The 57,671-nt window shown below is 68.1% G+C and carries 45 protein-coding genes (2 of these 45 cut by a window edge); 23 read left to right on the forward strand and 22 right to left on the reverse strand.

The window, feature by feature from the left end:
- Together ACRWNM_RS21000 and ACRWNM_RS21005 are read right to left on the reverse strand one after the other, a co-directional pair.
- Window positions 1-16,552, reverse strand: partial view of an amino acid adenylation domain-containing protein gene (locus tag ACRWNM_RS21000; RefSeq protein ID WP_431969748.1) — the 5' portion only. It extends 719 nt beyond the left edge of the window; 16,552 of the gene's 17,271 nt are visible here — the first part of the coding sequence; the start codon lies at window positions 16,550-16,552; the stop codon falls past the left edge of the window.
- A 399-nt stretch (window positions 16,553-16,951) separates the two neighbouring features.
- On the reverse strand, window positions 16,952-18,586 hold the full coding sequence (locus tag ACRWNM_RS21005) for a GMC oxidoreductase (RefSeq protein ID WP_431969749.1): 1,635 nt from the start codon (window positions 18,584-18,586) through the stop codon (window positions 16,952-16,954).
- Window positions 18,587-18,974: 388 nt separating this feature from the next.
- Between ACRWNM_RS21005 and ACRWNM_RS21010 the strand changes: the two genes are divergently transcribed.
- From ACRWNM_RS21010 to ACRWNM_RS21030, 5 genes are all read left to right on the forward strand, one after another.
- Window positions 18,975-20,198, forward strand: coding sequence for a cytochrome P450 (locus ACRWNM_RS21010; RefSeq protein ID WP_431969750.1), 1,224 nt, complete (start codon window positions 18,975-18,977; stop codon window positions 20,196-20,198).
- Window positions 20,199-20,257: 59 nt separating this feature from the next.
- Window positions 20,258-20,920 (forward strand): YczE/YyaS/YitT family protein, encoded by a 663-nt coding sequence (locus tag ACRWNM_RS21015; protein ID WP_431969751.1) that lies wholly within the window; start codon window positions 20,258-20,260, stop codon window positions 20,918-20,920.
- A 9-nt stretch (window positions 20,921-20,929) separates the two neighbouring features.
- Window positions 20,930-22,480: a dolichyl-phosphate-mannose--protein mannosyltransferase gene (locus ACRWNM_RS21020; protein WP_431969752.1), complete on the forward strand. Its 1,551-nt coding sequence runs from the start codon at window positions 20,930-20,932 to the stop codon at window positions 22,478-22,480.
- Window positions 22,481-22,566: 86 nt separating this feature from the next.
- Window positions 22,567-23,514 carry a GlxA family transcriptional regulator gene (locus ACRWNM_RS21025; protein ID WP_431969753.1) on the forward strand — a complete coding sequence of 316 codons (948 nt, stop codon included), beginning with the start codon at window positions 22,567-22,569 and terminating at the stop codon, window positions 23,512-23,514.
- A gap of 64 nt (window positions 23,515-23,578) precedes the next feature.
- Entirely contained in the window at window positions 23,579-24,313 is a 735-nt protein-coding gene (locus tag ACRWNM_RS21030; protein ID WP_431969754.1) for an HD domain-containing protein, read from the forward strand.
- Window positions 24,314-24,506: 193 nt separating this feature from the next.
- Here the strand turns inward: ACRWNM_RS21030 and ACRWNM_RS21035 are convergent, their stop codons facing one another.
- Window positions 24,507-25,265, reverse strand: coding sequence for a siderophore-interacting protein (locus tag ACRWNM_RS21035; protein ID WP_431969755.1), 759 nt, complete (start codon window positions 25,263-25,265; stop codon window positions 24,507-24,509).
- A gap of 136 nt (window positions 25,266-25,401) precedes the next feature.
- Here ACRWNM_RS21035 and ACRWNM_RS21040 point away from each other — a divergent pair, with 136 nt between their 5' ends.
- Complete coding sequence (locus ACRWNM_RS21040) at window positions 25,402-26,229, forward strand: NADPH-dependent oxidoreductase (RefSeq protein ID WP_431969756.1); 828 nt, start codon at window positions 25,402-25,404, stop codon at window positions 26,227-26,229.
- A gap of 49 nt (window positions 26,230-26,278) precedes the next feature.
- On the opposite strand, the gene ACRWNM_RS21045 is transcribed toward ACRWNM_RS21040, so the two are convergent.
- The 3 genes from ACRWNM_RS21045 to ACRWNM_RS21055 all read right to left on the reverse strand — a co-directional run bounded on the left by ACRWNM_RS21045 (window position 26,279) and on the right by ACRWNM_RS21055 (window position 29,209).
- On the reverse strand, window positions 26,279-27,271 hold the full coding sequence (locus tag ACRWNM_RS21045; protein WP_431969757.1) for an LLM class flavin-dependent oxidoreductase: 993 nt from the start codon (window positions 27,269-27,271) through the stop codon (window positions 26,279-26,281).
- A 65-nt stretch (window positions 27,272-27,336) separates the two neighbouring features.
- Window positions 27,337-28,524 (reverse strand): serine hydrolase domain-containing protein, encoded by a 1,188-nt coding sequence (locus tag ACRWNM_RS21050; protein ID WP_431969758.1) that lies wholly within the window; start codon window positions 28,522-28,524, stop codon window positions 27,337-27,339.
- On the reverse strand, window positions 28,517-29,209 hold the full coding sequence (locus ACRWNM_RS21055; protein ID WP_431969759.1) for a TetR/AcrR family transcriptional regulator: 693 nt from the start codon (window positions 29,207-29,209) through the stop codon (window positions 28,517-28,519). The genes ACRWNM_RS21050 and ACRWNM_RS21055 overlap by 8 nt, the downstream gene beginning before the upstream one ends.
- A gap of 165 nt (window positions 29,210-29,374) precedes the next feature.
- Here ACRWNM_RS21055 and ACRWNM_RS21060 point away from each other — a divergent pair, with 165 nt between their 5' ends.
- The 3 genes from ACRWNM_RS21060 (at window position 29,375) to ACRWNM_RS21070 (ending at window position 31,924) form a co-directional block, all read left to right on the forward strand.
- Window positions 29,375-30,811 (forward strand): amino acid permease, encoded by a 1,437-nt coding sequence (locus ACRWNM_RS21060; RefSeq protein ID WP_431969760.1) that lies wholly within the window; start codon window positions 29,375-29,377, stop codon window positions 30,809-30,811.
- Window positions 30,812-30,959: 148 nt separating this feature from the next.
- Window positions 30,960-31,169: a hypothetical protein gene (locus ACRWNM_RS21065; protein WP_431969761.1), complete on the forward strand. Its 210-nt coding sequence runs from the start codon at window positions 30,960-30,962 to the stop codon at window positions 31,167-31,169.
- The gene (locus tag ACRWNM_RS21070) at window positions 31,166-31,924 is read left to right on the forward strand and encodes a hypothetical protein (RefSeq protein ID WP_431969762.1); all 759 of its coding nucleotides are present in this window, start codon (window positions 31,166-31,168) and stop codon (window positions 31,922-31,924) included. The genes ACRWNM_RS21065 and ACRWNM_RS21070 overlap by 4 nt, the downstream gene beginning before the upstream one ends.
- 12 nt (window positions 31,925-31,936) lie before the next feature.
- Here the strand turns inward: ACRWNM_RS21070 and ACRWNM_RS21075 are convergent, their stop codons facing one another.
- Window positions 31,937-33,352 carry an MDR family MFS transporter gene (locus tag ACRWNM_RS21075; protein WP_431969763.1) on the reverse strand — a complete coding sequence of 472 codons (1,416 nt, stop codon included), beginning with the start codon at window positions 33,350-33,352 and terminating at the stop codon, window positions 31,937-31,939.
- A 217-nt stretch (window positions 33,353-33,569) separates the two neighbouring features.
- Here ACRWNM_RS21075 and ACRWNM_RS21080 point away from each other — a divergent pair, with 217 nt between their 5' ends.
- The 4 genes from ACRWNM_RS21080 to ACRWNM_RS21095 all read left to right on the forward strand — a co-directional run bounded on the left by ACRWNM_RS21080 (window position 33,570) and on the right by ACRWNM_RS21095 (window position 37,146).
- On the forward strand, window positions 33,570-33,863 hold the full coding sequence (locus ACRWNM_RS21080; protein WP_431969764.1) for a hypothetical protein: 294 nt from the start codon (window positions 33,570-33,572) through the stop codon (window positions 33,861-33,863).
- A gap of 313 nt (window positions 33,864-34,176) precedes the next feature.
- The gene (locus ACRWNM_RS21085) at window positions 34,177-34,500 is read left to right on the forward strand and encodes a hypothetical protein (RefSeq protein ID WP_431969765.1); all 324 of its coding nucleotides are present in this window, start codon (window positions 34,177-34,179) and stop codon (window positions 34,498-34,500) included.
- On the forward strand, window positions 34,497-35,798 hold the full coding sequence (locus ACRWNM_RS21090; RefSeq protein WP_431969766.1) for a hypothetical protein: 1,302 nt from the start codon (window positions 34,497-34,499) through the stop codon (window positions 35,796-35,798). The genes ACRWNM_RS21085 and ACRWNM_RS21090 overlap by 4 nt, the downstream gene beginning before the upstream one ends.
- Window positions 35,785-37,146 carry a hypothetical protein gene (locus ACRWNM_RS21095; protein WP_431969767.1) on the forward strand — a complete coding sequence of 454 codons (1,362 nt, stop codon included), beginning with the start codon at window positions 35,785-35,787 and terminating at the stop codon, window positions 37,144-37,146. Before ACRWNM_RS21090 ends, ACRWNM_RS21095 begins: the two co-directional genes overlap by 14 nt.
- Window positions 37,147-37,153: 7 nt before the next feature.
- On the opposite strand, the gene ACRWNM_RS21100 is transcribed toward ACRWNM_RS21095, so the two are convergent.
- From ACRWNM_RS21100 to ACRWNM_RS21115, 4 genes are all read right to left on the reverse strand, one after another.
- The gene (locus ACRWNM_RS21100) at window positions 37,154-37,963 is read right to left on the reverse strand and encodes an APH(3'') family aminoglycoside O-phosphotransferase (protein ID WP_431969768.1); all 810 of its coding nucleotides are present in this window, start codon (window positions 37,961-37,963) and stop codon (window positions 37,154-37,156) included.
- Window positions 37,964-38,124: 161 nt separating this feature from the next.
- Entirely contained in the window at window positions 38,125-38,958 is an 834-nt protein-coding gene (locus ACRWNM_RS21105; RefSeq protein ID WP_431969769.1) for an ADP-ribosylglycohydrolase family protein, read from the reverse strand.
- 87 nt (window positions 38,959-39,045) lie between these two features.
- Window positions 39,046-39,873, reverse strand: a complete 828-nt coding sequence (locus tag ACRWNM_RS21110) for an NAD(P)H-binding protein (protein WP_431969770.1) — start codon at window positions 39,871-39,873, stop codon at window positions 39,046-39,048.
- Window positions 39,874-39,973: 100 nt separating this feature from the next.
- Window positions 39,974-40,450, reverse strand: coding sequence for a MarR family transcriptional regulator (locus ACRWNM_RS21115; RefSeq protein WP_431969771.1), 477 nt, complete (start codon window positions 40,448-40,450; stop codon window positions 39,974-39,976).
- Between the two features lie 265 nt (window positions 40,451-40,715).
- On the opposite strand from ACRWNM_RS21115, the gene ACRWNM_RS21120 reads away from it, so the two are divergent.
- Window positions 40,716-41,090, forward strand: coding sequence for a hypothetical protein (locus ACRWNM_RS21120; protein WP_431969772.1), 375 nt, complete (start codon window positions 40,716-40,718; stop codon window positions 41,088-41,090).
- Between the two features lie 12 nt (window positions 41,091-41,102).
- On the opposite strand, the gene ACRWNM_RS21125 is transcribed toward ACRWNM_RS21120, so the two are convergent.
- Entirely contained in the window at window positions 41,103-41,855 is a 753-nt protein-coding gene (locus tag ACRWNM_RS21125; RefSeq protein WP_431969773.1) for an LGFP repeat-containing protein, read from the reverse strand.
- Between the two features lie 288 nt (window positions 41,856-42,143).
- Complete coding sequence (locus ACRWNM_RS21130; RefSeq protein WP_431969774.1) at window positions 42,144-43,145, reverse strand: Acg family FMN-binding oxidoreductase; 1,002 nt, start codon at window positions 43,143-43,145, stop codon at window positions 42,144-42,146.
- A 236-nt stretch (window positions 43,146-43,381) separates the two neighbouring features.
- On the opposite strand from ACRWNM_RS21130, the gene ACRWNM_RS21135 reads away from it, so the two are divergent.
- Window positions 43,382-44,785 (forward strand): amidohydrolase family protein, encoded by a 1,404-nt coding sequence (locus ACRWNM_RS21135; RefSeq protein WP_431969775.1) that lies wholly within the window; start codon window positions 43,382-43,384, stop codon window positions 44,783-44,785.
- A gap of 10 nt (window positions 44,786-44,795) precedes the next feature.
- A complete protein-coding gene (locus ACRWNM_RS21140) occupies window positions 44,796-45,743 on the forward strand; it encodes an antibiotic biosynthesis monooxygenase (RefSeq protein WP_431969776.1) in 948 nt (315 codons plus the stop codon).
- Between the two features lie 23 nt (window positions 45,744-45,766).
- On the opposite strand, the gene ACRWNM_RS21145 is transcribed toward ACRWNM_RS21140, so the two are convergent.
- Both ACRWNM_RS21145 and ACRWNM_RS21150 read right to left on the reverse strand, forming a co-directional pair.
- Window positions 45,767-46,120, reverse strand: a complete 354-nt coding sequence (locus ACRWNM_RS21145) for a hypothetical protein (protein WP_431969777.1) — start codon at window positions 46,118-46,120, stop codon at window positions 45,767-45,769.
- A 90-nt stretch (window positions 46,121-46,210) separates the two neighbouring features.
- Window positions 46,211-46,357, reverse strand: a complete 147-nt coding sequence (locus tag ACRWNM_RS21150) for a hypothetical protein (RefSeq protein WP_431969778.1) — start codon at window positions 46,355-46,357, stop codon at window positions 46,211-46,213.
- A 282-nt stretch (window positions 46,358-46,639) separates the two neighbouring features.
- On the opposite strand from ACRWNM_RS21150, the gene ACRWNM_RS21155 reads away from it, so the two are divergent.
- From ACRWNM_RS21155 to gndA, 3 genes are all read left to right on the forward strand, one after another.
- Window positions 46,640-46,921 carry a hypothetical protein gene (locus ACRWNM_RS21155; protein WP_431969779.1) on the forward strand — a complete coding sequence of 94 codons (282 nt, stop codon included), beginning with the start codon at window positions 46,640-46,642 and terminating at the stop codon, window positions 46,919-46,921.
- A gap of 142 nt (window positions 46,922-47,063) precedes the next feature.
- Complete coding sequence (locus tag ACRWNM_RS21160; RefSeq protein ID WP_431969780.1) at window positions 47,064-47,480, forward strand: organic hydroperoxide resistance protein; 417 nt, start codon at window positions 47,064-47,066, stop codon at window positions 47,478-47,480.
- Between the two features lie 203 nt (window positions 47,481-47,683).
- Window positions 47,684-49,129: an NADP-dependent phosphogluconate dehydrogenase gene (gndA, locus tag ACRWNM_RS21165; RefSeq protein ID WP_431969781.1), complete on the forward strand. Its 1,446-nt coding sequence runs from the start codon at window positions 47,684-47,686 to the stop codon at window positions 49,127-49,129.
- A 10-nt stretch (window positions 49,130-49,139) separates the two neighbouring features.
- Here the strand turns inward: gndA and ACRWNM_RS21170 are convergent, their stop codons facing one another.
- Window positions 49,140-50,255: a serine hydrolase domain-containing protein gene (locus ACRWNM_RS21170; RefSeq protein ID WP_431969782.1), complete on the reverse strand. Its 1,116-nt coding sequence runs from the start codon at window positions 50,253-50,255 to the stop codon at window positions 49,140-49,142.
- 85 nt (window positions 50,256-50,340) lie between these two features.
- Between ACRWNM_RS21170 and ACRWNM_RS21175 the strand changes: the two genes are divergently transcribed.
- Complete coding sequence (locus tag ACRWNM_RS21175; RefSeq protein ID WP_431969783.1) at window positions 50,341-50,841, forward strand: MarR family winged helix-turn-helix transcriptional regulator; 501 nt, start codon at window positions 50,341-50,343, stop codon at window positions 50,839-50,841.
- A gap of 25 nt (window positions 50,842-50,866) precedes the next feature.
- On the opposite strand, the gene ACRWNM_RS21180 is transcribed toward ACRWNM_RS21175, so the two are convergent.
- Entirely contained in the window at window positions 50,867-52,426 is a 1,560-nt protein-coding gene (locus ACRWNM_RS21180; RefSeq protein WP_431969784.1) for an MFS transporter, read from the reverse strand.
- 87 nt (window positions 52,427-52,513) lie between these two features.
- Here ACRWNM_RS21180 and ACRWNM_RS21185 point away from each other — a divergent pair, with 87 nt between their 5' ends.
- Window positions 52,514-52,936: a MarR family winged helix-turn-helix transcriptional regulator gene (locus tag ACRWNM_RS21185; RefSeq protein ID WP_431969785.1), complete on the forward strand. Its 423-nt coding sequence runs from the start codon at window positions 52,514-52,516 to the stop codon at window positions 52,934-52,936.
- Window positions 52,937-53,024: 88 nt separating this feature from the next.
- Window positions 53,025-53,423 carry a hypothetical protein gene (locus ACRWNM_RS21190; RefSeq protein WP_431969786.1) on the forward strand — a complete coding sequence of 133 codons (399 nt, stop codon included), beginning with the start codon at window positions 53,025-53,027 and terminating at the stop codon, window positions 53,421-53,423.
- Between the two features lie 148 nt (window positions 53,424-53,571).
- On the opposite strand, the gene ACRWNM_RS21195 is transcribed toward ACRWNM_RS21190, so the two are convergent.
- A complete protein-coding gene (locus ACRWNM_RS21195; RefSeq protein WP_431969787.1) occupies window positions 53,572-54,081 on the reverse strand; it encodes a VOC family protein in 510 nt (169 codons plus the stop codon).
- Here ACRWNM_RS21195 and ACRWNM_RS21200 point away from each other — a divergent pair.
- Window positions 54,052-55,008 (forward strand): helix-turn-helix transcriptional regulator, encoded by a 957-nt coding sequence (locus tag ACRWNM_RS21200; protein ID WP_431969788.1) that lies wholly within the window; start codon window positions 54,052-54,054, stop codon window positions 55,006-55,008. The genes ACRWNM_RS21195 and ACRWNM_RS21200 overlap by 30 nt on opposite strands.
- A 48-nt stretch (window positions 55,009-55,056) precedes the next feature.
- Here ACRWNM_RS21200 and ACRWNM_RS21205 read toward each other — a convergent pair whose 3' ends face one another.
- The 4 genes from ACRWNM_RS21205 to ACRWNM_RS21220 form a co-directional block, all read right to left on the reverse strand.
- Entirely contained in the window at window positions 55,057-56,094 is a 1,038-nt protein-coding gene (locus tag ACRWNM_RS21205) for a HEAT repeat domain-containing protein (RefSeq protein WP_431969789.1), read from the reverse strand.
- The gene (locus ACRWNM_RS21210) at window positions 56,088-56,774 is read right to left on the reverse strand and encodes a HEAT repeat domain-containing protein (protein ID WP_431969803.1); all 687 of its coding nucleotides are present in this window, start codon (window positions 56,772-56,774) and stop codon (window positions 56,088-56,090) included. Before ACRWNM_RS21210 ends, ACRWNM_RS21205 begins: the two co-directional genes overlap by 7 nt.
- Window positions 56,775-56,887: 113 nt before the next feature.
- Window positions 56,888-57,382 carry a phosphoribosyltransferase gene (locus ACRWNM_RS21215; RefSeq protein ID WP_431969790.1) on the reverse strand — a complete coding sequence of 165 codons (495 nt, stop codon included), beginning with the start codon at window positions 57,380-57,382 and terminating at the stop codon, window positions 56,888-56,890.
- Between the two features lie 205 nt (window positions 57,383-57,587).
- Window positions 57,588-57,671, reverse strand: partial view of a fumarate reductase/succinate dehydrogenase flavoprotein subunit gene (locus tag ACRWNM_RS21220; RefSeq protein WP_431969791.1) — the 3' end only. Its footprint extends 2,601 nt past the window's final position; 84 of the gene's 2,685 nt are visible here — the last part of the coding sequence; the start codon falls outside the window, past its right edge; its stop codon occupies window positions 57,588-57,590.

The raw sequence follows: 57,671 nt of genomic DNA on the forward strand, positions 1-57,671 counted from the left end.
CGAACCGCGCGGTGGGGTCGGTCAGCGTCGGGGATTGCAGTCCTTGGACGGGACGGTCGGGGTCGAGGTGTTGCACGAGTCCGCTGAAACCCCAGGCCAATCCGATGGCCGGGTGGACGCAGAACAGTGGTGGGTCGGCGCCGGCGGCACGCAGCGGGAGCAGGACCGACAGTGCGTCGCGGGGATCCTGTTCGTCGAGGCCGCGCAGGCGGGTGTCGACGCGGCGGGCCAGCAATTGCGGTGTCGGGTCGGTGAATACCCACTGAATCGGCACCGTGGCACCGGTCGATTCCTCCAGCCGCGCCACCAGTTGGGTGGCGGCCAGCGAGTTGCCGCCGAGGGCGAAGAAGCCATCGTCGACGCCGACTGGTTCGATGTCGAGAGTCCGGGTGAAGGCGTCGCAGACCGTGGCCTCGAGCGGGGTGGACGGCGGCCGGAATCGGGAGTGTCGCCGGTCGGGTGCCGGCAGGGCTTTGTAGTCGAGTTTGCCGGTGGAGGTGAGGGGGATCCGGTCGAGGGTGAGGATCGTGGTCGGGATCATGTGGGTGGGTAGCCGGGTCGCGAGGTAGGTGGTCAGTGCGAGGGTGTCGGATGCGGTGTCCGGGGTGGGTACGACGTAGCCGGTGAGTTGGTCGGTGCCGTTGGGTTGGGTGTGGATCGTGACGGCGGCGTGGGTGATGTCGGGGTGGCTGCGTAGCGCGGCTTCGATGTCGCCGCGTTCGATGCGGTGGCCGTGGATCTTGAGTTGGAGGTCGCTGCGGCCCTGGTATTGCAGCGTTCGGTCGGCGGTCCAGGTGACCAGGTCGCCGGTGCGGTACATCCGTGTCCCGGGCGGCCCATAGGGGTCGGGGACGAATCGGGATGCTGTGGTTGCGAATTGCTTGTGGTAGCCGCGGGCGAGGCCCGGTCCGGACACGTACAGTTCGCCGACTACTCCGGGTGGGACGGGGCGTAGTCTGCGGTCGAGTACGACGGCGGTGAATCCGCGGGTCGGGCCGCCGATTGTTATCGGACCGTTGGTGGTCCATGGTGCGCCGGCGCAGCTCATGACGGTGGATTCGGTAGCCCCGTAGGAGCTGATCACCGTCCGGCCCGGTATCCACTGTTCTGCCAGATCCGGTGGGCATATCTCGCCGCCGACCATCAGGGTGCCGAGGGTGTCGAGTTCATTGGGGGGCAGCGATGCGAGCACTGTCGGGGTGAAGGCGGCATGGGTGACGTTTCCGGCTTCGATCACCTCGGCCAGTTCGGTGCCCGCGACTACCGCTGCGGGTGCGAGGACCAGTGTGGCGCCTGCGGCTGCGGCGCTGAGCAATTCGAGGACCGAGACGTCGAAGGTCAGTGCAGCGGCGCCCAGCACTCGTGCGGCCGGGGTGAGGCCGAACCGTTCCCGTGTTTCGGCGGCAAGGTCCGCTATCCCGCTGTGGGTGACCACGACACCTTTGGGAATCCCGGTGGAGCCCGAGGTGTACATCAGGTAGGCCGGGTGGTGTGGCCGTAGCGTGGTCGTGCGGTCGTGGTCGGTGATCGCGGCGGGAGACGCCGACGCTGTCTTCGCGGCGAAGGAAGGGTCGTCGAGGGCGAGCCATCCGGTGGTGTCCGGCAGCTGGTCTCGGTGGATCCCGAGTGTGAGCCCTACGGCGGCACCGGAATCGGTGAGCATGCTGGCGATCCGGTCCCGGGGATGGGTGGGGTCGATCTGGACGAACGCGCCACCGGATTTGGCGACCGCCCAGACGGCGATCACGGCGTCGATGGAGCGCGGTAACGCTATGGCTACCAACGATTCCGGTCCTATTCCTGTCTCGATCAGTACCCGCGCCCACCGATTCGAGGTCTCATCGAGTTCGCGGTAGGACAGTCTTACGCCGTCGCAGACCACCGCTTCCGTGTCCGGAGTCATTGCGGCCGTCAACACCTGCGGCAATACCGACATCACCGCGCCGGGCCGGCCGCGAACGGGCACCAGCGTGGCTCGTTCGACCGGCGACAGCAGCTGCAGCTGGGTCAGCGGGAGGTCGATGTGTTCGGCGATGGTGCCGAGCACTCGCAGCATTCGGTCGGCGATGGCGTCGATCTGGTGTTGTGTGAACAGTTCCGGCAGGTATTTGAAGGTCAGGTGCACTCGGGCGTCCTGGTGGACGACCAGGCCGAGCGGATAGTGCGCGGCGTCGCGTCCGTGCACGTCGAGGACATGCATGCCCGCGATGTCGGTGTCTTCGGACAGCCCGGCCCGGTCGACCGGGTAGGACTCGAGGACGGTCACGGTGTCGAACATCGCGCCGGGACCGGCCACGCGCTGGATCTGGGCGAGCCCGAGGTGGTGATGGTCGAGCAGCGAGGCTTGTTCGGTTTGGATTCGCCGGAGTAGCTGGGCCAGGGTTTCGCGATGATCGAGCCGGATCCGGACGGGCACGGTATTGACGAACAGCCCGATCATCGATTCGATGCCGGAGATCTGCGCCGGACGCCCGGAGACGGTGGTGCCGAAGACCACGTCCTCGCGGGCGGTCGAGGTAGCGAGCACGATCGCCCAGGCGGCTTCGATGAGGGTGTTGAGGGTGGCCTCGTGTCGATGGGCCACCGCGACGAGGGCCGCGGTGCGCTGCTGGCTCAGCTGCACCTGGACTTCGCGCGCGGCGATGGTGGGGCGGCGGCCGCGGTCCGCGGGCGCCAGCAGAGTCGGCTCGGTCGTGCCCTCGAATGTCCGCGCCCACGCGGCTTCCGCCGCGTCCCGGTCCTGGGTGTTCAGCCACCTCAGGTAGTCGCGGTAGGGACGCACCGGGGGCAACACCGTGGGGTCGCTGTCGCCGGCGTAGAGGGTCAGCAGTTCCCGGATCAGCAGTGGCGTGGACCAGCCGTCTATCAGGATGTGATGCATGCTCAACAGCAGCCGATACTGCCGGGGCCCGGTGTTGATCAGGGTGAGTCGCAGCAGCGGCGCCGCGGTCACGTCGAAGCATGCGCGGCGGTCGGTGTCCATGAGCTGTTCGAGCGCAGCTTCCGTGTCGTCGCGCCCGGCCAGGTCGATCTCGGTGAACGGCACGTCGATGTGCTGGTGTACCACCTGGACCGCTTCGCGTGCGCCGTCGCGCACGAACGCGGTCCGCAGGTTCGGGTGCCGTCCGATGAGAGCCTGCGCGGCGCGGCGCAGCCGGTCCGTGTCGACGCGCCCGCCGAGTTCCAGACAGAGTTGCACCATGTAGGCGTCGAGGGTGCCGTCGGCGAGCTGGGCGTGGAACATCAACCCTGACTGCAGCGGCGTGAGTGGCCAGATGTCGTCCAGTGTCGGACGTCCGGTCTCGAGCCGGTCGATCGCGCCTTGGTCGAGGTCGACGAGGTCGACGTCGGAGGGGGTGAGCCCGCCTGCGCCGGGGCGGGACGCGTGTGCGGCCAGAGCGGTCACCGCGTCGCGCCACAGTCCCGCGAGGTCGGTGACCTCGGAGGAGGTGAGCAGGCCGGTCGGATACTCCCAGGCGGCGGTCAGGGTAGGCCCGTCCGATGTATCGATGGTGACCGCGTTGATGCCCAGCAGGGCTGCGACTGGTGCGTCGGGATTCTGGACGCTGCCGCCCTCGGGGCCGTCGCCGACGGGCATCCACCCGATGTCGCGCACCACTGCGGGAGTGGTGTCGAGCCGACCGAGATAGTTGAAACTCACCTGGGGGGTGGGCAGTTCACGCAGGATGCGGGTGGTATCGGTGTTGAGGTGGCGCAGCAGCCCATAGCCGATCCCGTGGTTGGGGACCTGCCGGAGCTGTTCCTTGACCGACTTGACGACCGCTGCGGCGGCACCCCCGGCGGCGAAGGCGTCGTCGATGTCGATGTCCGACAGGTCGAGCCGGACGGGGTAGGTGGTGGTGAACCATCCGATGGTGCGGGTGAGGTCGGCGCCGGGGAGCACCGTGTCGTGGCGGCCGTGGCTTTCGAGGGTGAGCAGCGTCTCGGTGACGGTGTCGCCGTGGCGGCGCCGCCATCGAGTCAGCGCCAGCGCGAGCCCGGCCACCAGGGCGTCGTCCACGTTGCCGTGGAACGCCCGGGGCAGGGTGGTGAGTACGGCGCGGGTCACCGCGGTAGGGAGCGCCACCTCGACGGTGGCGACGGTAGCTTGCACGTCCACGACCGGGTCGATCGGGCGGGCGATCGGCGGATCGTCGGCGGCGAGAGTGGACCGCCACCAGTCGAGTTCGTCGAGGCTCCCGGCCGCGGTGTGCAGAGCATGCGCCCAGCGTCGCATCGAGGTGCCGACGGGCGCGAGCCGTGGCCGTTGCCCGGCACTCAGCTGGGCCCACGCCGCGGCGAAATCGGGGATGAGGATCCGCCACGACACGCCGTCGATCACCAGGTGGTGCGCGACGACGAGCAGCCGTCCCGGCTGTCCGGCCCAGTCGAACCAGACCAGCTGCAGCACGACTCCGGCTGCGGGGTCGAGGCGTTCGGCCGCCGCGTTCGCCTCGGCGTCGGCGAGCGCCGCGAAGGCGCTGCTGTCCGGTGCCACATCCACCGGCACGCGCCGGACCAGCCCGGCGGCGGGCATCGCGGTCGGTTGCACCCGTAGCGTCCACCCCGAGGTGTGCGCGGGTTCCGGCTGTAGTCGAGCTCGCAGCATGTCGTGGTGATCGATCACCGCCTGGACGGTGGCACCGATTCCGGTGGCGTCGATACCGGTTGGCAGAGTGAGCATCACCCACTGGCAGAAGCGGTCGAAGCCGCCGCGCTCGATCATCCACCACATGATCGGCGTCACCGGTACCGGTCCCACACCCCCGCCGGGCAGTTCCGCCGGAAGGGAAGTCGCCGCGGCGCTGTCGTCGAGAACGGCGATCTCGGCCAGCCCGGCAACCGTCTTACGCTCGAACACCTCGCGCGCGGAGAACACCACACCCGCCGACCTGGCTCGCGTCACCAACTGGATCGACATGATGCTGTCGCCGCCAAGGGCGAAGAACGAATCGTCGGCGCCGACCGTGTCGATACCCAATACCTCGGCGAACAGTTCCGCCAGCGTCGTCTCCACTTCGGTGGCCGGTGCCCGGAATTCGGCTCGGCCCGTGGTGAAGTCCGGCTCGGGCAGAGCGTCGCGGTCGAGCTTGCCGTTCGCCGTCGCAGGCAGCGCGTCGAGCACCATCACGGTCGCGGGCACCATGTGCGAGGCCAACCGCTCCGCGGCGAACGCGAGGACCGCGGGCGCGTCGAGATCGGAGCCGTGCTCGGGCACCACATACCCGATCAACCGGGCGCCAGTAGCGGGGTCCCGGTGCACGGTCGCCACTGCACGGGCCACACCCGGGCAGGCCACCAGAGCCGATTCGACCTCGCCGAGCTCGATGCGGAAACCACGAACCTTGACCTGGAAATCCGACCGGCCCACGTAGTCGAGCGCCAGAGTCCCGTCCGGCAGCCGCAGCCACCGCATCAGGTCACCGGTCCGATACATGCGCTGCCCCGGACCTGCGAACGGATCGGCGACGAACCGCGACGCCGTCAGACCCAACCCGTTGCGGTAACCGCGAGCCAGACCCGGGCCCGCCAGATACAACTCTCCCACGACCCCGACCGGCACCGGCCGCAACCATGCGTCGAGCACGACCTGACCGACCCCGCGGGTCGGGCCGCCGATCGTCACCGCCTCACCTGCCACCATCGGCGCACCCGCATCGGTCATGATCGTGGCCTCCGCTGGACCGTAGGCGTTGAAGAATCTCCGGCCCGGTGCCCACCGCGACACCAGTTTGGGTGAGGGCGCCTCGCCACCGACCACGACGGTCCCGAGGTCCTCGAGCCCGTCGGGATCGACCGTCCCCAAGGCCGTGGGCGTCAGCGCGGCATGGGTCACCTTCGTGCGCAACAGGATCTGCGCCAGCTCGCCCCCGCCGTAGACGGTCGGGGGCACAATCACCAGCCGCCCACCCGTCGCGAGCGCCCACATGTGTTCGAAGACCGCCGCATCGAAACTGGGAGACGCGAAATGCAGCACCCGCGCGCTCGGCCCGATGTTCAACCGCGAACATTGTTCGGCCACCAGATTCGCCAGCCCTCGATGCGACACCACCACACCCTTCGGCACACCTGTCGAGCCGGACGTGTAGATCACGTACGCCGCACTGTCGACCCGGACCGGCGATGTTCGCTCCGCATCGGTCACCGGCACCGCCGGCAACCCGGCGGCCTCCGCTTCGACAGCCGACTCGTCCAGGATCAACCACGGCACCGGCCCAGGCAGCCGGTCTCGCCACTCCGACCGTGTGATTCCTACCGCCACACCCGAATCGGTGAGCATGTGCTCGATCCGACTGGCTGGGTACTGCGGGTCCACCGGCACGAACGCTGCCCCCGACTTGGCCACCGCCCACACCGCCAGCACCGAATCGATCGACCGCGGCAATCCCACCGCGACACTCGCTTCCGGCCCCACACCCCGACCGATCAACAATCGGGCCAACCGATTCGACTCCGCATCCAGCTCGCCGTACGTCCACCACCGATCCCCGCATACCACCGCGACCGCCCCCGGATCCCTCTCCACCGCCGCCGCCAACAACTCTGGCAACACCTGCTCCGGCACCGCCGGGTCGCCCGAAACCGGCGTCAACTCCCGGTGTTCCGCCGGGGAGAGCAGATCCAGTCGCGCCAGCGGCAGATCCGGGTCGGCGGCAATGACGCCGATGACGCGCAGGACCCTCCGCAGGGTCGCATCCATCGTGTCCTGGTCGAAGAGTTCGGGCAGATACTTGATTTCGACGTGCAGTTGCGTGTCGACCCGCGCGACCACTCCCAGTGGATAGTGCGCGCCGTCGGTGCCGGTCACGTCGAGCAGCCGCATGCCGGCGATATCGGTGTCCGCGGTCAGCCCGCCGCGATCGATCGGGAAGGACTCGAACACCGTGATCGTGTCGAATACCGCCGCGGGCCCGGCCACCCGCTCGATGTCGGTCAGACCCACGTAGTGGTGATCGAGCAGCCCGGCCTGCTCCGCCTGGATTCGGTCGAGCAGCTGCCCCAAGCTCTCGGCGGGATCGAGACGGACGCGCACCGGCAGTGTGTTGATGAACAGCCCGATCATCGACTCGATGCCCGCGATCTGTGGAGGCCGTCCGGACACCGTGGCGCCGAACGTCACATCCTCCCGGGATGTGAACGCGCCCAACACGATCGCCCATGCCATCTGGATCACAGTGTTGAGGGTGACGCCACGGGCCCGCGCCATGCCTGCCAGCGACGCGGTCTGTTCCTCGGTCAGTTCGCCGTGTACCTCACGTGATTCGGTGTAGGGGCGGCCGGGATCGGCCGGAGCCACCAGGGTCGGCCCGTCGGCGCCGTCGAACGCGCGGGCCCAGGCGTCGAGCGACGCGGCCGGGTCCCGCTTGACGATCTCCGCCAGGAAGTCCCGGTAGGGACGTATGCGGGGCAGGATCGCGGCGTCGCCGTCGGTGGCATAGAGGATCAGGAACTCCTTCAGGAGCAGTGGCGTCGACCAGCCGTCGAGCAGCAGGTGATGATTGGTCAGCACCAGCCGGTAGTGCTCGGGCCCCGTGGTGACCAGCATCCAGCGGAGCAGCGGGGCGCGAGCCGGGTCGAACCGGGCCGCCCGGTCCGCGGCCATCAGTCGATCCCACTCGCGATTCCGTGCACCGTCCTCCAGCCCGGACAGGTCGAGCTCCGACCAGGGGACCTCGACGTTTTCGTTGACCACCTGCACCGGTCCGGCGGCGGTGTCGGTGACGAATGCGGTGCGCAGATTCGCATGCCGGTCGAGCAGCACCTGCCCGGCTCGGCGCAGCCGCTCCGGGTCGACCCGCCCACGCAGCTCGAGGACCAACTGCACCAGGTAGGCGTCCATCGACTCCTCGGACACCAGCGCATGGAACAGCAACCCCTCCTGCAACGGAGTCAATGGCCAGACGTCGCTCAACGCCGGATAGCTGTCTTCGAGTCGCTCGATCTCGGGCTGCCCGAGCCTGACCAGATCCAGATCCGATGGCGTCCGTCCCCCGGCACCGGCGCGATGGACATGTCTCGCCAACGTGGTCAAGACCCGGCGCCACGACTCCGCCACCTCGCGCACCTCGTCGACGGTGAGTACCCCGGCGGGATACGACCAGATCGCCCGCAACCGCGGCCTGCCCGCATCGTCGAGGGTGAAGGCCGTGATGTCGAGCACCGCCGACACCGGCATATCCGGATTCTGCACACCGGCGAGTTCGGCACCCGCGAGGTCGTCGCCCACCCGCATCCATCCGGCCGACTGCGTTCCTTCGGGAATCTTCGTGGAGACGTAGTCGAACGCGATCTGCGGCGTCGGCAGCGTCCCGAGTATCGGTCCGGTGTCCTCGTTGAGATACCGCAACAAGCCGTAGCCGATTCCGTGGTCCGGGACAGCGCGCAGCTGTTCCTTGACGGACTTGACCGCTGCCTCCACAGCCGGCCCACCGGTGCACGCGTCGTCGAGATCGATGCCCGACAGATCCAGGCGCATCGGAAAACTCGTGGAGAACCAGCCGACCGTCCGGGTGAGATCCGAGCCCGGGACGGTACCTTCCGCACGGCCGTGCCCTTCGAGACCGATCACCACGTCCGCGAGCGGGCCGCCGAAGGCTTCCGTTCGACGCTCGCGCCGCCACTTCGTCACCGCTACCGCCAGCGCGGCCAGCAGCCCGTCGCCCACATTGCCGTGGAATGCCGCGGGCACGTCTGTCAACAGCGCCTCGGTCACCTCGGGGGGCACGTCGACCTCGACCGTGCGGGCCGTGGCAGCAACATCGATCGCGGGGTCGAGGGGCCGGGACCCGATCACCGGATCGTCCCCGGTTGCCATCGCCTGCCACAAGTCGAGCTCGGCGGCCCGCTCCGGGCGCTGGGCTGCCTCGACCAACCCGTGCGCCCACCTGCGCATCGATGTCCCGACCGGGGCCGGATCGGGTGGCTCGCCGGACTCGATCCGCGCCCATGCGCCCGCGAAGTCCACAACCAGCACCCGCCAGGACGCGCTGTCGATCGCCGAATGATGCACCAGCACAAGCACTCTGCCCGGTTCTGCCGCGTCGACCGGATCGAACCAGACCACCTGCATCACGATCCCGGCGCCCGGATCGAGCCGGTCTGCGGCGGCATCCAATTCCGCCGCCGCCGACGCACGGAACTCGACGCTGCCCGGCTTCCCCTCCATCGCGACCCGGTGGACGACGTCGTCGGCGCGAATCTTCCCGACCGGCAGCACCTCCCACGTCCAGCTCCCCTCGGCGCCCCGGCGCAGCCGCGCGCGCAGCATGTCGTGCCGATCGAGTACCGCCTGCACCGTGGCCGCCAGCCTCTGCTGGTCGATCCCCGCAGGCGGAGCCAGCACCACTGCCTGCGAGAAGCGGCCGAACCCCGACTCCGCGCGTTCGATCAGCCGTCGCATGATCGGCGTCAGCGGTATCGGCCCGACACCCCCGCCGGGCAGTTCTTTCGGAAGGGAGGTCGCCGCGGTGCTGTCGCGGACGGCGATCTGGGCCAGCCCGGCAACCGTTTTGCGCTCGAACACGTCGCGCGCGGAGAACACCACACCCGCCGCCCTGGCCCGGGTGACCAGCTGGATCGACATGATGCTGTCGCCGCCGAGGGCGAAGAACGAATCATCGAGGCCGACCGTGTCGATACCCAGTACACCGGAGAACGATTCGGCGATCGTGCGTTCGAGCGGTGTCTCGGGTGCTCGGAACGCCTTGTTGCCGGTGAATACCGGATCCGGCAGCGCCTTGCGATCCAGCTTGCCCGCGGGTGTCAAGGGAATCCGCTCCAGCACCATGATCGAGGACGGGACCATATAGGACGGCAACCGGCCGGTGAGGTACTCGGTCATGATCGTGGTATCGATCGAGTTACCAGGCGCGGCAACAACATACGAAACCAGCGACTGGGTCCCGGAATCGCTGCGGTGACCGATCGTTGCGGCGAAATCGACGGTTTCATGGGCGGCGAGCGACGCATCGATCTCCCCGAGCTCGATGCGCAGACCACGAATCTTGACCTGGAAATCCGACCGGCCGAGATGTTCGATCGCTCCGTGGGCCGTCCATCGGACCAAGTCTCCGGTGCGGTACATGCGTTCGCCGGGCGCCCATGGGCATGCTATGAAACGCGCGGCGGTCAGCCCCGCCCGGCGGTGGTATCCGCGGGCCAGCAAGGCGCCCGCGATATACAATTCGCCTGTCACGCCGACTGCTACGGGTTGTAGTCGTTGATCGAGCACCCACGCGGAGGCACCGCGAATCGGGGTACCGATGGTGACCGGTTCGCCTGCCGTCAATGGGGAGGTCAGCGTCGCGGCGATAGTGGTCTCGGTAGGCCCGTATTCGTTGACCATGCTCCGGCCGTAGTCGCTCCATCGCTCGACCAACTTGCTGCCGCAGTCCTCGCCGCCGACCAGTAGGTTTCTCAAATCCGGTAGCGGCCAACGGGTGTGGTCGATAGTGGACAACGCCGAAGGTGTGATCAGGACGTGACTGACGTGCTCGCGCTCGAGTAGTTCGGCGAGTTCGTCGCCGCCGTAGACATCGCTGGGCGCGATGACCATGGTCGCGACCCAGTACACCGCGTCCAGTAATTCCAGTACCGCCACATCGAAGCTCGGCGAAGCCAGATGCAGAACGCGAGAACCCGATGCGATTCGCATGCCATGCCGGTGCACGGTGGCGCAGTTGCGGAGTCCGCGGTGGGTGACCGCGACGCCTTTGGGTAGTCCGGTCGATCCGGAGGTGTAGAGGACGTAGGCGATGTCGTCGATACGCAGCGGGCGTACCCGGTCGCTATCGGTGACGGGGCGGTTTTCGGCCTCGGGCAGGTCCTCCGGTGTCAACCAGTCGATGTCGTCGGGTAATTGCGTTCGCGCGGATGCCACCGTCAGACCGATCGCCGCCTTGGAATCGGTCACCATGTGGGTGATGCGTTCGACGGGATTGGTCGGGTCGATCGGCAGGAAAGCAGCGCCCGACTTTGCGACGGCCCATACCGCGAGTATGGAATCGGGGGAGCGTGGCATGCCGATCGCGACGACATCTTCCGGGCCGACACCTCGCTGAATCAGTGTCCGAGCCAACCGATTCGAACGCTCGTTCAGCTCTCGATAGCTCAGCTGCTGCCCCTCGAAAACGATCGCCGTGGCGTGGGGATCCCGTGCGGCTGCCGCGGTCAACAGGTCGGCCAGTGTGGCGGGCGTCGCTGCGGGCGCACCGGAGCGCGACAACAGATCAGCACGTTCGGCGGGCTCGAGCACCTCGATCATCCCGACCGGGACCGTGGGATCGGTGGCCACCGACTCCAGTACCCGGATCCACCGGTGTGCGAGAGAGTCGATCGTCGCGGCGTCGAACAGATCCGTGGCGTAGGTGACCGCTACCGCCATCTCGCCACCGTTGTGGTTGTCCGACAGTACGACCTGCAGGTCGAAACGAGACACTTCGTTGGGGAGGTCGACCACCGATACCTCGAGACCGGGCAGTTCGAGCTTCACCTGTTCCAGGTTCTGGAATGCCAGCATCACCTGGAACATCGGGTGCCGGGACTGGGACCGGTGGGGAGCGAGTTGGTCCACCAGTTGCTCGAACGGCACGTCGGCGTGTCCGAAGGCATCCAGATCGATCTGCCTGATTCGGCCGAGCAGGTCGGTGAACGACTCGTCGAGATCGACCTCGGTCCGCAACACCAGGGTGTTGACGAACATGCCAATCACATCGTCGAGTTCGGCCGCGCCTCGTCCGGCGATCGGTGTGCCGATCGGAATATCGGTGGTACCGCTCAGCCGGGCGAGCAGGACCGCCAGCGCGCCGTGGATCACCATGAACAGCGACGAACTACGTTGCCGCGCAAAGCTTTCCAACGCACGCACCAACTCGGCATCCAAGGTGTAGTCGATGGTGGCACCCCGATTGGACGCCACCACCGGCCGTGGCCTGTCGGTCGGCAAACGAAGTTCTTCGGCAACTCCGTCCAGGGCTTCGGTCCAGTACCGGATCTGCTGGGCGCCCAGCGATTCCGGATCGTCGGGCGAGCCGAGGGTAGCTCGTTGCCACAGTGCGTAATCCGCGTACTGGATCGGCAGCGGTGTCCACGAAGGGACTTCTCCGCGGACCCGCGTGGTGTACGCGGTCGTCACGTCGCGGGCCAGTGGTGTCATCGAGAAACCGTCCGCGGCGATGTGGTGCACCACGACGGCCAGCAGGTATTCGGGGTCCTCGCTACCGGCAGCGCGGAACAATCGGGCGCGGACCGGCGCCCGGGTGCTCACATCGAAGCCCTCGGTGACGAATTCGGTTACCGCTGCGTCCAATTGGCTCGGCGGAACCGATACCAGGGCCAGCTCGGGGTCTATCTGGTCGGCGGGTTCGATGAGCTGGATCAGCATTCCGTCGTGGTCCGGGTACCGCGTCCGCAAAGATTCGTGCCTGCGCAGCACGTCGACCATGGCCGATCGCAGGGCGTCGACATTCAACTCGCCACGCAACCGAATGGCGATCGGCACGTTGTATGTCCCCGAGCTGGTGTCGTACTGGTTGAAGAACCACATCCGTTGTTGGGCAGGTGCCAAGGGCACGAGATCCGGGCGCGGCCCGGCGATGAGCGGTGGGCGTTGTCGCCTCGTGCCGGAATGCTGTTCTATGCGGGTAGCGAGTGCCGCTACCGTGGGCGCCTCGAACAACAGCCGCACCGGAATTTCGGTATCCAGCGCGGCCCCGAGTCGCGCGGCAACCCGGATCGCGACCACGCTGTCCCCGCCGAGGGCGAAGAACGAATCGTCGAGGCCGACGGTATCGATTTTCAAAACCTCGGCGAATGATCTGGCGATCGTGCGTTCGAGTGCTGTCCGGGGTGCTCGGAACACCTGGTAGTCGGTGAATACCGGATCCGGTAGCGCCTTGCGGTCCACTTTGCCCACCGGCGTCAAGGGGATCCGCTCCAGCACCATGATCGCGGACGGGACCATATAGGACGGCAACCGGTCGGCCAGGTACTCGGTCAGGATCGTGGTATCGATCGAACCACCGGACGCGGCAACAACATACGAAGCCAGCGACTCGGTCCCGGAATCGTTGCGGTGGCCGATGGTCACGGCGAAACCGACGCTCTCATGGGTGGCGAGAGTCGCATCGATCTCGCCGAGTTCGATACGCAGCCCACGAATCTTCACCTGGAAATCCGACCGGCCGAGATGCTGGATCGCTCCATCGGCTGTCCACCGGACCACGTCCCCCGTGCGATACATCCGCTCGCCGGGCGCCCAAGGACACGCTACGAAACGCTCGGCCGTCAAAGCTGTCCGGCGATGATATCCGCGGGCCAGCAGACCACCCGCGACATACAACTCACCCGCCACGCCAACGGGCACCGGTTGCAGCCGCGGATCCAGCACCCATTGCGAGACACCGCGAATCGGGCCACCGATCGTGACCAACTCACCCGCCACCAATGGGGAAGTCAGCGTCACGGCAATGGTGGCCTCGGTAGGCCCGTATTCGTTGAATATGTTCCGGCCGTCGTCGCTCCATCGCTCGACCAACTCGGTGCCGTAGCCCTCGCCGCCGACCAGCAGGTATCTCAAATCCGGTAGCGGCCAACGGGTGCGGTCGATCGTGGACAACGTCGTCGGCGGGATCAGGACATGACTGACATGCTCGCGGTCGAGCAGTTCGCCGAGTTCGTCGCCGCCGTAGACATCGCTGGGCGCGATGACCATGATCGCACCCGCGCACAACGCCAACAGCAATTCCAGTACCGACACATCGAAGCTCGGCGAAGCCAAATGCACTATACGAGAATCGGATTCGATGCCCATGGCATCGCGGTGCACGATGGCGCAGTTGCCGAGGCCGCGGTGGGTGACCGCGACGCCTTTGGGTAGTCCGGTCGATCCGGAGGTGTAGATGACATAGGCGACGTCATCGACACGCAGCGGGCGTACCCGGTCACCGTCGGTGACGGGGCGGGTCTCGGCCTCGTCGAGGTCCTCGAGTATCAACCAGTCGATGTCATCGGGTAATTGCGTTCGCGCGGATGCCACCGTCAGACCGATCGCCGCCTTGGAATCGGTCACCATGTGGGTGATGCGTTCGGCGGGATAGGTCGGGTCGATCGGAAGGAACGCAGCACCCGACTTGGCGACCGCCCATACCGCGAGAACCGAATCCGGAGAGCGCGGGATGCCGATCGCGACGACATCTTCCGGGCCGACACCTCGCTGAATCAGCAGCCGGGCCAACCGATTCGAACGCTCGTCCATTTCCCGATAGCTCAGCTGCTGCCCCTCGAAAACGATCGCCGTGGCGTGGGGATCCCTTGCGGCTGCCGCGGTCAACAAGTCAGCCAAAGTAGTGGGCGCCGCCGTGGGTGCACCAGAGCGTGACAGCAGATCGGCTCGCTCAGCAGGCTCGAGCACCTCGATGCCCCCAGCCGCAACGGTGGGATCGGTAGCTATCGACTCGAGTATCCGGATCCACCGGTGTGCGAAAGAATCGATCGTCGCGGCATCGAACACATCGGTGGCATAGGTGACCGCTACCGCCATGCCGCCACTGTCATGATCGTCCGACATCACGATCTGTAGGTCGAAACGAGACACCTCGTCGGGCAGGTCGACCACCGACGCATCCAGAGCGGGCAACTCCGGCGCCACCCGGTCCGGATTCTGGAAAGCCAGCATCACCTGGAACATCGGGTGCCGGGACTGGGACCGGTGGGGAGCGAGTTGGTCCACCAATTGCTCGAACGGCACGTCGGCGTGTCCGAAGGCATCCAGATCGATCTGCCTGATTCGGCCGAGCAGGTCGGTGAACGACTCGTCGAGATCGACCTCGGTCCGCAACACCAGGGTGTTGACGAACATATCGACCACGTCGTCGAGTTCGGACGCACGGCGTACGGCGACCCGCGTGCCGATCGGAATGTCGGTCGAACCGCTCAAGCGGGCGAGCAGGACTGCCAACGCACCATGAATCACCATGAACAGTGGCGAACCACGTTGCCGTGCAAACCTTTCCAATGCCCGAACCAACTCGGCACCCACCGTGTAGCCGAGGGTGGCACCCCGATTCGACAGCACCGTCGGCCGCGGCCTGTCAACCGGCAGAGGGAGCTCCTCAGGAAGGTCCGCGAGCGTGGCTTGCCAGAACGCCAGGTTCTCGCGGCGGCGCCGTGCCTCCGCGCCGTGGCGGGCACTGTCGGGGTGGACCTGCCCGAGATCGGTGTCCGGTGCGGCGGCGGCGAACGCATCGAGGAACTGCACGAATCTGGTGTAATGCGCCGACAATTCGGGGCCGGTGTAGAGGTTGGGATTGGCCATGAAGTGGAGGATCGTTTGCGGCGGGTCTCCGGCCTGGTACAGGTCGACCAGCAAATCTTCGACCGGCCCGGAGCTGAGGATATGGAATTCCGCGGTCATCGACCCGAGCCGGAGCTCCTGGGGGAAGAACATGACATTCACCACCGGGCCCGCGAAACGCCGCTGCCCGTTGTGTCCCGCGGCGGCGCGAATGTCGGTGAGGCCGCACCGCTGGTGCCGCAACGCGCCGATCAGGTCGGACTGCACGCGTCGCACCAGCGTCGCGATCGTGTCGCCCGTACCGAGCGTAATCGGAAGCGGCACAACGTTGACGAAGACTCCAGCGGACCGTCGCAGCACCGCCGTGGTACGACCCGATACGGGGATATTGACCAGGACCTTGTCCCGGCCGGTCATACGGGCCAGATAGCTTCCGAATGCGGCGATCACCACCGCGGCCGGGCTCGCCTCCAACGCCTCCGCGGAATGATCGATCCGCCCTACCGTCTCGGTGGGCAGTTCGGCTTTTGCCACGACACTGTCCGCGCGTGCGGGTGCGTATCCGTCGGCCAGGCTGGACTCGTCCTCGACGTCGGCGAGCCTGTCCAGCCAATATGCTTGGTCGCTGGTGAATCGCTTGGACTCCCGGTAACTGCGATCGGCCTCGTAGAGGGTGCGCAGGTCTGCCGCCCGGTTCGGCTCCGCTGTCCGGCCCTGCACCGCCGCTGTGTACAGCGCCGCGACCCGGTTCATTACCGTCATCGCGGCGTAGCCGTCCCCTGCGACGTGGTGGCCCTTGAGGTACCACAGGAAATGCCGATCCCCGACCTGCAACATCACCCATGTCAGCAACCGGTCTCGGGTCATATCCATAGGCGAGGTGTACTGCCGGTGCATCCACTGCAAGGCCGCCGTCATGGGGTCCGGTTCACCACGCATATCGATGAGCGGCCCCGTCGAATCCAGCGACGGGTCGAACAACTGATACGGCTCACCGTCGATCTCTAGCAGCCGCATATACCCCGATTGGCATTCGTGGCCTGCTTGAATCGAAACCTTGCGAAGTAAGTCGAGATCCAGATCCCCATGGAACTCGAGATACTGTGCCTCACATATCGGCACATCCGGGCTCAATTGCTGCGCCAGCCACAGCCCCCGCTGCCCCGCGGACAGCGGCACCGGCTGAGTGACCGACACGTTTGGCTCGGCGTCCCCACCCGATCCCTGGTCGGGCAGGAACTGCGGTCGCGGAACGGTCATCACTTGCCTCCAGACCCGACCGCGCCCAGTATAAGCCGACTGATTGGTATGCGTATACCCCCTGACCCACGATCCGCGTCGCGTAATAACGTCAATATTTACGAAAGTGATAGACGGCGCTCCGTGATTCCTCCACGTAGATCGTCGAGGCGCATCGGGTGCGTATAGCGATCGGCTCGACTAATGAATCATTCGCGATGGCTCGACACCTCGATGCAATTACTTCGGTGCCCGATTGCGAATTGCCTCTGCTTGCTCGCGATCGAGCATCGGGCCCGGCGGGATCGATGACGCGGCCATATTTGGACATGTAATAAGTGCAGGTCCAACGCGCTTCGCCCGATCTTGCGTCTTTTTTGTCCGTTTTCGGAGAAAAGATGCCGAAGCGTGTGTCTCGGCCTACTCCCCAGAACTGATGATCTGTTCGATATTGCGCTCGGCCAGCGCGCTGATCGTCAACGCGGGGTTCACTGTTCCGGTGCTGCCGGGCACGGCCGCCCCGTCCATCACGTACAGGCCTCGATAACCGCGTACCCGACCGTACCCGTCTGTCGCGCGTCCGATCACAGCGCCGCCCAACGGGTGTGAGGTGAACGAGGCGTCCCCGCCTATGACCGGTAGGGCGATGGGCGGGCAGTGGCACGCCACCTTGTCGTTGACTTCCAGCGCTCGCGCGAGGTAGCCGGCCGCGCCGTCGTCAGGCCATTGCAGGTCCACCCTGCCATTGGCCGGGTTGTAGACGAACCGGCCGCGGGTGTCGTCGAGCACGATGCCCAGCGATCCGAGGGTGGTGATGTCGAAAGGCGTCGCGCCGGGGATGAACCAGTTCTCCAGCGACACAGGTCTGCCCGCCTCGTCCAGAATCCGGCTCGCGGACGGTGCGCCCTGCGTGCCCACGTCGAGTGAGGTGAGCGGTCGCGCCAAGCCGACATCGCCGTTGCTGCCCCAGCCTTCGCCGATGTGTTCGTTCAGGTTCGGCAGCGCGCCGGTCTCCCGCGCGCGCACCAACAGCTCGGAGGTGCCGATCGAGCCCGCACCGAGGAACAACATGTCGCAGGTCAGCGTCCGGGTTCGGAGCACCTCACCGGTGGGTGCGAGTTTGGTCAAGGCAACGATATAGCGACCCGACGGTCCGGGTTCCTTGGCGATGGCGTCCACACGGTGGCCCGGATAGATCCGGGCGCGGCCGGTGTCCTCGGCATAGCGCAGGTAGTTCTGGTTCAGATCGAACTTCGCGCCGTTGGAATTGCCGAGGTTCGAACAGCCGACCGTTGCCGACGGCTTCGATCGCCCGGCCAGCTCGTCGCGGATGATGTTCCAATTCCACATGCCGTCGATACGCTGCGGCATATAGCCGGCCGCGCGGACCTGATCGTCCCAGGCCCGCGCGTGCGCGAACGCGACGGAGTGATAGATGTCGTCCGGTATCGGGCTCGGCCGCAACATATCTCGGACTCTGGGGTAGTAGACGTCATGCATCTCGTGGTAGTCGACCACACCGCCGAACACATGATCGAAGAACCGCTGCTCGGGCTCGAGCATCACTCCGGTGAACACCACTGAGCCACCGCCCACGCACGCACCGCGCCACACGTCGATGCCCGGGTAGTTGGAAACGTCGAGGACCCCGCCGAACAGATCGAACGACATGGTGGCCCTGGTCACTCCGGTGAACGTGGTGCGATGCCAGAAGCCACGGCCATCCGGGATGGTGTCGACGGCGAAGATGTAGCGCCACGGATCATTCGGCCAGCGCGACCCGCGCTCGAGCACCGCGACCTCGGTCCCGGACTGTGCCAGGCGCAGTGCGGCGATGGATGCCCCGAACCCCGAGCCGATGACGATCGCAGGCACATGGTCGGCCGGATCCGGCAGCGGCGCGAAGATCTCCGGCACCAGTACGCGGTACATCAACGAATTCGGGCTGTCGGCCCACGCGGGAGAAGCGAGCGTGCTTCCACCCGCAAGACCCAGCAGCGCGGCGGCCAGGCCGACGCCTTTGACGAAGCCGCGCCGGTCCGTCGTGGCCCTCATGTGATCTGAAGGTCGCTCCATCACATCCCCGTACCTCTTGGTTTGTGTTGGGAAACTCGGTTACGCGCGGGCGGGCCGGGACATGGCGATGATCATTGCGATGTGTGTCCTCGGAGCTTGCTGATCAAGGCGTAGTCCGCTCTACCACGCTACCTGCGTGGCAGGACCGCAGCGCCGGAGTCGGTGCGATCGACCACCGTGACGACCATGAGCAATGCCTTCCGGCCCCGGTCGGCGACGTCGCCGACGGCGGCTAGCCGAGAATTTGCCAACCGTGTGTGCGGCGGCGCTTTACCATGGGGAGATCCAGCGTGGGAGGTGACAAATGTTAGCGCGCGCGTGGATACGGTGGCTGTTCCTCCATCGCCTGGCACGGACCTATCTTTTGGTGTCGGCACGTCGGGGCGATCCCTTCGCGCAGATCGTGGTCGGTCCGGATCGCGAGCGCGGCGCGCCGCGCTCCGTAGAGGAGATCCGGCAGCGGGGCCGGATGCCCACGATAGCGCAGCAGGTGCACGTGACCGCGGACCACGAACTGTGCAGGCTCATCCTGCGGGACCGTCGCTTCGGCACGTTCACACCCAACAATCGAGCCCTGCCGAAGCTGATGCGATGGGTACTGACCAAGACGGATCTGGGGCTTCCCAACCTCGCGGAACCGCCTTCGATGCTGGTGACCGATCCGCCGGAGCACACCAAGTACCGCCGCCTGGTCGGGCAGGCATTCGCTCCGAAGGCGATAGCCAAACTCGAGGAGCGGATTGTCGAAGTGACCGATGATCTGCTCGAACGCCTGAAATCGACGCCGCGACCTGATCTGATCAGCGACTTCTCCGAGCCGTTGCCGATCTCGATCATCGCCGAGATTCTCGGGTTGCCCGCCGACATGCACTCGACCCTGCTGAGGTGGGGAGACACCGGTGCGCCGCTGCTCGACCGAGGCCTGACCTGGGCCGCTTTCCGCCGCGCCATCGAAGACTTGGCCGAGGGGCAGCGGTATTTCGACCAGCACATCGCCGGGCTCGCCGCCGAACCGGGCGACGATGTGCTCAGCATGCTGGTGACAGGTGGCGAGCTCACCCGCCGCGAGCAGGTGGCCAACGCGGCCCTGCTGCTCGACGCCGGATTCTTGACGACGGTGAACATGCTCGGCAACGGAATCGCCCTGCTGACACGCCATCCGGACCAGCTGGAAATGCTGAAGGCGCAGCCGGAGCTGTGGCCGGGTGCGGTCGAGGAAATCCTGCGCTACGACGGACCCATACGGATAACGGGCCGCCTCGCGAGTTGCGACGTCGATATCGCCGATCAGCACGTCGAATCCGGTTCCCTGATCCTGCTTTTGCTGCAGGGCGCCAACAAGGACCCCACCGTCTTCCCCGATCCCGAACGATTCGATGTGACCAGGGCCAACGCCGCGGAACATCTCTCGTTCAGCAGCGGGGTGCACAGCTGCCTGGGAGCCCACCTCGCCCGATTGGAAGGCGCCATCGGGCTGCGAGCCCTCTTCGAGCGGTACCCGGATCTGCGTCTGGACGGTCCGCCGATCCCGCGTGGCCTGGTGAACCTGAACAGCTACCGCTCCATGCCCGCCACACTCTCCGCCAACTGACAGCCAGTTATCGGCTACTGGATCTGTCTCTCGATGCCAGTGGCGGTCATGCTGGGCCAATGCTTCTCCGGCGGTTGGTCGCGCTCTACAGCGGATTGTGGTTGTACGGGTTCTCCATGGCGGTCATGGTGCGCGCCGGGCTCGGACTCGACCCGTGGGATGTGTTCCACCAGGGCGTGGCCGAGCACGTGCCGCTCAGCTTCGGCGCCGTCACCGCGGTGACCGGCGCGGTGGTGCTGCTCGCGTGGATTCCGTTGCGGCAGCGGCCCGGCCTCGGCACGATCAGCAATATCGTGGTGATCGGGTTGTCGGTGGACACCGGACTGTGGCTGCTGCCGACGGGGGAGTCGCTGCCGGTGCGCGTCGCCGCGATGCTCGCGGCCGTGGCGCTCAATGCGGCGGCCACCGTGCTCTACATCGGCGCGGGCATGGGTCCGGGGCCGCGCGATGGACTGATGACTGGCCTGGTCCGGCGCACGGGCTGGTCCGTCCGGCTGATCCGCACCGCCATCGAGGTGACGGTGCTGGTCACCGGCTGGCTGCTGGGCGGCAGCGTCGGCATCGGCACCCTCGTCTACGCGTTCGGCATCGGTCCGCTGATTCAACTCATGATCCCCGCCGTCGACCGCCGGCTCCCGGGATTCCACGCCGTGCACCGATCCGTGCCGAAAACCGCCGCGGCCGAGCCTGTCTCAGCGGAATTGTCCAGGGAGCGCCTCTAGTATCGACGCATGATCCAGCTGACCGAGCCACGGCCAGTACCTTCTGCCCTTACCAGCCCGCGCCCACTGCGGCCGATCGCGGATTTCGGACCCGAAGATCGTCTTCGCGGATGGCTTGTCACCGCTTTTCTCACCGCACTCGCGGCGGTCACCCGCTTCACCAATCTGAATTATCCGACCGACGGCGGACATCCGGTATTCGACGAGAAGTACTACGCATCTCAGGGCTGGGAGATGCTGACCAACGGGATGTGGATCGATGACAATCCGGGGTTTTCCGTCATCGTCCATCCGCCGGTCGGGAAGATGGCGATCGCGCTCGGCGAATCGCTCTTCGGCTACAACGCCTGGGGTTGGCGGTTTTCCGCCGCAGTAGCCGGAACCGTGTTGGTGCTGATCGTGATTCGCATCGCGCGGAGGCTGACGCGTTCGACCGCGGTCGGCGCGATCGCGGGCATTCTGATGGTGGCCGAGGGCGTGACTTTCGTTCAATCCCGCATCGGAATGCTGGACATCTTCATGGCTTTGTTCGCCACCGCCGCATTCGGCTGTCTCGTCGTGGATCGCGATGAGATCCGCGCGAGAACGGCCTATGCCGATCTCGCCGGACGCACGCTGTCGACACCGTACGGGCCGAGGTTGGGCGTGCGATGGTGGCGGTTCGGCGCGGGCGTATTCCTGGGACTCGCCTGCGGGACGAAGTGGTCGGGAATCTACTTCTTGGCCGCCTTCTTTCTGATGTCGCTGGCGTTCACCGCGGTCGCTCGGCGCTCGTACGGTGTGGTCCGGCCGTGGGTCGGTACGCTCGTTCGCGATCTGGTCCCGTCGATGTACGCGCTGATCGTCATTCCGTTGGGTCTCTACCTCGCCTCGTACGGCGGCTGGTTCGCCAGCGAGACCGGTATCAACAGATATGCGGTCGGAAATCACGTCGGCGCCGGGGGATTCTTTTCCTTCGTGCCCGACGCGCTGCGGTCGCTGTGGTACAACAGCGGCGCAGTTCTCGAATTCCATACGCACCTGACGAATTCGGCGGGTAATCACCATCCGTGGGAGTCGAAGCCGTGGACTTGGCCGATGGGGCTGCGTCCGATGCTGTACTACTTTCCCGATCCCGGTACGGCGACCGGCTGTGGCGACGCGCCGTGCGTGAAAGCCATCATGCTGATCGGCACGCCCGCTGTCTGGTGGCTGGCATTCCCCGTACTACTGTGGGCCGCTTGGCGATCCGTCGCCCATCGGGACTGGCGGTACGCGACCGTGCTGATGTGCTATCTGGCGGCGTGGCTGCCCTGGTTCGCGTCCCTGGATCGTCAGATGTACTTCTTCTACGCCACGGCGATGGCGCCGTTCCTGGTGATGCTGCTCGCGATCGGACTCGGCGATATCCTGGGCCGCGTATCGGCCTCCTCCGAGCGCGGGCGTTTGCGATTGCTGATCGTCTGCCTGTACCTCGGAATCGTGATCGCCGACTTCGCCTGGATATGGCCGATTCTCACGGCGACGCCGATTTCGATGGATACCTGGAATCGGCAATTGTGGCTTCCGAGTTGGCGATAGGCGCCGCCCGGCCGTGCTGACGACGTGGCCGGATCCGAGGGTTGCGTGTCCTCGAGGACATGACCGCGCCCGCCCAGACTGGGCTCATGGAATCGGATCGTGGCGATGTGGTGGTGGCGATCGCGGAGGGCGTGCTGTTGCTCGACGTCGCCGGGCCGGTGCAGGTCCTGCACTGGGCGGGTCATCGCATCCGATTCGCCTCACCGGACGGCGCACCGGTTCGCACCGACGTCGGCGCGCCGCTCGGTGTGGAGGGCGCCATCGATGACCTCGCCGCCCGCGCCGACACCCTGCTCGTGCCGGGATACGCGGTGGGCGAATCGCTTCCGCCGGAGCTGGTGCGCGCCGTCGCCGCGGCGGCGGCGGACGCGCGTCGCGTCGCGTCGGTCTGCACCGGTGCTTTTGTGCTGACCGAGGCCGGCTTGTTGGACGGACGTAGGGCAACCACCCATTGGCTGGCGTGTACCGAACTGGCGCAACGATTTCCGCGCATCGCCGTGCAGCCGGACGCCATCTACGTGCGTGACGGGGAGATCATCACCTCGGCGGGCGTGAGCGCGGGCATCGACATGGCGCTCGCGCTGGTCGAGGAGGATCACGGGCCGGAGGCGGCGCGGTCGATCGCCAAACACCTGGTGGTGTTCCTGCGCCGCCCGGGCGGGCAGTCGCAGTTCAGCCTGCACACCGGCACCGCGACGCCGCGCGCAGGCGGACTGCGCGCGGCGATCGACTCGGTCGTCGCCGACCCGGCCGCCGACCACAGCCTGGCCGCGCTCGCGGCACGCGCCGCGGTGAGCGAACGCCACCTGACCAGGTTGTTCCGCAAGGAGATCGGGGTGACCCCGGCGCAGTACGTCGAGCGGGCACGGATCGAGGCGGCCCAGCGCCTGCTGGAGGCGGGCGACGAGGGCGTGGCGACCGTCGCACGGCGCAGCGGGCTCGGCTCCGAGGAAACCATGCGCCGCACCTTCCTGAAACGGCTCGGCGTCACGCCGACCGACTACCGCAACAGATTCCGCGCCGCGGCGCGCTGAATTCCCGTTCCGCGCGCCGTATCCCGCGGCGTCGCGGTGCTTTTCACCGAACGAGGGGAGACCCATGTCCATATCACGTCGCACCGCCCTCGGCGCCGGTCTGGCCGGTGCCGCGCTCGCCTGGTCCGCCGATCAGGTGGCCGCGCAGGCGGATTCGCTCGCCCTGCCGTCCACGCCGCTGGCGAGCCGCGCCACCGAACTGATCGACCGGGCGCTCGCGCCGCACCTGCGTAATCACAGCGTGCGCGGCTACCTGTTCAGCCGCGCGGTCGCGGCCGCGCAGGGCTTGGCGCCCGGGTCCGGCTACGACGAGGAGCTGATGTATCTGATCTGCGCGCTGCACGACATCGGCCTCGGCGACATCGCCAACGGCGACCAGCGTTTCGAGGTCGACGGCGCGGACTACGCCGCCCGCTTCCTGGAGGACAACGGCGTCACCGACGACCGGGTGGACATCGTCTGGGATGCGATCGCCGCGCACACCTCGGGTCTCAGCGATTCGCCCGTCTACCGCCGCAGGCGCAGGCCGGAGATCTGGATCGCGGTGCAGGGCATCGGCATCGACATCGGTGGCAGCCCGGCCGACCTGCCGCCCGGCTACGCCGACCTGGTGCACGCGCGCTACCCCAGGCTGGGCGGCAGCCGGGCCCTCGCCGACTCCGTCGAAACGCAGGCGCTGGCGAATCCGCTCAAGGCCCCGCCCGGCTCGCTGCCCGGCGACATCCTCCGGCAACGGCACCCCGACCTGCCCTACCTGACCTGGGACGCGATCCTGGCCACGAGCGGTTGGGGGGATTGATTTCCGATGTCGTGAAGGTTTTTCACCGTAGCGGTTGAGCGGGCGGCACCGAGGACGGTCGCTCAACGGTTCGGCCGCGACCTGGGTGGCCCGCCGGTGGGAGGTCCGCCGACGGGAGGCCCAGCCGGTCGGCCCCGTTTTCACCGCGCCGGCGCGGGCGGTGAAAACGGGCGTACGCGGGCCGACGCGCGTATCAATCGACGGTTACCGTCTCCTTGGCGGCCAGGTCTGCCTTCCACTCGCGGAAGCCCTCCTCGGTGCGCCCGCGGCGCCAATAGCCCGAGATCGAGGCGGCCCACTCCGCGGGCACCTGCCGTTCCCTGCGGATGTAGCGGCGCAGATCGTGCATCACGGACTGCGCCTCGCCGTGGATGAAGACCTGGACGTGGCCCTCACGCCACGGGGTGGCCCGCACGGTCTCGGCCAGCAGCTCGCCCGCGGGCCGCGCGCCGCGGTGCAGCCAGGTGAACTCGACGCCCTCGGGCTTGTCGAGCTTCAGTTCGTCCTCGGGGCCCGACACCTCGACGAAGGCATGGCCGACGGCGTCGGCGGGCATCGCCTCCAAGGCGGCCGCGATCGCGGGCAGCGCCGCCTCGTCACCCGCGAGCAGATGCCAGTCCGCGTCGGCGCGCGGGGCGTACGCGCCGCCCGGGCCGTACGCGTCGATGGTCTCGCCGGGCTGCACCGAGGCCGCCCAAGGGCCCGCGATGCCTTCCGAACCGTGGAAGACGAAGTCGGCGGCCAGCGTTCCGGCGTCCACATCCACCGAGCGGACGGTGTAGGTGCGCAGCACATCGACGCCGTCGCGCGGGAAGATGAATTTCACATAGGAGTCGGTGAATTCGCTGGGCCGGAACGCGGTGAAGCCCGGACCGCCGAAGTGGACTCGGATCAGGTGCGGGGTCAGCCATTCGGTGCGCAGCACGGTGAGAGTGGTGCGGGGGCGTGCCAAGGTAACCTCCGGACAGTCGGTGATTTAGGTATGCCTTACCAACCGTACCCGGACTAGGGGCGGTGCGGGGTGTGCCGTTCCGTTCACGGTGACGGTTAACGCAGACGGGCGCCTCGCCGGTCGTCAAGATGAGGGCATGACCCAGATCGCACCGACCCCGACCGATGCCCTGCGCCAGCGCTACCGCGACGCGACACCGGTCGAACCCGCCCACTGGAACCCGGTCCTGCGGGTGCTGCACGAGCACCGGTCGGTGCGACGCTACCTGCCGGATCCGGTGTCCGACGACATCCTGAAGCTGGTGATCTCCGCCGCCCAATCCGCGCCGACCTCGTCGAACTTGCAGGTGTGGAGCGTGATCGCGGTTCGCGACGAGGCGCGCAAGGCGCGGCTGGCTGCGCTGGCCGGCGGCCAAGCGCACATCGAGCAGGCGCCGGTGCTGCTGGTGTGGACCGCCGATTTCGCCAGGCTCCGGCAACTCGCCGACGACCGCGGCGCCCCGCTGGAGGGCGCCGACTACCTCGAATCCAGCTACGTGGGCTTCATCGACGCCGCACTCGCCGCGCAGAACGCCGTCGTCGCGGCGGAATCGCTCGGGCTCGGCACCGTCTACATCGGCGCGTTGCGCAACAAGCCGGAACAGGTCGCCACCGAATTGGGCCTTCCGCCTCAGGTTTTCGCGGTGTTCGGACTGGTGGTCGGTCATCCCGACCCGGCCGAGGAGACCACGGTGAAGCCGCGGCTGCCGCAGGAGGCGGTGCTGCATCACGAAACCTACGAGCTGGCGGCCCAGCGCGAGCATGTCGCGGAGTACGAGGGTCGGATCGCGGAGTTCTATGCCGAGCAGGGGCTCGCGCACTCCTGGACCGAGCGGGTCCTGGACCGGCTGGCCTCGGCGCGCAGCCTCAACGGCCGCGACCGGCTGCGCGAGGCATTGGCCGGGCACGGTTTCCCGCTGCACTAAGCGGTTCGCCGCGCCGCGTGCTCCGCTGAGACTCCGGATCGGCGGCGCACTAGGCGGCCGCCACCTTGGCGATGAGCTCGAAGGAGCGGGCGCGGTCCTCGATGTCGTAGACGAGGGTGTTGAGCATCAGCTCGTCGGCCTCGGTGCGGCGCAGCAGGTCGTCGAGCTGGCCGCGCACCGCCTCCGGCGAGCCCATCACCTGGCCCGCGCGGCGCTGCGCGATGAAGTGGCTCTCCCGCTCGGAGGGCTGGAAGGCCGCGGCCTCCTCCGGCGTCGGCAGCGCCCGCGGCCTCCCGGAGGTCAGATAGAGGAAGGCCAGGTCGCGCGGGCGGGCCAAGGCGTCGGCGCGCTCGTCGGTGTCGGCGCAGATCGCGGACGCGGCGACCATGGCGTGCGGCCGCTCGAGCTGGTCGGAAGGCCGGAAGTTGTCGCGATACAACGCGAGCGCGGCCTCGGTGTTCGTCGGGCTGATGTGGTGCGCGAAGGCGAAGCGCACCCCGAGCACCGCCGCCACCTGCGCGCTGTAGCCGCTGGACCCGAGCAACCAGATCTCGGGCGCGGCGCCCCGACCCGGTGTGGCGGAGATGCCGCCCGGCCCCACGCCGCGAAAGTACCGCAGCAGATCGGCCAGCTCGCTGGGGAACGATTCCGCCGACAGCCCTTCGGCGGTGCGCCGCAGCGCGAGCGCGGTGGCCTGGTCGGTGCCGGGGGCGCGTCCGATGCCGAGATCGATCCGGCCCGGATGCAAGGCGTCCAGAGTGCCGAACTGTTCGGCGACCACCAGCGGCGCGTGGTTGGGCAGCATGACCCCGCCCGAACCGACCCTGATGCGCGTGGTCGCCGCCGCCAGGTGCGCGATCACCACGCTCGGCGAGGAGCTGGCGATACCGGGCATGTTGTGGTGCTCGGCCACCCAGAATCGCCGATAGCCCAATTCTTCGGTCCGCCGTGCCAATTCGGTCGTCGCGGCGAGCGCCTCGCCGGGGCTCGCGCCGGTCTGCACGGGCGCGAGATCCAGAACGGACAGCGGGACGTCGAACATGCGGCTCCTCCAGGGCAGACGGCCACCGGTGCAACGTCCCGCGCTGCCGACATATTTCCGGCGCGTCAGCGGGCGGCGGCGAGGGCGCGGAAGACCGTGATGGTGTCCATCTCGTCCTGCATGGTGCCGTGGTCGCTGAGCTTGACGATGACAGTGCGGCTCGGCGGGTCGACGTAGACGTACTGTCCGTACACGCCGATGGCCATCAGATCGGGCTCGGCGCCCGTCGGGTGCCACCACTGCGCGCCGTATCCCCAGTCGGAGACGGGCAGCGGCGCGGGCGTGGAGATCCGTTCGATCCACGCGGGCGAGATCACCTGGGTCGCCCCGGCGCGTCCGCCGTCGAGCACCAGCCGGCCGATCTTGGCGAAATCGCGGGCGGTGGCGTTGAGGCAGCAGAACGCCTTCTCCTGGCCGCCCGCCCGGTCGAGATTCCACAGCGCGTCGTCCTCGGCGCCGATCGGAGCCCAGATCTGTTGGGCGAGTAGCTCACCCAGTGGCTTCCCGGTGGCCCTTGCCAGCGCCATGCCGAGCAGCTGGGTGTCCACGCTGCGGTAATCGCCCCTGCTGCCCGGCGCGAACCGCAGTCCGCGGTGGTCGCGAACGAAACCGTCGAGGTCCTCGGTGAGATACATGCGGGCCGTGCCGGTGAGCGGCCAGTACGGGTTGTAGTTCTCCGAGACGTCGACGCCGGAGGCCATGTCCAGCAGCTGGCGCAGGGTGACGGTGTCGTATTCCGTGCCGTTGGCGAGCTCGGGCAGGATGTCGACGAGCCGGTCGTCCTCGCGCAGCGTGCCCGCCTCGACGGCGCCGCCGATCAACAGCGACACCACGGATTTCGCGACCGACCACGAGGACTGCATGGTGGTGGGACCGACGCCGGAGCGGTACCACTCGTTGGTCAGCTTGCCGTCGCGTACCACCAGGAACGAGTTGGTTCCTGTAGCGGTCAGGAACTCCGCGAACGGAACGCGAGAACCCTTCCACGGCACCGTGTCCGGCAACGGCGCCGTCGCGACTGGAAAGGGGCGCGGGGACGGCGCGGCCGGTACGGTCCGGCTCTCGAACAAGCCGCCCTGTGTCGACGGCGCGTCGCTCAGCAGGTGCGCGAGCGTGGTCGGTCCCGGAATGCGCAACAGCGGTGCGGCGGCGAAGGCGGCGCCGACGACCACGGCCACGATCAGGCCGAGGGTGACGGCGATCCGCAGCGCGTAACGGCGCAGCCGGGAGCCGTGGGTGGGCTGGTCAGTCATGAGATTCGTTCCGCTCGTTGGTATTCGACTTCGTGCGCGCGTCGACCGCGGTCCAGAAGGCCTCGATCATGGTGTCCAGCACCATGTCCTGGTCGACCGCTGCCACTCGCGTGGCGTATTCGGCGATGCCCGGGTACTCCTCGGCGTCGACCGCGTAATACTCACGCGTCCACGACCTTTCGTCGGCGTCGCGGACCTTCTGCGGCAGCACCGCGTAGCTCGCGCTGACACCGGCGTAGGACAGCACGCTTACCGCGAGCATGCGCTGGTAGCGGGCCACGTCACCGGGGGAGAGGCCGAGCTCGGCCAGCGCCGTGAGCATCATGTCGACCACCGCGAACTCGCCGGGCCCGCGGGTGGTGCGCGAGGCGATCGCCGCGCCGACGTACGGGTGCCCGACGAAGACCGCGACGACCGCCCTGGCCAGCGCCTCCAGTCGCGGTTTCGGATCGAGCCCGCCGGGCACCTGTTCGTAGGCCAGGGTCAGCAGCCGGTCGCCGACGGCGCGCAGCAGCGTGTCCTTGTCCGCGAAGTGCCGCCACACGGCCGAGCGGTCGACGCCGAGTTCCTCGCCGAGCGCGCGTCCGGTCAACCCGTCGGGACGGCCGCGCGCGGCGATGTCCACCGCCGCTGCCACGATGCGATCCCTGGTCAGCCGGTGCGGGCGGGCTGTCTTGTCCGACATGACCTGCTCCTGTCACCGTTGTTGTCATCATTGATGACATCGATGGTGACAGAGCGAGGGAATAGGAGCAACAAGGTTGTCGCGCGGACCGTGCCCGCCGGCTTCCCGGCCGTCGCCGGTAGCGTGACGTGCTGATCTTTCGGATGAGGGGAAGGACTGTTAGGTATGACAGCCTCTGACCGCCGGCTACCAGCGGACGCGGCGCTGTCCGATTCGGCCGCGCCGGGCGAGGAGGGTTATGCGCGGGGTCTGAACCCGCGCACGATCCAGATGATCGCCATCGGCGGCGCCATCGGCACCGGTCTCTTCTACGGCGCGGGCGGAGCCATCGAACAGGCGGGGCCCGCGCTGATCCTGGCCTACCTGGCGGCCGGCTTGGCGATCTTCGTCATCATGCGCGCGCTCGGCGAACTGCTCACCTACCGGCCGGTCTCCGGCAGCTTCGCCGAATACGCGCACGAATTCCTCGGCCGCTTCGCCGGTTTCGTGACGGGCTGGACCTACTGGGCGGTGTGGGTCGCGACCTGCATGGCCGAGATCACCGTCGCGGGCAAGTACGTGCAGTACTGGTTCGACATCGAGCCGTGGATCACCGCGCTGGTGGTGCTCGGGGTGATGTTCGCGGCCAACATGATCTCGGTGCGGTTGTTCGGCGAGGGCGAGTTCTGGTTCTCCGCCATCAAGGTCACCGCCATCCTGGCCATGATCGGCATCGGTATCGCCGTGCTGGTCTTCGGCATCGGACACGCGACAGACCCGACCGTGACGAATCTGTGGAACGACGGCGGCGTGTTCCCGAACGGCTTCGGCCAGTCCCTGCTCGTGTTGCAGATCGTGCTGTTCGCCTACGTCGGCGTCGAGCTGGTCGGCGTGACCGCGGGCGAGGCGCGCGATCCGCGCACCACGCTGCGCAAGGCGATCAACACCCTGCCCTTCCGCATCGGCCTGTTCTACGTCGGCGCGCTGGTGGTCATCATGTCGGTGGCGGGGTGGCGCTCGTTCCACGCGGGCAAGAGCCCGTTCGTGGAGGTGTTCGAGCAGATCGGCATTCCGGCCGCGGCGGGCATCATCAACTTCGTGCTGCTGACGGCGGCCCTCTCCTCGTGCAACTCCGGCATCTACTCGACCGGCCGCATGCTGCGCAGCTTGTCGCTGCGGCAGGAGGCACCGGCCCGGTTCGGCGAGCTGAGCGGTCGCTCGGTGCCCTATGTCGGCATCACCGCCTCGGCCGCGGCGATGGTCATCGGCGTGGTGGTGAACGTGATCTCGCCGGACAAGGCGTTCGCCTACATCACCTCGGTCTCGACCATCGGCATCATCTTCGTCTGGGGCACGATCCTGGTCTGCCATCTGCGCTACCGCGCCAAGGTGAGCCGCGGCCTGCTGCCCGCCAGCGACTACCGCCTGCCCGGCGCGCCGGTGACCTCGGTGGCGGCGCTGGCCTTCCTCGGTCTCGTCGTGGTGCTGCTGTTCTGGACCGAGAGCGGACGCACCGCGATCGTCGTCGGCGCGGTGTGGACGGTGCTGGTGTGCGCAGGCTACGTGGTGATGGACAAGCTCGGCGGCGGAGCGCGCGAGCAGGAGGAAGTCTCGGTGCGGTGATGCGGCCGGGCCTCGAACCCGGTCCACCCCGCTCGGAACACATCGCCCCGCGCTCACCCGGCGCGGGGCGATCCGTCTTCCTACCACTTTCGCTACGGTTGGTCGAAGGAGTTCGAGAGCCCGATCCGTCCGACGCACGGAGGTAGCGATGGCGCAGAAAACGCTGGCCGAACTGATCCCCGGCGATCTACCCCCGGCCATCGCCGCGCTGCCGCCGGACCGCCGGGCCGAACTGGCCGAGACCGTGGAACGCGCGGAGGCCAAGCAGTTCGACGACCTGCACGAGGCCGCGATCTCCCTGCTGGATCTGCTGCCGCGGATGCTGCGCGGCCCGGTGAAGAAGGCGGTGGGGCGGTGACCGCGCCGAGCGTCGCCCCGCAGCTCGTCAAACTGGCGCGGACGCTGCGCGTCCCGGTGGACGACCTCGGATACCTGGGCGACGTGCCCGACGCGGAATTGCGCCAGTTCCGTATGCAGGTCGCCGACATGCTCTTCGACCACCAGGCACACGGGCTGCGCCGAATGGCGGGCGCCACCAAGGTCATTCCCATCCCGATCCTGGTCAAGCTGGTCGGCCGCCACCACAACGCGCTGCTGGCCGCCAAGATGTCGGCGGTGCTCGACCCGGGGCACGCGGTGCAGATGGCCAAACGCCTGCCCGTCGATTTCCTCGCCGACATCGCCGCCCAGCTCGACCCCCGCCACGCGGCGACCATCATCGCCGGGCTGCCCTCGGCCACGGTGCGAGCCGTCGCCGAGCAACTCGCCGCGCGAGGCGACTGGATCACCCTCGGCGATCTGATGTCGTCGGTCTCCGACGCCGCGGCGCGCGCCACCGTGGTGGTGCTCGACGGGCTCGCGCTGACCCGCACGGCGTTCCTCGTGGACGAGCCCGCGCAGCTCGAACGCTTCGTCGGACTCGTCCCCGAATCGAAGCTCGCGGACATGCTGTCCGCGACCGCCGACCACGATCTGTGGCCCGAGTTCCACAGCACCCTGTCCGCGCTCTCGCCGGACGCCGTGCGATCCGTGCGCACGGCGGCCGCCGGGCTGCCCGCAGTTCAGCGGGACCGCGCTCTCGCCGAAATCGAAGGCCGCCGCGCCGCGGAATGACCCGCGCCCGGATCAGGTCGTGCCGTCGGCGCTGCGGTTCGGCATCATGGCCGAGGCCACCAGCATGACCGCGGCCATCGCCGCGACGGTCACGAAGACCAGGTGCACCGCCGAGGCCAGGGTGTGCGGGGCGGGGTGGTCGGTCTCGCCGACCCTGGAGTTGACGATGGCGCCGAACACGGCGACGCCGATGGCGCTGCCGATCGAGCGGGCGAACATGTTGGCCGAGGTCACCACCCCGCGCTCGGACCATTCGGCGCTCGTCTGCGCGGCGATCAGGGTCGGCGTCGCGACCAGGCCCATGCCCGTGCCGATCACGAAGCAGGACGCGGAGATCTGCCACAGCGTGGAGTGCTCGTCGATGAGCAGAGTGGACGCGGCCCCGAGTGCGGCGAGTCCGCTGCCGATGAGGGCACTGCCGCGAAAGCCGATGCGCAGGTAGACCTTTCCGGCCTGGGAGGCGGCCAGCGGCCAGCCGAGGGTGAGCGCGCCGACGGTGAGCCCCGCGACCAGCGCGCTGGTGCCGAGCACGCCCTGGGTGAAGGTCGGCACGTAGGAGGTCAGGCCGATCAGCACCGCGCCGATCAGCACCGAGACCAGGCTGCTGGCCACCACCACCCGGCGGGTGAAGACCCACAGCGGCAGAATCGGATTCGCCGCCCGCCGTTCCACGAGCGCGAACAGCACGAGCACCAAGCCGCCCCCGGCGAAGATGCCGATGCTCGCGGGCGAGGACCACGCCCACGCCTGGCCGCCCTCGAGCAATCCGAGGATGATCGCGCCCGCGCCCAGCGTCAGCAGGCCCGCGCCGAGATAGTCGATGTCCTGGCTGCGCCGCACCGTGTGCTCGGTGAAACTGCGCAACAGCATCCAGGCGGCAACCGCCGAGAGCGGCAGGTTGACCAGGAAGATCCAGCGCCAGCTGACGAAGTCGGCGAACACGCCGCCCAGCAGCGGACCAGCCACCGAGGACATCGCCCACACGCTGGCCAGGTAGCCCTGCACCCTGGCGCGTTCGGTCAGTGTGTAGAGGTCGCCCGCGATCACCATGGTCATCGGCTGGATGGCGCCCGCGCCGATGCCCTGCACCGCGCGGAAGACGATCAGCGCGAGCATGCTGGGCGCGAGCCCGCACAGCAGCGAACCCAGCGCGAACACCGCGATGCCGAACAGGATCACCGGTTTGCGGCCGACCGTGTCGGCGAGCTTGCCGTAGATCGGCACCGTCACCGCCTGCGCGAGCAGATAGATCGAGAAGAGCCAGGGGAACTGGGCGAACCCGCCGAGGTTGTCCGTGATGGACAGCACCGCGGTGGCGATGATGGTCGAATCGAGGGCGACGAGCCCGGTCGACAGCATCAGCGAGCCGAGTATCGCCCCGCGTTCGGACCGGAGGCCGATGGACGACTGCGCGGTCTCGGTGGCCACCGGCGGCCCCCTTTCGTTCGTTCAACTAAGCATCACGAACGAACGTATCGCTGTCCCGACTATTCCCGCACGGAAATTTCCGGCGGCGCCGGGCACCGCCGCGTCCGATCGGGGCGGCGCGGTTTCGACGGCCTTCCTCCCTCCCCGGCCAGTAGGCTGGCGTGGTCGCGCGGGCTCATCGCGGCGCGATCCGATTTCGACAGCGAAGGGGGCCGGAATGTCGTTGCGAGGACAACTCGGTGGGGCGCAGACGGCGGGCGCGCTCGTCTTCGGGACGCCGCAGGAGACCGCCGACGGGTCGGTCATCGTCACCGCCGCGCGGGGCGGCTGGTTGGGTGGCGCGGCGCGGCCGCTCGGCGTCTTCGTCGTCAAGGACGGTCAGGCCAGCTGGACGCCCGCCGTCGACGCGGGCCGGATCGCCCTTCTCGGCGAGACGATCGGGCTGGTGGCCGTGGTGCTCGGCTTGCTCGCGATCGTCCGGCGCCCGCCGTGGCCGGACCTCTCCCGCTGAGATCTGTCGACCGAGCTGTTTCGGGAAAGCCCAGTTCGTCCGGCTCGGAAAGCGTTCCCGCCGTGCGGCATCGAGTCCGCTTCGTCCCGGATTGCAAGACAGACCGACGATCTCGGGGCGAGTCGTGCGACTATGGGACGCAGGTCGCGAACCGGACGGACGCACATCATCGGCGATGGGCACGTCCGCACGGCACGGCCAGGCGGTGCCGCCGGTGTTTCGTGGTGATCCGGCGCGATGTCGGACCGGACCGTTAAGCTCGGCTCAACCGTGATGCGACAGCGAGAGTTTGGTTTTCCGTGAAGGGGGAACGATGGACACGCTGAAGCTCGACCCGGCGGCGATGGCCGCCTACACCGCGATAGCGGAGACCGTGGCGCAACAATTGGCCCAGGCCTCGGCCGCCGCCTCCGGCGCGGTGAACTCGCAGAAGCTCGACGCCGATCTCGGCATGGTCGGGGCGGAGTTCGTCGCGCGGTTCACCACCGCGGTGTCCGAGCACACCCAGGCACTGTCCACCGCGGGTCAGCTGGTGGCCGCCTACGGTCAGGTGCTGCGCGACTACGGTGCGGCCATGCAGACCGGCGACGCGGACACCGCCGCAGCCCTGGCGAAGACCGGGGAGGAGCTGGCATGAGGCGGCTCAGCGCGCTGCGCCGACGGCGCCCCACCGAGCAGACCAGCACCGACACGCTGCCGGTCGTCAGCAACGATCCCACCTCGGACCCGCCGATCGTCGCGGCGCTGGTGCAGCCGATGCTCTCGCTGCGCGCCACGCTCGGCACCGGCGCCACCCTGCCCGATCGCGCCATCACCGGCGCCCTGTCGGCCGCGTCCACGCACGCCGCCGAGTCCGAGGGCCCGCACCGGGACGGTCTGTACGCGCTGGAATCCACCTGGACCTCGCGCGGCGCGGACGCCGCCGTGCCCGCGTTGCGCACCACTCAGACCGAGATCGGCGAGATCTCCGATCGCGGCCCCGCCTACCTCGCGGTGCTGGGCGACGCGCAGGCCACCAGCGCCCGCGCCGCGCGCCGGGTGGATCAGATCATCGCCGACTTCCGCCGCGACGCGAGGGTGATCCTCGGCAACGCGACCGCCGCGCCCGACACCGACGCCGTCATCGAGCGCGCGGCGCAGGCGCTGCGCGACGCGATCACCACCGTCGGCACCGCGCGCACCGAGATGAACGACCACACCCGTCGATTGGACGAGATGGGTCCGCTCACGGTCACCTCGCCGGGCGGTATCGGCGGCACGAGCCAGCCGTCCATCGGCGGCACCTCGACCGCCGCCGTTCCTGGCGTCACCGTGCAGGGCCAGCCCTTGGATCCGGCGCAGGTCGCCCAACTCCAGCTGCAACAGCAGCTCGTCTCGGCGGGCGTGCAGCTGGGCACCGCGGCCATTTCCGCGGGCGTCGACATCGGCACGCATCTGATCGACAAGATCGTCGAAGTCGGCACGCACGCCATGGACACCGTGGCGGCGTCCGCGGACAAGGTCATCGAGCAGGCGATCCCGGAACTCGTCAACCCGGGCAGCACCACGAACGGCGCCAACAACGGTGGCACGTCCGGCACGCCGTCGAAGGTGATCGACTTCGGCGGCGGCTCGTCGCCGTCGAACCCGTCGCAGAACGCGACGGGCCCGAGCGCGAAACCGGATGCCCCGAAGCCCGAGCACAGGCCCGCGCCGCCCGCGTCGATCATTCCGCCCACGCCCGCGCCGCAGGACACAGCGCCCAAACCGCCCGAGCCTGCCGGACAGCCGGGCACGCACGGTGGCGTCGCGATGCCGCCGCCGATGGGCGGCGACCAAGACCGCAGGCCGCGTGACGGCCAGCTCGGCGTGACTGTTCCCGCGGCCGCGATGATTCCGGAATCGGTCACCGTCCCGGCCGCCGTGATCGGCGACTTCGGCGATGACGCGCCCTGACCAGGGCCCCTCGAACAACCAGCAGGGCCAGCCGAATCCGTTCGACACCGGGCTGCCGATGCTGCGACTGCCCGCGCCGCCGACCGGTAAGCGTCGACGGCGACGGCCCGCGGCGCGTCGGTCCTCGGCGTCGTCCGGCGCACCCCTGCGTGCGCCGGAACCGCCGCGCACACCGCCACGCCAACCAGAGCCGCCGCGCGTCGCGCCGCCTGTGATGCCGGAGCCGTTCTACGGGACCGAGCCGCCGCGGACCGGATCGCCGTCGGAGCCGCCGCGCGTTGCGCCGCCTGTGATGCCGGAGCCGTTCTACGAGCCCGAATCGCCGCGCGCCGGATCGCCGCTCGCGGGCCCGGAGCCGTTCTACCAGCCCGAGCCGCTGCGCACCGGATCGCCGTCCGAGCCGCCCGTTGCGCCGCCTGTGATGCCGGAGCCGTTCTACGAGCCTGAATCACCGCGCACCACATCGCCGTTCGCCGGGCCGACGCCGTTCTACGAGCCCGAGCCGCCTCGGGCCGAGCCACCGGTGCGTCAGCCACCGCGACGGATGGGCGAGTGGGCCGAATGGCTCGACCCGCCGATCCGCTCCGAGGAACCCTCGGATTCGCCGACCGTCGAGATCCGGGTTCCGGTCGACGAAGAGCCCGAGCCGGAGCGCGGCGGCGACGAGGGTGTTCCGGTGGTCCCCGCGATCATCGACCGGACCGGCGGCAATCCCGGTCCGGCGCTGCGCCGTCCGCGTCCGCGCCAGCCGGAGCAGCAGCCCGAGCGCGGCAACAAGCTTCTCGCGGTGCTGATCGGTCTCGGCGTGCTCGTCGCGGTGGGTTCGATTCTGTGGGCGGTGCTGCCCAGCTCCGGAACTCGCGCCGCGCCGACGCCGACGCGCCCGGTGCCCGCGGCCGACGACGCCCGGCCGACCGTGTCGCCGACGCCGACCGGACCCGAATCCCCGGCGGCGGTGGCGACTCCGGGATGCGAACAGCGCCGCACCGGTGATGTCGTCTCGGGCACCGATATCGGTGGCACCCTCGACGGCCCCTCGGCGATCATGGCTTTCGAACGCGCCTATTACGTGCAACGCTCGGGCGTCGCCGCCCGCGCCGTGGTAGCCCAGGACGCGACGGTCCCGCCCGCCGAGCAGATCCAGCGCGGCATCGATCAGGTGCCGGTCGGCACCCGCTACTGCGTGCAGATCACCCGCACCGCCGCCGGGGCGGGGGATGGGCAGTCGCACTGGGAAGTCCGGCTCACCCAGCAGTACCCGGGTCAGCTGCCGAAGACCTTCACCCAGATCATCACCACGAAGACCCTCACCGGACGCACCTTGATCACCGGTATCTCGATGGCCTGACTCCGCGTCAGCCCCAGGTGAGCGGATCGAGATGCAGATAGAAGCGCTGCCGTTCCGCGTCCAGGTCGATGCCGTAGCGTTCGGCGAAGCGGCGGTCGGCGTCCAGCGCCCACCGTTCGTCGGGCCAGGTCTCGCGCGAATTGGCCAGCAGCAGAGCGATATCGACGTACGGATCGGCCACACCGAGGCGCCCCAGATCGAGGAATCCGGTGACCGACCGCGTGTCCGGATCCAGGACGATGTTCGGCAGGCATAGATCTCCGTGGCACACCACGGATTCCACGGACTCCCGCGCGACCCACCGGTCCACCTGGGCGGCCAGCCGAGCCAGCAGCACTGCCGGAGGCGTGTCAAGCTGCTCCTCCGGCAGGAACTCCGTGTTCACCGCGCCGCGGGCCACCACGTCCTGCGCCTTCGCGAACATCGTGGTGACGCCGCGTTCGAACGGGCAGGTATCGGTCGGTAGTTCGTGCAGACGGTGGACCGCGTCGCTGATCGATTCCCACGCGGCGGCCAGCGCCTCGGCGGACACGCGGTCGGCGGGCACGCCGGGCACCACCTTCGTCACCAGGCAGGCAGCGTCGGCGTTCTCGCGCCACTCGAGTGGTCGCGGCCCGGAAATTCCACGGGCGCACAGCCATTCGGAACGATCGCGCTCTTGCGTCAGCTCGGCCGCCGCGTTCTCCGTGACGCACTTCGCGTACCGCGAGCCGTCGCCGGCGCGGAATACGGCGGCCTCCGACTCCCCGCTGTCGACCGGCTCCCACTCGCCGTCGGCGGGGAGAACGGATCGGTATCGGGTCAGCGCGTCGGGCACGATTCGACGTTAGCAGCGCGTTCTCGATACGAACCGAGCTCGACCGTCGATTCCGGATCGCCCTCGGCGCGCAGCCTGCCGGTCTCCAGCAGCAGACAGTGGCCGCCCGCGCAGGTGTCGTGAGCGCGCCGAGGTCGACAGGAACTGGCGCGTCGGTGCTCTCAGCCCAGTAGCCGGCTGTTCAGGCGAGCGAGGTAGTCGCGGCCGTACGTCCCGTTCTCCAGGTTCTCCAGCAGCACAGACGGAAGGTCCTGTGTGATTTCGGATGAGCGCGCGGCGGCGGCGAGGGCGATCGTCGCGACAGTGTCCACGTCTCCGGTGAACGCGACGCAGGTGCGCAACAATTCGCTCATCGTGCCGCTGGTGGACAACGCGGTGAGGGCGGCGCCGACGCTCATGCGTCCTTTGGAACCGACCTTGCCGCGCCACGGCCGCGACCATCCGGACGGGACGTGACTGTCCACCCACTGCGGGAGGTTCGCGACCGGGCCGAGCTCGTAGTGGCAGTAGTGGACCGCCAGCGCCGCGGCCTGAGCGGAGGCGATCCCCGCCGGAGTGTCGTGGGTGACCGCCGCCTGCACCGCGGCATGGTGCAGCACCTCGTCGACAGTGGGGAGCAGGCCGATCGGCGTCGCCCGCATGGCGGCGCCGCTCTTGTCGCTGTCGGGCCGGATCCGGCGCAGGAATTCCGCGCCGTCGTGGACGGAGCGGAGGAAGTCGTAGAACCGTCCGGCGTAGCCCTCGCGCGGGTCACGGTGGAACGCCGAGACGAATTTGTCGGCCAGCCCCAGCGGCGTCCACGGATCCCCGGCGACCAGCAATTCGGCGATGGCCAAGGTCATTTGGGTGTCGTCGGTGTACGCGCCAGGGCGGATGCCGAGATGCTTCGGGTGCTGCACGTAGCCCCGCAGTGTGTTGTGCGCCGCCACGAACGCGGGATCCGCGTACTCGAATCCCGCACCGTACGCATCGCCGATCGCCGATTCGACCAGCACCCGCCGCCCCCTTCTGTCGGGATCACCGACCCGGACGGTCGGTGATCCAAGTAATCCTCTTACCCGGCAGCGTATTACGGATTCCAGTTACGACCACTCGTTCCGGTGATCGGCGACCCAGTCGGCGAACGAGCGCGTGGGCCGTCCCAGGATCGTCGCCAGCTCCTCCGTGACGACCGGTCGGCGCTCGAGTTCGCGAGCGTAGCGGTTCATCAGTGCGTGCACGAACCCCTCGTCCAGGCCGTGCGCGATCATCGCCGACGCGGCTGCTTCGGCCGGAACCTCTTGGTATCTCAGGGGTTTGCCGATCACCGTGCCGATGATCGTGACGAGCTGCTCCAGGCTGAGCGCCTCGGGGCCGGTGATCGAGAGCCGTCGTCCGTCGAGCGCGTCGTCGACCATGGCGCGAGCGATCACGTCGGCGACGTCCTTTTCGTGGATGACGGCCTCCGAGAACGCCGCATACGGACCGAACACCTTGTCGCCCATCGAGATGACACCGCGCCACATCGCCAGGGTGTTCATCGCGAACGAGCTGGGCCGCACGCTCACCCACGGCAGCCCGCAGGCGACCACCGCTCGCTCCACTTCGGTGTTGCGATCGCCATTGAACCGGGACGGCTGATGCGCCGGTTCGTCGTCGGCATTGATGGCCGACAGGACGACGACGCGCCGGACGTCGTGGGCGACAGCTCGGCGGAGCAGGTCGTCGACGGAGTCCTTCGTCGCTCGCGGGTGGACGAACAGGGATTCGACACCCGCGAGATCCAGATCCTCGGGCGACACCAGGTCGACGCCGTCGGGCAGCGCGACGTGGGGGTGCCGGGAAACCGCCCGGACCGGGAGTCCGCCGGAGGTCAGCGCGGTGACCAACGGTCGGCCGATGACGCCGGTGGCGCCGGTGACGAGATACATGAGGTTCCTCTCTCGGTCATAAGATATGAATCTCATATTATCTGGCGACCGTAAAGACTTCATATGGTTTTCGTAACAGTTTCCGGCGTCTCGCGTGGGCTCAGGCGAGCTCGTCGGCGGCTGCGCGGCCCGCCGTCGCGGTGCGGTGCAGGAACCCGGCGATCAGTTCCAGTTCGGCGGGCGTGTAGTCCTCGCAGAGCTCGTCCATCCGGCCGTTCATGCCGGCGAACAGGTCGAACAGCTCGTGATTGCGATCGCCGAGCGCGCGCACGGTCACCGCCCGCCGGTCGGCGGCCTCGGGGTCGCGCTCCCTGACGACCCAACCGCCGCGCTCCAGCCGGTCGAGAATGCCCGTCAGCGTCGCCGGGTGCAGATTCGCCGTGCGGGCCAGCGCTGTCGGCGTCAGCGGGCCGTGCAGGTCGATCAGATCCAGGCAGGTCCAGTCCACGTCCCTGAGCTCCACCTTGCCGCCGAAGCGCCGGTTCAACAGGGCGAGTTGCGTATTCAGCTCGCGCAGCCCGCGTTTGACCGTCTGCGTCTCGCGGCGGTGCTGACGTTTCGCGGCTTCCCGGCTCATCGTCTCGCCCTTCCTTCGTATGGTTTCCATATCATACGAAGAATTCCCTGGCGCCGTCGCGGAGGAGCAAGCAATTTATTGCTATCTCGAACTCCGTTGACCGGCAGCACCGGAACTCCTGCCGTGCTGCACAGTCGCGTGCGCCGAGCGGCTGGGAACCGTGACGAAGCGGACACGGAGGTGACCTCGGATGTCCGCTCGCCGAACGGCATCACGGCAGCGACCGGGCCGGAATACTTCGGGGCGTTACCGGAAAGGGAATCGCATGAACAGCTTTCACCGGCGCGCAATGGTCGGCGCGGCAATGGTCCTCGGCAGTGTGCTTCTGGCGCCGCCTCCCGCGCAGGCCGCTTCGGCGGGCGTCTACGGCATCGTGCCGAAGTGGGGTGGCTGGGACTGCACCGGGCCGCGGAACAAGGTCGCGTTCGTGACCTACCACAACCACACGTCGGGGAAGAACGGCGGCGACGCGGGCGACGACATCGTATGGATTCCCGTCACCTTGAATCGGAACAACAACATCACGATGAGCATCAGGTGCAGCTTCGGTACCCATATGGCCCAGAACTTCGTCATCAAGCCCACTCGCAACGCGCAGTCGTGGTGGTTCCGGCTGAACGGAACCGCCACGAGCAACTAGCGTCCGAAAGGCTCAGGGCATCCAGGTGATTCGACCGCCTTGGAAGTCCTGGGCCTTGCCGCCCTGGTAGTCGTATTCTTCGCCGGTGGGGTAGCCGTAGCGGCCGTTCTCGGCTCCCGCGCGGACCCAGTCGTCGCGAATGGCGCCCCAGACGACGTGGGCGCCGGTGGGTGCGGACCAGTAGATGGCGCCGCCTGCGAAGAGGTTGTAGCGGCCGTTGTCCGCGGCGGCGGTGGCTTCGTCGGTAATGGGGAAGCCGAGGGCACCACCTTCCCAGCCGTAGGCTCCCCACCTGTCGCGAATGGCCCCGCCGATCTGGTGTGCGTCGGTGCCGAGGGACCAGTAGATGGATCCGCCTTGGAAGTGGTTGAAGCTGCCCGGTCTGCCCGGTGTGGCGAGTTCTCCGGTGACGGGGTAACCGAGGACGCCGTTCTCCCAACCGAACGTGCCCCACTTGTCGCGGATCGAGCCGCCGATCAGGTGGGCGTCGGCCTCGGGATGCCAATAGACGGAGGCGTTGCGTTCGAAGGCTTGGAATCGTCCGCCGCGGCCCGCGTCGAGTTCGGGGGTGACGGGATCGCCGAGGGCGGCGGGCCCGCCCGCGCGGTCGTATTCGACCTCGATGGCCCCGCCGACATCGAAGGCGCCGACGGGGCGCGCGGCGGCGGCGCCGATGCCCGCGGCGAGCGCGAGCGCGAGCGCGGTGGTGGCGATGGCGCCGCGACGGGACGCGGACAGGCTGCTGGTGCGACGTTGCCGAGCCAAGTGAACTCCTTGACAGGTGTGAACCGGAGGGCGGACCGGGATCGCGAAGCGCCCGGTGTCGACGTGCGAGGTCAGCGTACTGGCGTCGGCGTGCGATGCCCGTCCCGACTCGCGCACGACCGGAGCGAAAGCGCAGCTCTGCGCCACGTGGCCGAGGGTGCCGGTGTCGTCGTCGACACGAGGTGCATCGGCGATCCGTGCGCGGTCGTTAGCAAACCTTGCGATTCGTTTCCTTGGTCCGGTTCGCTGTGGGCGCGATGATGTCCGTGCCGAACGGGCGCGTCCCGGCTATTCGGAGGTGATGGTGAGGATGTCCTCGATCGGTAGGCGGGGTGTCGGCGGCACGGGATCCGGTTCGGGTGCGCTGCCCACGCGGATGACGACCTGGGGGCGCAGGTGGCCGGGTATCAGTGTCTCGATCACGCGCCGGGCCGCGGGCAGCTCGGTGATGTGCGTGAGCGGACACGTCGAGAGCCCGGCGCCGGTGCACTCCAGCAGCACCGCCGACAGCGCCTCGCCGGTGCGCAACCACTGCGCGGGCGTGTCGCCCGAGGAGCTCAATGACAGCAGACGGGCTCGATCCTCGGCCGTCGTCCGGCGGGTGGTTCCCGGCGCGAGGGGGAAGTCGCGGCGAACGGGCACGCGCCCCGCCTCGGCCGTGGTCGCGAGCGCGGTCGGAGGAATGCCCTCGGATATATCGAAATGTCCAGTCCACCAGCGCAATTCGCTCTGATACGGCTTGTCGTAGCGACGCAGCGCGGCGGCCTGATCGGACACGGCGGCGAGTCGGTCGCGCACCGAGTCGGGCAGGTCGTCGAGCGTGATCTCGCACGCGCGCGCCACTTCCGTCACGCCGGGCAGGAGGGCGTCCCAGCCGTCGGGTGCGTCCATCGGCAGTCGGTCGGAGTACCTGCGCCCGATGATGCGGGCCTGATTGCGGATGCGTTCGGGCGGATCGGGCCAGGGCCGGAAGGCGAGGGCGGCCAGATAGCGCGGCCGCGCCGGATCGGGCAGCCGAACGACCTCGGTGTGCCAGCCATTTGCGGCGAACGCGGTCCTGGTGTGGTGCAACAGTGCGCCGCAGCTGATCACCTGCTGGCGCCCGTCCGGATCGGCCATCGGAAGCAGCCGATCGGGGTCGCTGTACAGGTGCAGCCGCTTGCCGTCGAAGATCAGGCGCCACGGCTGGGAGTTGTGCAGGGAGGGAGCGCGGCGGGCTACCTGCAGCGCGGCGGCGACGGCCGAGGCATCGGGAACTGCAGATCCGGCACGAGCGTTTTCTGCGGTCATGCCTATCGAGTATTGCACGAGGTGAGCGGGCATCGAGGAGCAGGCGGGTCCGTCGCATCGGTGGCGCCGGTCACCTTCCGCCACCGGCAACTTCGATCTCGCCTCCGATGCCAATGGTTTGCCAGGAATGTGCAAAGACACCGTCCTTAGAAAATGTTGTCACCTGAGTTGCAGGTCAAGATGTCTTTTTGTGGGAATTGCCAATATTGCGCCGCGCGCTGTGTTGTGCTCGACGCGTGAGCCAAGTCCACTTGGGGCACATCTTTCACGTCACTGGACAAGCGACCGTCCAGGAGGCGGCGGACGCGCTGGTTTCCATACCGGACGGCGCTCTGATCGTCGCCGGGGACGGGCGGATCGCCTATTGCGGCGCCCGAGACGAGATCCCGGCCGAATTCCGTGGCGTGCCCCCGATGGACCACCGCCCGGGCTTCCTGCTTCCCGGCTTTGTCGACACCCACATCCACTTCCCGCAGACCTTCGCGGGCGACGCCTACGGCGGCGGCCAGCTGCTCGAATGGCTCACGCGCTGCATCTACCCGTCCGAAGCCCAGCTGGCCGACCCCGTGTACGCGCATCGGGCGGCCGTCGAATTCTGCGCCCGCCGTCTCGCCGCGGGCACCACCGCCGCGATGGTCTTCGGGTCGGCGTTTCCGCACGCCCAGGACGCGCTGTTCGCCGAGACGCGCCGGCGCGGCCTGCGCATGGTCAGCGGCCGCGGTATCCAGACCACGGGCGAGGCGTCCGTCGCGCCGCTGATGACCTCCGAGGACGAGGCGATCCGGCTGACCAAATCGGAGATCGACACCTGGCATGCCATCGACACCGGCGACGTCGACACGGCCCTGCTGCATGTGGCGGTGGTTCCGCGCTTCGCGCTGGCGGTGACCCGCGAAACGCTGCGCAACCTCGGCGAGCTCTACGACTCCGTGCGCGATCAGGGCGTCTATTTCCACAGCCACCTGAACGAGAACAACCGTCCCGGCACCGGCGAGGTCGACAGCACCAAGCAGGCGTACCAGGTGGATTCCTACCTGGACACCTACGACGGGAAGTTCCTGCCCGGCTCGCAAGTGGGCGGCAAGAGCCTGCTCGGCAGGCGCAGCATCCTCGCGCACAGCGTGCACTGCCAGGATTCGGAACTGCGGCGCTTGGCGCAGACCGGCAGTTCGATCGCGCATTGCCCGGTGTCGCAGCAGTTCCTCGGGTCCGGCACGATGCCGTGGAAGCGGACGATCGCCTCGGGCGTCACGGTGGCCGCGGGCACCGACTACGGCGGCGGCGACGAATGGTCGATCCCGCGGGTGCTCTCCGCGGCGTTCAAGGTGCACATCTCCGAGCCGGGCGAGGACGGAGTGTCGATGCATCCGGCGGAGATGCTGTTCACCGGAACGCTGGCCGGCGCGCGCGCCCTCGACATGGAGAGCCGGTTCGGCAACTTCGATGTCGGCAAGGAGGCCGATTTCGTCGTCATCGATCCCACGGGCACACCGGCGCTGGAAGGCACTCTGGCGCAAGGGATTCGATCCGACGACTCCGTCCTCGCGCGCGATCAGACGCTGTTCGCGTTGCTGATGGGGATGGACGAATCGACGATCGCGCAGGTCTACGTCCGAGGTCGCCGCGTCGACGACCGCTAGCGGGCCGCCGATGAACGCCACCGCCGTCACCGTCTTCCATCGTCCCGCGGACAGCGCGGCCTTCGCCGCCTGGCTGGATCGGATGACCGAAATGGCCTCGGTCGCCGAGGGATTCGTGGAGAGTTGCCGCGCGGTGAGCGACGACCCGGCCCTGGAACCAGGGTTCAGCGCCACCTTCGGAACAGAGCGGCAGGTGAACGACTTCCTGGACTCGACCGCCAGGTCCCATGCGCTCGCCGAGGGAGATTCGCTCGGCTTTCACCGGAAGAGCTCGGATCTGGTCATCGTCGAGGGAGGGTTGCCGCCGCCCGGCGTCGGGGTGTTCCATCACAGCGTCACCCGGGGCAAAGCGGCGGAATTCGTTGCGGCGGAGGCGGAACTGGTCACCCTGAGCGCCACGTTCCCCGGATTCGAGGGTGTCGCGCTGTTCCCTCGCGGCGACACCGGCCGGTGGTTCACGGTGCTGCGATTTCGCACGGCCCAGCACCTGTCGGACTGGATGCGCTCGAAGGAGCGCGCCGCGGCCCTGCCCGCGCTGCGCGCCGAACTGACCGAGGATTTCTCGGTCGTCGCGCACACCACGCCGTTCGGTTCGACGCTGCGCACCGTCGACGGCCAGACTCGGGTGACGCCCACCTGGAAGATCGCGATGCTGGTGCTGCTCGTGCTGTATCCGACGGTGATGACGCTGTCCAGGTTCCTCGGCCCGGTGCTGGACGAGAACGGCGCGCCACCCTGGCTGGCGATGTGGCTCAGCCAGATCGTGAGCGTCGCGTTGATGAGCTGGATACTCTCGCCCGCCGTGGCCGCCTGTTTCCGGTGGTGGGTCGATCCGGTCGACGGCGCGGGCTGGCGCGTGAGTGCGCTCGGGGCCGCGATCGTCGTGGCCCTCTACGGTCTGACGCTGCTGCTGTTCGAGTCGGTCAAGTGGCTGCACTACTGGGACTACAACCGATGAACGGCCCCGGGCGCCCGGGTCGGTCAGCGGGCCATCGCGGTCCCGCCGATCGAGACGTAGACGAGCATCATGACGAACAGGAACCACCCGGCGCCCTGCCAGATCGGCCAGACCCGGCCGCGCCGCCAGCGCAGATAAGTGATGACGAAGGCGCCGATGCCGCCCGCCAGCAGGACGACGGCGGGCACGAGCAGCACCGCAATACTCGAGGCGGCGTCGCACAGCAGCGGACCGGACAGGCACGCCTCCCGGCCTGCGGCCCAGACCGTGGCCACCAGCGCGACGAGCGCCGCCGTGCCGAGAACCGCGAGGTCGTACCGGACGGCTTGGCGAAATCCCTCCGGATCGGACCAGCGCTTCTCGACGTCGTTCACCATCCGGCTCACCTCCGATCGCGGTCACGGGCGTCGAAAACGCCCGTGACCGGAGTTGCCGGACCGATCGCTCCCAAACTCGCGGTCGACCGCTCAGTGCGCGGCGGTCAGATCCGGCGGGTCGGCGCGGCGGTGGCGCATTTCGAACCAGTACGTGGCAATCACCGTGCCGTAGGCGGCAACGACGACGGAGACGGTGACGGCGAGCATGAGCAAGAGCAGTAGAAGCAGAAAAGCCATGTGCCCTCCCCGGAATCAGCGTGAGGTCGGCGTCGAAACAGGGACAGCGCCGCGTCGCGCCTGTTCCCTTGTCAATCCCCCTGCACCCCTCGAATCCTAGAACCGCGGGCCTGCCATGGCACGGGTGCGCCGGTGTGAGTCGAGTCATAACGAATTGGGTGTGTCCGGCCCATCACATGATCTTGGTGGGGTTGAATGGGAGAGTTCTCCGTTTTCGAAGTATCGCGCTCTCGTGAAAACGAATCCCCAGCATCACTCCAGCATCCGCGAAGGAGTATGACAGTGAGCACGATCCTCTGCGCGTTACACGACACTGTCCTCGCGCAGTACAGCAATCCGACCCCGGAAGAGCCGCCGCTGGCGGACAAGCTCATGCAAATGGGTCGGTACTTCACCTGGCTCGTTCAGCTGTCCGGGATCACCGCCATTACTTACGGCGGTGGCCGTTTCGCCTGGGAAAAGTGGAGCGGTGGCGGTCTACAGTCGCCGAAGATGATCGCCAGCGCGATGGCGGGAGGCGCCGTCGCGACCAGCGCGGGGACGATCATGAACGCGGTGATCTAGCCGCTCGGCGGGTCGCACACCGCGGGCGGAACCGACTCCGCCCGCGGTGTGCGGCCCGTTTCACATCCCATATTAGTTGTGTGCAACTGAGTTGCCCGCTACCGTTCATGGGGCACGGCACGTTCTTCGAGAAAGGCACCCCATGAGCACCCTCTACACCGCACAGGCCACCGCGACCGGCGCCGGACGCGGCGGGCACGTCCGTTCCTCCGACCAGGCGCTCGACCTGGAACTGAGCATCCCGAAGGAACTCGGCGGCGCGGGCGGTGCGGGCACCAACCCCGAACAGCTGTTCGCCGCGGGATACGCCGCCTGCTTCCACAGCGCGCTCCAGCTCGTCGCCCGCCGCGAGAAGGTGAAGGTCGCGGACTCCGCGGTGACCGGCGCGGTCGGCATCGGCCCCAACGGGGACGGTTTCGGTCTGGCCGTCACCCTCACCGTCGACCTGCCCGGCGTCGACCCCGCCCTGGCGCGCTCCCTGGTCGACGCGGCGCACCAGGTCTGCCCGTACTCGAACGCCACCCGCGGCAACATCGACGTCGATCTCGTGCTGGCCTGATCCGCGAGTCCGCGCACCCGGATCGGCTCGCCCATTCGCGCTCGCACGTTCATCAGATCCCTCCGACCCGTCTCGGTGCGGTCGACCGGCCATCCAGTAGCTTTGGCAACAGGGTGGCCGCGTCGCTCGCACGAGCCGACGGTGCCGCCGCGGAACCAGTTTTCGCACACCCACCGGACCTGACGAACGAAGAGAGCTGATCGATGCCGACCTCTACCGCGCGTGCACAAATCGGTGTTACCGGCCTGGCTGTCATGGGCAGCAACATCGCCCGCAACTTCGCCAGGCACGGTTATACCGTCGCGCTGCACAACCGTTCCGTGGCCAAGACCGACGCACTGCTCGCCGACCACGGCGGCGACGGCGATTTCGTTCGCACCGAGACCGTCGAGGAGTTCGTCGCGGCGCTGGAGAAGCCGCGCCGGGTGCTGATCATGGTCAAGGCCGGTGACGCGACCGACGCCGTCATCGAGGAGCTCGCCGCGGTGATGGAGCAGGGCGACATCATCATCGACGGCGGCAACGCCCTCTACACCGACACGATCCGCCGCGAGGCCGCCATGCGCGAGCGCGGACTGAACTTCGTCGGCGCGGGCATCTCGGGCGGCGAGGAGGGCGCGCTCAACGGTCCGGCGATCATGCCGGGCGGACCGAAGGAGTCCTACGAGTCGCTCGGTCCGCTGCTGGAATCGATCGCGGCGCAGGTCGACGGCACCCCGTGCTGCACCCACATCGGCCCCGACGGTTCCGGGCACTTCGTCAAGATGGTGCACAACGGCATCGAGTACGCCGACATGCAGCTGATCGGCGAGGCCTACCACCTGTTCCGCGACGCGCTCGGTCTGGACGCCAAGCAGATCGCGGATGTGTTCACCCAGTGGAACTCCGGCGACCTGGAGAGCTACCTGGTCGAGATCACCGCCGAGGTGCTCGCGCAGGTCGACGCGAAGACCGGCCGCCCGCTGGTCGACATCATCGTCGACGCCGCCGAGCAGAAGGGCACCGGCCGCTGGACCGTCAAGTCCGCGCTCGATCTCGGCGTCCCGGTGACCGGCATCGCCGAGGCGGTCTTCGCCAGGGCGCTGTCCGGTTCCCGCGCGCAGCGCAAGGCCGCGGTCGGCCTCGCCTCCGGCACGCTGGCCGAAAAGCCCACCGACGTAGAGCAATTCACCGAGGACATCCGCCAGGCGCTGTACGCGTCGAAGGTCGTCGCGTACGCGCAGGGCTTCGACCAGATCGCCGCGGGCAGCGCCGAATACAACTGGGATCTGCGTCCGGGCGACCTGGCGACGATCTGGCGCGGCGGCTGCATCATCCGGGCCCGGTTCCTGAACCGGATCAAGGAGGCCTACGACCAGGATCCCGCTCTGCCGAGCCTGATCCTCGCGCCGTACTTCCGCGAAGCGATCGAGACGGCCATCGACAGCTGGCGGCGCGTGGTGTCCACCGCGACCCTGCTCGGCATCCCGGTCCCGGCCTTCGCGTCCTCGCTGTCGTACTACGACGCGCTGCGCGCCGAGCGGCTGCCCGCCGCGCTCACCCAGGGACAGCGCGATTTCTTCGGCGCGCACACCTACGAGCGCATCGACGCCGAGGGCAAGTTCCACACGCTGTGGAGCGGCGACCGCAGCGAGGTCGCCGCGGGCTGAGCGGCGCGGGTCACGCCGTGACCCCGTCGTAAGCGGCCGCGACGATGTCGAACGACCGGTCGTCGGTGAGCGATCGGTCGTCGTCGAGCATCCGGTTCATGACGTAGGACACCGTCATCCGCGTGTCCATGTCGACCCAGACGAGCGAGCCACCCCAGCCGCCCCAGAAACACGTACGGGCGCTGGGGGATTCGCCGCCGCCGAGACCGTATCCGAGGCCGTAACGCATCGGTGTGCCCAGCACGGTGTCCATGCCGCGGAACTGCTCGTGGACGGCGCGTTCGCAGCCTTCTCGCGACAGCAACCGCACGCCGCGCCAGGCGCCGCCGTTCGCTAGCACCGACTGGACGGCGGTCACCGAGCGGGCGTTGCCGAATCCGCCGACGGCCGGAATCTCCGAACGCCGCCAGGCAGCGGTGTTGGCCGCGGCGGCGGGCACCGACGGATTGCCGGGGCCGCGCGGCGCGGAATCGTCGCGCCCCGGGCTCGCGGGCGGCGCGATGATCGGTGCTACGCGGTGGTCGTGCTCGGCGGGCAACCCGATGTGGAAGTCGGCCTCCAGGGGCCCGGCGATCTCCTCGGCGAAGAAGGCACCCAGACTGCGACCGGTGATCCGCCGGACGATCTCGCCCACCAGATAACCCTGGGTGAGCCCGTGGTAGCCGGCCGCCGTCCCCGGCGACCAGCGGAGAGGTTGCGCCGCAAGCCGTGCCGTAGCGGTCGGCCACTCGTAGAGATCTTCCACCGTCATCGGCTCGTCCCAGGTCGGCAAGCCCGCGGTATGCGAGAGCACGTGCCGCACCAGCACGCTTTCCTTGCCCGCGGCGCCGAATTCGGGCCAGTACTCGGCCACCGGCGCCGCCGGATCGAGGTCGCCGCGGTCCGCGAGGACCAGCGCGCACAGCGCCGTCATGGTTTTGGTCGTCGACCAGACGTTGGTGATGGTGTCGCGCTGCCACCGCGCGGTGCGCGACTCGTCGGTATATCCGCCCCAGATGTCGACCACGAGTTCGTCGCCCACCGACACCGCCACCGAGGCCCCCACGTCGTCGCGATCCAACGACGCCGCCAAAGTATCTGCCACCGTGCCGAATTCGCTCGCGCACCGCCCGTGTATCTCAGCCATACGGGGCAAGCTAATCCGGGACGTCCGCTCGAGCCACCGATTTTCGACGGTTCACGAAGCACCCGCACTCTCGTACAGTGCAGATATGCCCGAAGAAGCGCATACAGGCGCGGTCGAGGCCGCCGCCGCGGGCACCGATGACGTGCTCTCGCTCGCGGCCCAGCTGTGCTTTGCCCTGTACTCGACCTCGCGCTCGATGACCGCGGCCTACCGGCCGTATCTCGACGCCATGCGGGTGACCTACCCGCAGTACCTCACGCTGCTCGCGCTCTGGGAGAACCCGGGAATGACGATGAAGCAGCTCGCCGATCGGCTACGGCTCGACTACGGCACCGTCTCTCCGCTCGTGCAGCGGCTCCAGGCGCGCGGCCTGGTCGAGAGCGTGCGCAGCTCGCACGACCGGCGGGCCGTGCATCTGCACGCCACCGATGCGGGGCTCGCACTGAAACAGCAAGCCAGGCAGATGATCGCCGAGGTGCTGGCGGACGTCGACTGTTCCATCGAGACGGTGACGGAGCTGCGCGACCAGGTCAACGCACTCGGCGCCCGCCTCGACACCATCGTCGCCGACCGCGCCGCGCGCTGACCGTCGCTCGGATCGCCGGGCTCGGCTACGCGTCCGCGTCTTGGAACTCGCGCCGGGTGATGAGGATGCCGGATGTTTGACGCGTGGGTCGCAGGGCGATGGCCAGTACGGCCGCTCCGGAGAGTGCGATGAGCATGGTCCAGACCGCGCCGACGTGCATGGCGTGCACGAACGCGTCGTCGGCGGCGCGCGCCAGGTCGGGCAGCCCGACGGCGTCGGCGACATGCCGGGCCTGTTCCGCGGAGATGCGCGCTCGGTCCTGCACGTCAGGGGGCAGGCCGGGCAGCGCCGATTCGATGCCCCGGCTGTACACGATGGACATGATCGTCCCGCCCACTGCGATACCGAGCACGCTGCCGGTCTGACGCACCGTGTTGGTGACGGCCGATCCGGCGCCTGCCTGTTCCATCGGCAGGGTGGCCATGAGGGCCGCCGTCACCGAGCCGATGACCAGACCGATGGCAAGGCCCTGGATGAGGACGAGGATCTCGTACCAGACCATCGAAGTGTCCAGTCCGAAGAAACCGAAGGTGCCCATGGCCAGTCCCGCGACGGTCAGTGCGGTCACGGTGACGGGACGCAGCCCCCAGCGGCGGACCAAGCGGATGCCGAGCGGGCCGCCGACGATCGCGCCGAGTGCGCCCGGGGAGCTGGCCAGTCCGGCTTGCAATGCCGAGAAGCCACGTGCGCCTTGGAGATAGAAAGCGCCGTAGAAACCGACGGCGGTCATGGCGAACAGCAGCAAGCCGATGGCGGCGTTACCGCCACCGAAGGTGCGTTGCGCGAGCAGTCGTGGGTTGAAACTGGGCTGGGCACTGCGCAATTCGACGATCACGAAGGCGGCCAGCAGCAGAATACCCGTGGTGACCGGCAGCCAGACATCCACGCGGCCCCAGGTCGCGACCTGACCCGCGCGAATCAGGCCGTAGGCCAGGAGCGCAAGTCCAGTGATGGACAGCGCCAATCCAGGAAGATCCAGCGGACGCCGGGTGGGACTGCGGAAGTCCGGGATGAGCGTCGCGATCCCCACCAACCCGAGCGCAACGGCCGGGACGTTGACGAGAAACACCGAGCCCCACCAGAAACGGTCGAGCAGCACACCCGCGATCAAGGGTCCCGCCGCGATACCCACACCGGCCGACGCCGAGGTGATACCGATGGCGGTCGCCCGCGCGGGCCCGGTGAAGGTCCAGGTGAGGATGGCCATCGTCGCGGGCATGATGAGCGCGCTGCCGACCCCCATGGCGGCGCGGGCGGCAATGAGCTGCCCGGCGTCGGCGGAGTAGGCGGCCCACATGGACGAGGCGGCGAAGACGGTCATCCCGGTGGCGAGCACGGCCCGGTGCCCGAAGCGATCGCCGAGGGCGCCTGCGGTGAACATCAGCGCGGCGAAGACCAATGTGTAAGAGCCGGTTGTCCATTGCAGTTGTGCGGGGCTGGCATTCAAACCGCGGACCGGATCGGAGAGAGTTTCGAGAGCGGTGCTGAGGATCGTGTTGTCCATCCAGATGAGCAAGGAGGACAGCAGGAGTACGGCGAGGATCAACCGCTGCCTGACGTTCGGCAGTGTCGCGGGCGTGGTCATGGAAACCTTCGATACGATTGGTAGGAACCTGACGTTATCGAGAGTGCATTATCGTCAGGAACCTGTCAATCTCGGAAAGGGTTGCGCGTGCATGCGGAAGGCGGATCGCTGACCTTCATCGTTCGCAAGGTCTGGCTGAATATGCGGGCGGCGATCGGCGAGGAGCTCAAGGAGTTCGGACTGTCGACCTCGCAGTACGCCACGCTGATGATGACCGCCGCACAGCCGGGGATGTCGGTGGCCGATATCGCACGAGAGGTGGCGAGTACCCGGCAGGCCGCGAACGAGATGATCGGCGGACTGGAGAAGGAGGGCCTGATCGAACGCCGCCCGCATCCGACCGATCGTCGTACGCACCAGATCCAGGTGACCGAGGCGGGAATGCAGCGATACGCGGCGGCGCGGGTGGCCGTCGCGCGGCGCGAGGCGGAGCTGGAAGCCGGCCTTACTCCCGCGCAGCGCAAGGCGATTCGCGAGTGGATGTCAGGTATCGCCGACGCCTGTCACTGACGGGATCGGGCGCCATCGTGAGAGCCGCCTGCCCGGCCGACTGAAGCCGCATCCCGGGCCGAAATGACTCGACCCGACGGAGTCGCGAATGTACTTTGCCCGCATGTGCATCTACCCCAGCCGGACACATCTGGTGTGCCTGCGCTGCCGGGGCTCTTACAAGTACTCGATCGGACAGGGGCCGGCCCGCTGCCCGCAATGCCGTGGGGACCTCCTCGACGCCGGTCCGCACCTGGAGGTGCCCAGGAAAGTCGACAAGGCGAGTTGGCGAGCGCTCGAAGCCGTGCTCGAATCCGGGCTGAACTTCTCCGGCGGCTGCTGTGGCACTGGTCCTGGCTATCGGCCCCGCACGCCGCGCGAAGTTCGGGAGCGACTGATTTTCGCTGAACGCACCGGTACGCCGATCGCCGAGGCGCTGGCCACGGCCGATCCCGCAATCGGCGACCGTCCGCCGGGTGTGGCGCGAACCGAGCGCCGTGTCGGGTGAATGCAGCTTCGGGGAACACGTTGCGACGAATCTCCTTGGTCGGCACCATGCTTGGATTGCCGCTGAACGCCGCTATGCAGGGACCGCGTCGGGTTCGAACATCTGCCACAGCACCGGCGACCCGACTCACGGAATTCGATACTACGGTTCAGACACCGTGGGTGGTCAGGCAGAACGGGTGCCCCGCGGGATCGAGCATCACCCGGCGGTGGCTGATGTCGGGTTGGAAGGCGGTCAGTACCGCGCCCAGCTCGCCCATCCACGCTTGCGCAGAATCCAGATCATCGACCCCGAACTCCAGATGGGCCTGCTTGGCCACCACCGATTCCGGCCAACTCGGGCGTCGATAGTCCAGGATGCGGATGAAACCCAACCCCGGCCCGCCGGCTCCGGTCCCGAGCAGGACGAAGTCATCGCTGGTGTAGAGCACCGGCAGGCCGAGTCCACGGCTGTAGAACTGTGCCAACTCGACAGGATCTGAGCAGTCGAAATCTATTGAGAGCCAACGGATTATCGGCCGAGGTTCGGCGACGGCACGGTTCTGTGTTGTCTGTTCAGCAGTCATGGTCCACACCGTAGGGTCCGACCAGGACAGGTCCGGTCCTGGATCCGGACGAGAATACCGACTGTGATCGGATCTACCGCGCGGTTGCTGCATGTATTGGCTCTGCTGGACTCCCGCCCGGCATGGACCTGTCAGGAATTGAGCAGGCGGCTGGGAGTGACCGACCGGACGGTACGCCGCGATATCGCACGCCTGCGAGAACTGGGGTACGGCATCGATTCCGATCCCGGCCCGTGGGGAGGCTATCGCCTGGCTCGTCGACCACGGGTTCCAGCGCTCGCCCTCGACGAAGAAGAGGGTTTCGCAGTGGCCGTGGCGTTGCGGGAAGCCGCGGCGGGCGGCGTGCTCGGCAGCAGCGTCTCGGCATTGTCGGCGCTGTTCAAACTGCAAACCCTGCTACCCGAACGGTTCGCGCGCCACCTCGACGCGGTGAACCGCACCCTCGCCCACACCGCCGACGGGGCCGAGGTATCCCCGCAAGCCGACGCGTCCGTGCTGTGGGCTCTGGCCACGGCATGCCGACAGAGCGAACGCCTCGCGCTGACCTACCGCGATCATCACCAGCGCATCACCCGCCGCTACGTCGACCCCTATCGTCTGGTGCGCGCCAACCGCCGCTGGTACTTCCTCGCCGAAGACGTCGACAAACAGCAATGGCGTACATTCCGAGTGGACCGGGTACTGCACACCGAACTCACCGGACATCGCATCGAACACGACAACCCGCCCGACCCCGCCACGCTGGTCACCGAAGCGATCGCCGCGGTCACCTACCCGCTCTACGCCACGATCAGGCTCGCCGTGCCACTCCAGCAAGCCTTGCGAATCGTGCCGGCCACCATCGGAACCCACCGCCCCGACGGCCCCGACGCCACCCTCATCGATATCGGCGCCAACGACATCGACTCTCTCGTCACCTATCTGATGGGTCTGGGCGCCACACTGCGCGTACTGAGCCCCGACACCGTCCGCCGAGCCCTCCTGGACAGGGTGGCCGCTCTGCGGGTCGACAACCTGTAACAAGGCTGTGCATCGCGCGCGGCGTCGCCGCAGGGATGTTGTTCGCGCCTACGTTTTCCTAGGGTTGCCCAGTTCGTCGTCCGGCCGTATTTCGAGCGTTTCCACGAGGGCAGAGGCGAGGAGGGCCACGGCCCGATCATCGTCGCGGGCCAGTTGCCGCAGGGTATCCAGCGCGATGGTCCCAGGCATCTCGGCGAGTGCCTGGGTCAGTCGTATCCGCACTGCCGAGTCCGCTGTATGTGCGGTCAGCTCGTCGATCAGCGCAGTCATGATCCGGTCTGCCCACGTCTCGTCGCACGCCAACGTTCCCAGAAGCTCGGCCGCCTCGATATCATTCGGGCCCTCGACCACCGTGCCGACAAGTTCCGGCACAGCCTGGGTCACGCCACGCGCACCCAGTGCGAGAGCAGCGTGTCTGCGGACCGTCGCGTCCGCGTCCCCGAGCGCGTCCGTGAGCACCGCGGTCGCCTCGTCGCCCGGTATCTCGGCCAGCGCCAAGACCGCGCGCCTCCGGACGTCGACGTCGTCTGACCTCATTCCGGATGCCACTCGCGCTGCACCGTCACCGCCGGCCCGTGCGAGGGCCCACCGCAGGGCCCCGGCAACGTTTGGATCGGATTCGGTGAGGAGCGCCTCGGCCAGCAGCTCGGCAGGCATCGAGACATCCTCGGCCGGGGCCAGGACGGCCTGCTGCCGCCGGGCGGCGCTTTGCGAACCGAGTCCGTGCAGGAGCTCGATGATACGCAGGACGTGTTGCCAGTCGAAGGGCTCGGCCGCATCGACCGTCCGGAGCCGCTCGAGGAGCTCTTGCTCCCGGTGCAGTCGTTCCTCGGTCTTTCGGATGAGGTCGCCGACCAGTGCGGCCGGGGTGAATTCGGCATCATCGAGAGCGCGCCCGATCTGGCTCAGGGACAGCCCCAGGGAACGCAACCCCTCCACGTGGAAGATCCGCCGGATGTCCTCGGGGGCGTATTCCCGGTAGCCACCCACGGTTCGTCCGGTCGGCCGTACCAGCCCGAGGGAGTCGTAGTGCCTGAGCATCCTGGCGCTCACCCCCGAGCGGCGCGCCACCTCACCGATCAGCACGCGCTTGTCTCCTCCCGGTCCGGACCGAGCGCGACGACCCGTCTCGCCTGATCGACGGCGAGGTCGAATCCGGCATCCGGGTCGCGCAGGAGCCGCTCCGTGGCGCGCGCATGCGCCCGCACCATCGGGTCGTGACTTGCCATCGCCGTCCGAAGGAGCGGCTCGCTCACATCGCCGAGCGCGACGAGCGCACGGCTCAAACTCAGCCGTACCTCCCGGTCGCCGCGCCCGAATTGCCTGGCCAGTTCGGCGGCCAGCCCTTCCTTCGCTCCGTCGGGCACGAGAACCGCGGCAGCGCGCCATGCACTCCGCGCGACGTCGTCGTCGGCATCGCGCAGCAACGAACGCGTGATCGCCGGCCACACACTCGGGTCCCCGATCTTGGACAGCGTGTGCAACGCTTGGCTGCGAGCCTGAGCGTGCTCGGAACGGAGCTCCGCGCGCAGCTTCGGAACCGTGATCTCCGAAGGAAGACGGGTAAGCGCCCATGTGAGCATGTCGCGCACGAAGAAGTCCGGCTCGATCGCGCACCGTTCTATCAGCGCATCGACGAAACCGGGCTCGGGATTCGTGCCGGCCGCCAGAGCCGCCTCGAGCCGAGTCGACGAGTTACCGGCCGCCAACGCGTCGAGCAGTCGCCTGTCCTGTGTATTCCTGTGTGTCGAGTTGATGGAAACCACCTCCGACAGCCAGTCAAGGCCTTCACACAGTGACAAGGTCAAGTCCACGGGCGTGACCGCCGTGGGCATCGTCCACCATCGCATTCGTGGCCCGGCCCGAGCACCGGGTTCGGCTACGCGTCCAGTACGCGCGCGGCCCGCTGCACCACGGGCGGCTCGGTGGACCACGGGAAGTTGATCCACCTGTCGGTGTGTCGCCAGACGTACTCGCACGCCACCTCGGAGCGCGGCTTCTGGTAGATCACCGCGCAGCGCACCTCGGCGACGTGCGCGGAACAGAAGTCGCGGACCAGCTTCAGCGTTGCGCCGGTATCGGCGACATCGTCGGCGACGAGCACCGTCGCGCCCTCGAGGTCGACGGACTTGGGGACCGGAGGCAGCATGGCCGGCATGTCGAGGCGCTGATCGACGCCGGTATAGAACTCGACGTTCATCACGTGCAGGTTCTTCACATCCAGCGCGTAGCCGAGGGCGCCCGCGACGAACAGGCCGCCGCGGGCGATGGACAGAATCAGGTCGGGATGGAAGCCGTCGGCCGCGATCTCGGTCGCCAGCTCCCGTCCCACGACGCCGAACTGCTCCCAGGACAGCACTTCCCGATCCGCCATCGGACCTTTCCTCTCGCTCGAATGTGGTTTCCGAGCATACGGATGGTTATCCGGCGCGGCGGCGGAACGGGCGCGGCCGGAGCCCGCGCCCGCCCTGCGGTTCCGCGCTGGACGCCGCAGGGCCGAGTGCGGAGCGGAGGGCGGGCTGCGTTCGCCGCGCCCAGGCGAGGCGAGGCGACCCCCGACCAATGGGTACAGTGCGCGATCACGCGTCGACCGCCCGCCGGGCGTAGGCGCGCACGTCCGCGTCGGTGTCGTCGATCGCGCGCTTCAGCGCCTCGCGAGCCGA

The organism is Nocardia sp. bgisy134 (assembly GCF_965341865.1).
Lineage (GTDB): Bacteria > Actinomycetota > Actinomycetes > Mycobacteriales > Mycobacteriaceae > Nocardia.

Excerpts from the sequence above, each read along its gene's own strand:
- ACRWNM_RS21195 (WP_431969787.1), bottom strand. The coding sequence starts at position 54,081 with ATGCAGCAACCGCGCGGTAGATCCGATCACAGTCGGTATTCTCGTCCG.
- ACRWNM_RS21020 (WP_431969752.1), top strand. The coding sequence starts at position 20,930 with ATGATCCAGCTGACCGAGCCACGGCCAGTACCTTCTGCCCTTACCAGC.
- ACRWNM_RS21145 (WP_431969777.1), bottom strand. The coding sequence starts at position 46,120 with ATGGTGAACGACGTCGAGAAGCGCTGGTCCGATCCGGAGGGATTTCGC.
- ACRWNM_RS21150 (WP_431969778.1), bottom strand. The coding sequence starts at position 46,357 with ATGGCTTTTCTGCTTCTACTGCTCTTGCTCATGCTCGCCGTCACCGTC.
- ACRWNM_RS21055 (WP_431969759.1), bottom strand. The coding sequence starts at position 29,209 with ATGTCGGACAAGACAGCCCGCCCGCACCGGCTGACCAGGGATCGCATC.
- ACRWNM_RS21160 (WP_431969780.1), top strand. The coding sequence starts at position 47,064 with ATGAGCACCCTCTACACCGCACAGGCCACCGCGACCGGCGCCGGACGC.
- ACRWNM_RS21085 (WP_431969765.1), top strand. The coding sequence starts at position 34,177 with ATGGACACGCTGAAGCTCGACCCGGCGGCGATGGCCGCCTACACCGCG.
- ACRWNM_RS21090 (WP_431969766.1), top strand. The coding sequence starts at position 34,497 with ATGAGGCGGCTCAGCGCGCTGCGCCGACGGCGCCCCACCGAGCAGACC.
- ACRWNM_RS21170 (WP_431969782.1), bottom strand. The coding sequence starts at position 50,255 with ATGGCTGAGATACACGGGCGGTGCGCGAGCGAATTCGGCACGGTGGCA.
- ACRWNM_RS21095 (WP_431969767.1), top strand. The coding sequence starts at position 35,785 with ATGACGCGCCCTGACCAGGGCCCCTCGAACAACCAGCAGGGCCAGCCG.
- ACRWNM_RS21015 (WP_431969751.1), top strand. The coding sequence starts at position 20,258 with ATGCTTCTCCGGCGGTTGGTCGCGCTCTACAGCGGATTGTGGTTGTAC.
- ACRWNM_RS21115 (WP_431969771.1), bottom strand. The coding sequence starts at position 40,450 with ATGAGCCGGGAAGCCGCGAAACGTCAGCACCGCCGCGAGACGCAGACG.
- ACRWNM_RS21050 (WP_431969758.1), bottom strand. The coding sequence starts at position 28,524 with ATGACTGACCAGCCCACCCACGGCTCCCGGCTGCGCCGTTACGCGCTG.
- ACRWNM_RS21190 (WP_431969786.1), top strand. The coding sequence starts at position 53,025 with ATGTACTTTGCCCGCATGTGCATCTACCCCAGCCGGACACATCTGGTG.
- gndA (WP_431969781.1), top strand. The coding sequence starts at position 47,684 with ATGCCGACCTCTACCGCGCGTGCACAAATCGGTGTTACCGGCCTGGCT.
- ACRWNM_RS21215 (WP_431969790.1), bottom strand. The coding sequence starts at position 57,382 with ATGGCGGATCGGGAAGTGCTGTCCTGGGAGCAGTTCGGCGTCGTGGGA.
- ACRWNM_RS21175 (WP_431969783.1), top strand. The coding sequence starts at position 50,341 with ATGCCCGAAGAAGCGCATACAGGCGCGGTCGAGGCCGCCGCCGCGGGC.
- ACRWNM_RS21060 (WP_431969760.1), top strand. The coding sequence starts at position 29,375 with ATGACAGCCTCTGACCGCCGGCTACCAGCGGACGCGGCGCTGTCCGAT.
- ACRWNM_RS21040 (WP_431969756.1), top strand. The coding sequence starts at position 25,402 with ATGACCCAGATCGCACCGACCCCGACCGATGCCCTGCGCCAGCGCTAC.
- ACRWNM_RS21140 (WP_431969776.1), top strand. The coding sequence starts at position 44,796 with ATGAACGCCACCGCCGTCACCGTCTTCCATCGTCCCGCGGACAGCGCG.
- ACRWNM_RS21045 (WP_431969757.1), bottom strand. The coding sequence starts at position 27,271 with ATGTTCGACGTCCCGCTGTCCGTTCTGGATCTCGCGCCCGTGCAGACC.
- ACRWNM_RS21180 (WP_431969784.1), bottom strand. The coding sequence starts at position 52,426 with ATGACCACGCCCGCGACACTGCCGAACGTCAGGCAGCGGTTGATCCTC.
- ACRWNM_RS21030 (WP_431969754.1), top strand. The coding sequence starts at position 23,579 with ATGTCCATATCACGTCGCACCGCCCTCGGCGCCGGTCTGGCCGGTGCC.
- ACRWNM_RS21080 (WP_431969764.1), top strand. The coding sequence starts at position 33,570 with ATGTCGTTGCGAGGACAACTCGGTGGGGCGCAGACGGCGGGCGCGCTC.
- ACRWNM_RS21130 (WP_431969774.1), bottom strand. The coding sequence starts at position 43,145 with ATGACCGCAGAAAACGCTCGTGCCGGATCTGCAGTTCCCGATGCCTCG.
- ACRWNM_RS21025 (WP_431969753.1), top strand. The coding sequence starts at position 22,567 with ATGGAATCGGATCGTGGCGATGTGGTGGTGGCGATCGCGGAGGGCGTG.
- ACRWNM_RS21065 (WP_431969761.1), top strand. The coding sequence starts at position 30,960 with ATGGCGCAGAAAACGCTGGCCGAACTGATCCCCGGCGATCTACCCCCG.
- ACRWNM_RS21110 (WP_431969770.1), bottom strand. The coding sequence starts at position 39,873 with ATGTATCTCGTCACCGGCGCCACCGGCGTCATCGGCCGACCGTTGGTC.
- ACRWNM_RS21120 (WP_431969772.1), top strand. The coding sequence starts at position 40,716 with ATGAACAGCTTTCACCGGCGCGCAATGGTCGGCGCGGCAATGGTCCTC.
- ACRWNM_RS21005 (WP_431969749.1), bottom strand. The coding sequence starts at position 18,586 with ATGAGGGCCACGACGGACCGGCGCGGCTTCGTCAAAGGCGTCGGCCTG.